General features: G+C 68.2%; 45 protein-coding genes and 1 tRNA gene (1 of these 46 running past the window's edge). 17 read left to right on the plus strand and 29 right to left on the minus strand.

Annotated elements, in window-relative coordinates:
* Window positions 1-631: 631 nt before the first annotated feature.
* From QHF89_RS33245 to QHF89_RS33270, 6 genes are all read left to right on the plus strand, one after another.
* The gene (locus QHF89_RS33245) at window positions 632-1627 is read left to right on the plus strand and encodes a hypothetical protein (protein WP_136970507.1); all 996 of its coding nucleotides are present in this window, start codon (window positions 632-634) and stop codon (window positions 1625-1627) included.
* Between the two features lie 206 nt (window positions 1628-1833).
* Window positions 1834-2715, plus strand: a complete 882-nt coding sequence (locus tag QHF89_RS33250; protein WP_284721233.1) for a hypothetical protein — start codon at window positions 1834-1836, stop codon at window positions 2713-2715.
* Window positions 2716-2794: 79 nt separating this feature from the next.
* Window positions 2795-3154: a hypothetical protein gene (locus QHF89_RS33255; RefSeq protein WP_136970508.1), complete on the plus strand. Its 360-nt coding sequence runs from the start codon at window positions 2795-2797 to the stop codon at window positions 3152-3154.
* Between the two features lie 181 nt (window positions 3155-3335).
* On the plus strand, window positions 3336-4433 hold the full coding sequence (locus tag QHF89_RS33260; RefSeq protein WP_136970509.1) for a hypothetical protein: 1098 nt from the start codon (window positions 3336-3338) through the stop codon (window positions 4431-4433).
* A gap of 166 nt (window positions 4434-4599) precedes the next feature.
* Window positions 4600-5010, plus strand: a complete 411-nt coding sequence (locus tag QHF89_RS33265; protein WP_284721234.1) for a hypothetical protein — start codon at window positions 4600-4602, stop codon at window positions 5008-5010.
* Between the two features lie 10 nt (window positions 5011-5020).
* Window positions 5021-6088 carry a cupin-like domain-containing protein gene (locus QHF89_RS33270; RefSeq protein ID WP_136970510.1) on the plus strand — a complete coding sequence of 356 codons (1068 nt, stop codon included), beginning with the start codon at window positions 5021-5023 and terminating at the stop codon, window positions 6086-6088.
* Between the two features lie 100 nt (window positions 6089-6188).
* Here QHF89_RS33270 and QHF89_RS33275 read toward each other — a convergent pair whose 3' ends face one another.
* From QHF89_RS33275 to QHF89_RS33330, 12 genes are all read right to left on the minus strand, one after another.
* Window positions 6189-7082, minus strand: a complete 894-nt coding sequence (locus QHF89_RS33275; RefSeq protein ID WP_136970511.1) for a hypothetical protein — start codon at window positions 7080-7082, stop codon at window positions 6189-6191.
* Between the two features lie 107 nt (window positions 7083-7189).
* Window positions 7190-8893: a GMC family oxidoreductase gene (locus QHF89_RS33280; RefSeq protein WP_136970512.1), complete on the minus strand. Its 1704-nt coding sequence runs from the start codon at window positions 8891-8893 to the stop codon at window positions 7190-7192.
* A 945-nt stretch (window positions 8894-9838) separates the two neighbouring features.
* Window positions 9839-9912: transfer RNA gene (locus QHF89_RS33285), tRNA-Arg, on the minus strand.
* 56 nt (window positions 9913-9968) lie between these two features.
* Entirely contained in the window at window positions 9969-10709 is a 741-nt protein-coding gene (gene uppS, locus QHF89_RS33290; protein WP_136934783.1) for a polyprenyl diphosphate synthase, read from the minus strand.
* Window positions 10710-10840: 131 nt separating this feature from the next.
* The gene (locus tag QHF89_RS33295) at window positions 10841-12226 is read right to left on the minus strand and encodes a histidine kinase dimerization/phospho-acceptor domain-containing protein (protein WP_136970513.1); all 1386 of its coding nucleotides are present in this window, start codon (window positions 12224-12226) and stop codon (window positions 10841-10843) included.
* Window positions 12223-13002 (minus strand): winged helix-turn-helix domain-containing protein, encoded by a 780-nt coding sequence (locus QHF89_RS33300; protein ID WP_136970514.1) that lies wholly within the window; start codon window positions 13000-13002, stop codon window positions 12223-12225. Before QHF89_RS33300 ends, QHF89_RS33295 begins: the two co-directional genes overlap by 4 nt.
* 66 nt (window positions 13003-13068) lie before the next feature.
* Entirely contained in the window at window positions 13069-13368 is a 300-nt protein-coding gene (locus QHF89_RS33305; RefSeq protein ID WP_136970515.1) for a hypothetical protein, read from the minus strand.
* Between the two features lie 42 nt (window positions 13369-13410).
* Window positions 13411-15579: an RCC1 domain-containing protein gene (locus tag QHF89_RS33310; RefSeq protein WP_136970516.1), complete on the minus strand. Its 2169-nt coding sequence runs from the start codon at window positions 15577-15579 to the stop codon at window positions 13411-13413.
* Window positions 15580-15642: 63 nt separating this feature from the next.
* Window positions 15643-16248, minus strand: a complete 606-nt coding sequence (locus QHF89_RS33315; RefSeq protein WP_284721235.1) for a hypothetical protein — start codon at window positions 16246-16248, stop codon at window positions 15643-15645.
* A gap of 530 nt (window positions 16249-16778) precedes the next feature.
* A complete protein-coding gene (locus QHF89_RS33320) occupies window positions 16779-17588 on the minus strand; it encodes an SDR family NAD(P)-dependent oxidoreductase (RefSeq protein ID WP_136934773.1) in 810 nt (269 codons plus the stop codon).
* Window positions 17589-17615: 27 nt separating this feature from the next.
* Window positions 17616-19160 carry an NHL repeat-containing protein gene (locus QHF89_RS33325; RefSeq protein WP_284721236.1) on the minus strand — a complete coding sequence of 515 codons (1545 nt, stop codon included), beginning with the start codon at window positions 19158-19160 and terminating at the stop codon, window positions 17616-17618.
* A gap of 188 nt (window positions 19161-19348) precedes the next feature.
* Window positions 19349-21145 (minus strand): flavin-containing monooxygenase, encoded by a 1797-nt coding sequence (locus QHF89_RS33330; protein WP_284721237.1) that lies wholly within the window; start codon window positions 21143-21145, stop codon window positions 19349-19351.
* A 100-nt stretch (window positions 21146-21245) separates the two neighbouring features.
* On the opposite strand from QHF89_RS33330, the gene QHF89_RS33335 reads away from it, so the two are divergent.
* A complete protein-coding gene (locus QHF89_RS33335; protein ID WP_136934778.1) occupies window positions 21246-21824 on the plus strand; it encodes a TetR/AcrR family transcriptional regulator in 579 nt (192 codons plus the stop codon).
* A gap of 97 nt (window positions 21825-21921) precedes the next feature.
* On the opposite strand, the gene QHF89_RS33340 is transcribed toward QHF89_RS33335, so the two are convergent.
* The 3 genes from QHF89_RS33340 to QHF89_RS33350 form a co-directional block, all read right to left on the minus strand.
* Entirely contained in the window at window positions 21922-27372 is a 5451-nt protein-coding gene (locus QHF89_RS33340; protein ID WP_284721238.1) for a proprotein convertase P-domain-containing protein, read from the minus strand.
* A 399-nt stretch (window positions 27373-27771) separates the two neighbouring features.
* On the minus strand, window positions 27772-28395 hold the full coding sequence (locus tag QHF89_RS33345) for a hypothetical protein (RefSeq protein WP_136970518.1): 624 nt from the start codon (window positions 28393-28395) through the stop codon (window positions 27772-27774).
* Between the two features lie 174 nt (window positions 28396-28569).
* Complete coding sequence (locus tag QHF89_RS33350; protein WP_136970519.1) at window positions 28570-29787, minus strand: ATP-grasp domain-containing protein; 1218 nt, start codon at window positions 29785-29787, stop codon at window positions 28570-28572.
* An 80-nt stretch (window positions 29788-29867) separates the two neighbouring features.
* Between QHF89_RS33350 and QHF89_RS33355 the strand changes: the two genes are divergently transcribed.
* Window positions 29868-30998, plus strand: coding sequence for an endonuclease/exonuclease/phosphatase family protein (locus tag QHF89_RS33355; RefSeq protein WP_136970520.1), 1131 nt, complete (start codon window positions 29868-29870; stop codon window positions 30996-30998).
* Between the two features lie 114 nt (window positions 30999-31112).
* Window positions 31113-32108 carry a hypothetical protein gene (locus QHF89_RS33360; RefSeq protein ID WP_136970521.1) on the plus strand — a complete coding sequence of 332 codons (996 nt, stop codon included), beginning with the start codon at window positions 31113-31115 and terminating at the stop codon, window positions 32106-32108.
* Here QHF89_RS33360 and QHF89_RS33365 read toward each other — a convergent pair.
* Window positions 32105-32695, minus strand: a complete 591-nt coding sequence (locus QHF89_RS33365; protein ID WP_136970522.1) for a hypothetical protein — start codon at window positions 32693-32695, stop codon at window positions 32105-32107. The two genes, QHF89_RS33360 and QHF89_RS33365, sit on opposite strands and share 4 nt — an antisense overlap.
* A gap of 97 nt (window positions 32696-32792) precedes the next feature.
* Between QHF89_RS33365 and QHF89_RS33370 the strand changes: the two genes are divergently transcribed.
* The 3 genes from QHF89_RS33370 (at window position 32793) to QHF89_RS33380 (ending at window position 36436) form a co-directional block, all read left to right on the plus strand.
* Window positions 32793-33818 carry a hypothetical protein gene (locus QHF89_RS33370; RefSeq protein WP_136970523.1) on the plus strand — a complete coding sequence of 342 codons (1026 nt, stop codon included), beginning with the start codon at window positions 32793-32795 and terminating at the stop codon, window positions 33816-33818.
* Window positions 33819-33887: 69 nt separating this feature from the next.
* A complete protein-coding gene (locus QHF89_RS33375; protein WP_136970524.1) occupies window positions 33888-35021 on the plus strand; it encodes a PAS domain-containing protein in 1134 nt (377 codons plus the stop codon).
* Between the two features lie 215 nt (window positions 35022-35236).
* Window positions 35237-36436 (plus strand): hypothetical protein, encoded by a 1200-nt coding sequence (locus tag QHF89_RS33380; RefSeq protein WP_136970525.1) that lies wholly within the window; start codon window positions 35237-35239, stop codon window positions 36434-36436.
* Between the two features lie 63 nt (window positions 36437-36499).
* Here QHF89_RS33380 and QHF89_RS33385 read toward each other — a convergent pair whose 3' ends face one another.
* Genes QHF89_RS33385 through QHF89_RS33400 form a run of 4 tightly spaced genes read right to left on the minus strand, consistent with a single transcriptional unit; the run spans window position 36500 to window position 41043 of the window.
* Window positions 36500-37678: an MYXO-CTERM sorting domain-containing protein gene (locus QHF89_RS33385; protein WP_136970526.1), complete on the minus strand. Its 1179-nt coding sequence runs from the start codon at window positions 37676-37678 to the stop codon at window positions 36500-36502.
* Window positions 37675-38796, minus strand: a complete 1122-nt coding sequence (locus QHF89_RS33390; protein WP_136970527.1) for a TolB-like translocation protein — start codon at window positions 38794-38796, stop codon at window positions 37675-37677. The genes QHF89_RS33385 and QHF89_RS33390 overlap by 4 nt, the downstream gene beginning before the upstream one ends.
* Window positions 38797-38822: 26 nt before the next feature.
* Window positions 38823-40055, minus strand: coding sequence for a CapA family protein (locus tag QHF89_RS33395; protein ID WP_136970528.1), 1233 nt, complete (start codon window positions 40053-40055; stop codon window positions 38823-38825).
* Between the two features lie 34 nt (window positions 40056-40089).
* Window positions 40090-41043 (minus strand): hypothetical protein, encoded by a 954-nt coding sequence (locus tag QHF89_RS33400; protein WP_136970529.1) that lies wholly within the window; start codon window positions 41041-41043, stop codon window positions 40090-40092.
* A gap of 156 nt (window positions 41044-41199) precedes the next feature.
* On the opposite strand from QHF89_RS33400, the gene QHF89_RS33405 reads away from it, so the two are divergent.
* Complete coding sequence (locus QHF89_RS33405) at window positions 41200-41754, plus strand: hypothetical protein (protein ID WP_136970530.1); 555 nt, start codon at window positions 41200-41202, stop codon at window positions 41752-41754.
* Window positions 41755-41834: 80 nt separating this feature from the next.
* On the opposite strand, the gene QHF89_RS33410 is transcribed toward QHF89_RS33405, so the two are convergent.
* The 5 genes from QHF89_RS33410 to QHF89_RS33430 all read right to left on the minus strand — a co-directional run bounded on the left by QHF89_RS33410 (window position 41835) and on the right by QHF89_RS33430 (window position 49183).
* On the minus strand, window positions 41835-43871 hold the full coding sequence (locus QHF89_RS33410) for an alpha/beta hydrolase family protein (RefSeq protein ID WP_136970531.1): 2037 nt from the start codon (window positions 43869-43871) through the stop codon (window positions 41835-41837).
* Window positions 43872-43899: 28 nt separating this feature from the next.
* Window positions 43900-44856 (minus strand): peptidase associated/transthyretin-like domain-containing protein, encoded by a 957-nt coding sequence (locus tag QHF89_RS33415; protein WP_136970532.1) that lies wholly within the window; start codon window positions 44854-44856, stop codon window positions 43900-43902.
* A gap of 2 nt (window positions 44857-44858) precedes the next feature.
* A complete protein-coding gene (locus QHF89_RS33420; RefSeq protein WP_136970533.1) occupies window positions 44859-46403 on the minus strand; it encodes a Kelch repeat-containing protein in 1545 nt (514 codons plus the stop codon).
* A gap of 4 nt (window positions 46404-46407) precedes the next feature.
* The gene (locus tag QHF89_RS33425) at window positions 46408-47982 is read right to left on the minus strand and encodes a serine/threonine-protein kinase (RefSeq protein WP_136970534.1); all 1575 of its coding nucleotides are present in this window, start codon (window positions 47980-47982) and stop codon (window positions 46408-46410) included.
* 280 nt (window positions 47983-48262) lie between these two features.
* A complete protein-coding gene (locus QHF89_RS33430) occupies window positions 48263-49183 on the minus strand; it encodes a RipA family octameric membrane protein (RefSeq protein ID WP_136970536.1) in 921 nt (306 codons plus the stop codon).
* A 199-nt stretch (window positions 49184-49382) separates the two neighbouring features.
* Between QHF89_RS33430 and QHF89_RS33435 the strand changes: the two genes are divergently transcribed.
* Window positions 49383-50492 carry a hypothetical protein gene (locus QHF89_RS33435; protein ID WP_284721239.1) on the plus strand — a complete coding sequence of 370 codons (1110 nt, stop codon included), beginning with the start codon at window positions 49383-49385 and terminating at the stop codon, window positions 50490-50492.
* Between the two features lie 19 nt (window positions 50493-50511).
* Here the strand turns inward: QHF89_RS33435 and QHF89_RS33440 are convergent, their stop codons facing one another.
* Entirely contained in the window at window positions 50512-51939 is a 1428-nt protein-coding gene (locus QHF89_RS33440) for a protein adenylyltransferase SelO family protein (protein WP_136970539.1), read from the minus strand.
* 222 nt (window positions 51940-52161) lie between these two features.
* Between QHF89_RS33440 and QHF89_RS33445 the strand changes: the two genes are divergently transcribed.
* The gene (locus QHF89_RS33445) at window positions 52162-53712 is read left to right on the plus strand and encodes a M17 family metallopeptidase (RefSeq protein WP_136970540.1); all 1551 of its coding nucleotides are present in this window, start codon (window positions 52162-52164) and stop codon (window positions 53710-53712) included.
* A gap of 32 nt (window positions 53713-53744) precedes the next feature.
* Here QHF89_RS33445 and QHF89_RS33450 read toward each other — a convergent pair whose 3' ends face one another.
* Window positions 53745-54662 (minus strand): LysR family transcriptional regulator, encoded by a 918-nt coding sequence (locus tag QHF89_RS33450; RefSeq protein ID WP_284721240.1) that lies wholly within the window; start codon window positions 54660-54662, stop codon window positions 53745-53747.
* A gap of 83 nt (window positions 54663-54745) precedes the next feature.
* Here QHF89_RS33450 and QHF89_RS33455 point away from each other — a divergent pair, with 83 nt between their 5' ends.
* A complete protein-coding gene (locus QHF89_RS33455; RefSeq protein ID WP_136970541.1) occupies window positions 54746-55639 on the plus strand; it encodes an SDR family oxidoreductase in 894 nt (297 codons plus the stop codon).
* A 116-nt stretch (window positions 55640-55755) separates the two neighbouring features.
* Window positions 55756-56145, plus strand: a complete 390-nt coding sequence (locus QHF89_RS33460) for a hypothetical protein (protein WP_136934749.1) — start codon at window positions 55756-55758, stop codon at window positions 56143-56145.
* A gap of 75 nt (window positions 56146-56220) precedes the next feature.
* Here the strand turns inward: QHF89_RS33460 and QHF89_RS33465 are convergent, their stop codons facing one another.
* Together QHF89_RS33465 and QHF89_RS33470 are read right to left on the minus strand one after the other, a co-directional pair.
* Entirely contained in the window at window positions 56221-57348 is a 1128-nt protein-coding gene (locus QHF89_RS33465; RefSeq protein ID WP_136970542.1) for a WD40/YVTN/BNR-like repeat-containing protein, read from the minus strand.
* 51 nt (window positions 57349-57399) lie between these two features.
* Window positions 57400-57671: the final stretch of a hypothetical protein gene (locus QHF89_RS33470; RefSeq protein ID WP_136970543.1), read on the minus strand. It continues 355 nt past the right edge of the window; only the last 272 of its 627 coding nucleotides appear in the window; its start codon lies beyond the right edge, outside the window; its stop codon occupies window positions 57400-57402.

The following is a 57671-nucleotide window of genomic DNA, read 5'->3' on the forward strand; positions in this document are numbered from 1 at the left end:
CAGCTCGTGCGAAGGGCACAGTGGCTCGCGCGAAGGGCACAGTGGCTCGCGCGAAGGGCACAGTGGCTCGCGCGAAGGGCACAGTGGCTCGCGCGAAGGGCACAGAGGCTCGCGCGAAGGGCACAGCGGCTCGCGCGAAGGGCACAGCGGCTCGCGCGAAGGGCACAGTGGCTCGCGCGAAGGGCACAGTGGCTCGCGCGAAGGGCACAGTGGCTCGCGCGAAGGGCACAGTGGCTCGCGCGAAGGGCACAGCGGCTCGCGCGAAGGGCACAGCGGCTCGCGCGAAGGGCACAGTGGCTCGCGCGAAGGGCACAGGGGCTCGCGCGGAGGGCACAGAGGATCAGGTCGAGCCTGAAAACTGGCCGAAGATGCGCTCCTCGACGACCTCGTGCATCTTCGCTCGCGCGCCCCTCGACGAGAGGATCTCTCGTGACGCTCTTCCGTCTGGACGATCATTGGTATCATCGTGGCGGTGGCGATCGGCGTGTACGCCGGTCCCTGGGCCGTCGGCGATCGCCGGTGGCTGCGGCCCGTCGAACGTGCCGAGCTGAGCTCTCTCTCCGGCCGAGGCCGCCCGGAATCTTGGCCCGCAGCGATGCGCAAGGGATGCTGGCGCCGAGCCTCCGACGCCATGCCGTTCCACCCTCCGAAGAAGCCTCAGGCCATTCTACAGCGATCGCCCCATTCGGCGACGATCACGCAGCCGAAGATGCCGCATCCGGCCAAGGGCGCGGCGGCGGACGCGCGCCCGCCTCATCCGGCGACGGTGGTGCAAAGGAGAGAGGCGCCCCCGCACCTGGCCACATCCTCGCGCACGGGCGCGGTGCAGCTCCTCGGAAAATCGGGCTCGCCCAAGAAGGCCCTGCGTGCGCGGGTTGTGCGCCCGGAGGGAAAGGGGAAGAGCATGCTGGCGGTGCAGAGGTCGACCACGATTCAGCGAGCGGACGACGACTTCGGAGAGATGAGCCTCTTCGGGGACATCGACGGCCTCGACAACGAGGCTCCCGAGCCGCCCCCGGTCGTCCTCAATTTGAGCGCATTCGCGGGCCAGGTGGCGGGCTTGGTGGATGCGCCCCTGGTCTTCAGGCACGATCTCCGTCTGATCGGAGGCGCCTCGATGCCCATGGGCGTCATCTGGGTATCGGCGACCCTCGAACAGGGTACGATCATCGACCTCAAGGTCGCCACGAAACAATCGCTCGGCGCATTCCGCGTGTACTGGCTCCCGTGGAGCCTGGCGACGAACTTCGTATCGTGGGACGAGCTGGATAGCTCGGGAATAAATTGCTTCATGACCGTGCCCCTGTCCGGGTGCGTGGTCGTGATCGCCCCGACGGGCATTCTCCACGTGACGGCCGACACGTACACGCAAATGAACGACACCGTCAAATTGAAGCTCGACGGCGATATCGTCGCGGCAGGCGGGCAATATGTGCCGATGGATTACACATGGGGACTCTTCACATGGCCCAACGGGTACGATAAGAAAGACAAGGAAGTTACCAATCGTGGTCTCGTCTACGGCTTCAAAGATCACGTTGGGGTCTGGAGATTTTATTGCCTCGCCAGGGTGACCGCGGACGGCAAGTATTCGTATCCAAGCCTGATCGTTGCCGAGGATGTGTGATAAGTTCCGCTTCCGCTCCAGGAACGTCCGCGCGATGTGGATCGCGCGCCCCTCGTCCGTTTCATCTACAACGCGGGCTTCTCCTTCGAGGCGGGTGACGTCGAGCGCCCGCGCTTCGCCGCCGGGGCCGGGCGTTGACGTCGGGAATGGGCTCACGCTGGCTTGGCCCCGGCGATCCCTATAAGATCAAGCCCAGGAGGTTGTTCATGCGCGTGCATCGACATGTCATGCTCGTGACGCTTTTTTCGGCCGTCGCCGTCGTGATGTCCGCCGCGTCTGGATGCGAGGATGACAAGACGCCGGCCAGCAGCGGAGGACCGGAGCCGACAGACAGCGATTTTATCTCCAGGTATGTGAAGGCACTCTGCGACCGCACGTTCGCGTGCTGCGACGCGGCGGCCCGGGCCGCGCGCGGCCTGGACGCGGGCTCCGCCGAGGCGTGCGCCTCGGACCTCCACGCGATTTTCATTGCCATCGGCGGTGGAGGCGAGGTGAAGGGCATCTTCGTCCCGGAAAAGGCGGAGGCGTGCCTCGCCGAGGTGGGCGCCGCCCCCTGCGCCGAACTTGAAATCCTGGGCGCGCTTTTGGGCGTGGACGAGAAGTTCACGCCGTCCTGCATCGATGCATGGGACGGCTCCGTGCCCGAGGGCGAGGCCTGCGGCACGAACTGGGACTGCGCCCGCGACCGCTGCGTGCGCAACGTCGATTCGAGCGGGCAGTCGACGTCCGCGTGCAAAGCGAAGGGGGCGGCCGGAGAGCCATGCTCGGCGACGTTCGACTGCGAAGAGGCGCTCCGGTGCGACACGGGGACGTGCGCGCCGCGGCTCGCCGTCGGCGGGTCGTGCAAGGGGAGCGTCGACTGCCAAAAGGAGCTTCGCTGTGCTCAGGACGACACGTGTCAGGCGCGCGAGCAGGCGGGCGGTCCATGCGCGTCGGACGAAGACTGCGCGGCCGGCACGACGTGCAAGGGTTCCATGTGCGCGCCGCTCGGCACCGTAGGCGCGCCCTGCTCCTCCGATTCGGACTGCGCGTCCTCCGCGTGTGTCGATGCGACGAGCACCTGCGCTGACGTCTGCAAGGGCGGCTGACCGCAGGGGCCGCGCGCAGCGGCGCGTTCCATCGGGGATGGGTGTACTTGTCCCAGGTGCTCGGTGTAGAGGTCGAACCATGAGCGCGCCGAACAACGTCATGCGTATCGACATGCAAGGGGCCGTCCCCCTCGCGAACGGCACCCTGGTCGACGTATGGATCGCGCAGCAAAAGGGCGGCATGTTCTCGAACGACTACGAGGGCACCTGGCTGCAAGTGGTCGACACCGGCGTGATCTATTCGGACGACTTGTTCTACCGAGAGAAGAGTTCCGTGATTCGTCGCGAACATCCGGAGTCCCTGGAGGTGCGCCGCGATCTCCACACGCTCGCCAGGTTCCGCGGCCGCATCGTCCACTGCCGCGTCGCGTTCACGCATGAGCATCAAATGACCACCCTGCTCGTGCAATCCGAAAACGCACCCGCTGTCTATCGCTGACGCTGGACGGCCTTCGTTCGTCACGCGCCGGCTGCCCGCACGAGCAGGAGCGAAGAAGGAACGGGGTGTGGCAGCCGGCGGACGCAGCGGTATACGGAGCTTCAAACCGGTGGAAATCCCGATGCTGGTCCCGTAGGCTCGCCGCCCCCGACCGACCTTGGTGCGGGAGGAGCGGCTCCTCGTGAACACCCTCGATCTCTCGAATCGCGCGACCCTGAAGCTGCCCGCTGGCTGGGAGATCCTGCCTCCCGACCCTCGCGGGTTGTTCGAGCCGGCGTGGCGGCGCTGGCATGCCGCCTGGGACCAGAAGCACGGCCGCGGCGAGCCGTTCGCGTACGGGCCTCCTCGAAAGGGCCGCGACGCGCTGCCTTACCCGTTGAACGACCTGTGGGATCTGCTCTCGAACGAAGCCGAGGTCGCCGAAGGACGCTGGACCCGGTGGGTGGTTGGAAACGCGGAAGCGCGCGCGCTGGCCTGGTTCTTCGTGCTCGCTTCCCCCTCGGAGGAGGCGTTCGACGACCTCGTCGAGTGGAGCGGGCTGCACATCGACGGCGAAGGCTCCGGGCGTGAGTACCGCAAGTACATGGGCCTTTCCTACGCGACCAGCGACTTCGATCTCGGCAAGAACGAGCTGCGGCACTATCATCGGCATGGCCTCGTCGTGGCCGCCTTCAGCGTGGAGTCGTCCGACCTTGCGACCCTGTTCAAAGGCTTGTCGCCGACGCGTCTTGCGACCGAGCTCGCCGCCGCCGCGCCCCGGTCCCCGGAGGGGATCGAGGCGCTCGTCGCGCGCGTGCCGGCGTCGGGCTTTCCCGGCGACGACCGGAGCTTCGGGCCCGCGACGCGGCTCTTGCAGCGCCTTGCGGCAAGCGTGAAGCAGCCGTCGCTCGCGATCCGGTTCCGTCTCGTTCGCGGCAAGACCCTTCGCTCCGGCTCGGTGAACGTCCTCGAGGGCATGTCCGAGCCCTTCTGGATGGCGGCGATCCACAGCGACCCGCCGCAATGCCAAACGCTGCGAGAGGTGACCGAGCTCCTCGGCGCCGAGGGCAAGGGCTGGGCGCTGGACCCGACGTCGGTCGATGTGAAGTGCAAGCGCCCGAAGGCGCCTGCCGATGCAATCACGGCGCTCGTGAGGGACTTCCTGGTGGAGGCGCTCGCCGGGGGTGGGGCGGCGGCGAAGAAGAAAGCGCCGGCGAAGAAGGTCGCATCGACGAAGAAGGCGCCGGCGAAGAAGGCGCCGGCGAAGAAGGCGCCAGCCAAGCGAAAAAGCGGCGCGTAGAGCGTCACGCCGACCCACCGTTTCGGCAATGCAACGAAGCCCCGCAGCGCGTTCGGACGCTTGACGACTTCGATCGCTGGTTCCTCGGCTGCCGTGATTCGATGGGGGGGGTGATGCGCGAACGGGCGGTTGACGGCCCTGCAAATTGGCTGGTATCTGTCAAAGAATGAAGCGCGTCCCGCCGACCCCGCTCCCGCTCACGTCCCTCCTCGTCCGCGCCGGGCAAGCCGCTGCGCTCACGGCGGCGCTCTTGCCGGGGTGCAGCAGTGACACGACGGGCGGAGGTGGCGACATTCCGCCGCAGGCGCCGGATCCGACGTCGAGCTCGACCGGGCCGGGCGGGGGAGGGGGCACGGGCGGCGCGGGTGGCGTGATCCCACCGCAGCCGGGGCCGGGCGGCGGCGGGGGCATCGGCGGTGCGGGTGGCGTGATCCCACCGCAGCCCGGGCCGGGCGGCGGCGGGGGCGTCGGTGGCGTCGGCGGCGGCGGTGGTGCAGGCGGAGCGGGCGGCGCCATCCCGCCTCAACCCAATCCAGCCGGCGGGGGCATGTCGCCCCAACCCCCGGAGGCCAAGTAAGCCATCGCCGATGGGCGGCATCTCTCGGTTCAGGACGCGCGGCATCCCTTCTCCGCAGGCAACCGCGAGGTCCGGGCGAGCGGCGAAGAGGCTCTCCGCCGACGCGCTCGATTGGATCGTGCTGAACCTCGCGCGTGGCATGGCGCCCCGCGACATCGTCGCGACGCTCTCCGGGGCAGGTCTTCCCGTGGCGGTGGTCGAGAATGCGCTCGACGAGATCGAGCATTCGCCGCTCACGCCGGCCTATGTCCGCGCCATTGACGAGCGCGCCCGCGCTCGCGAGATATGTCGGCTCCCACGGCTCGTCGGGCGAGATGCTGGCGCGCTCGTGGAGGTCTCGTGGTGCCCGCCGGCCGACGTATTTCATCGCCAGCACTGGATCGGCAATACGCCTCTCGTGGTGCGAGGGTACGTGGAGCAATGGCCACGGCCCCCGCGCTTTCGCTTCGAGGACCTCCGGCGACGGTTCGCCGACGTGGAGGTCGAGGTGGCCCGCGATCGAACCAGGCACGCGCGCCCCGACCTCGAATTCACGGAGCTGCGGGCGAAGATGCCGTTCGGAGACTACCTCGATATCGTCACGACCACGGTCGACGACGACGTCTACCTCGTCGCGCGCAACCGGGCCTTCGAGGACACCTCGCTCGGGCAATTGCTGGAGGAGATCGAGCTGCCCCCCGATCTCTTCCCGCCGCCGCGCCGGGGGGCCATCTCCTTTTGGCTCGGGCCCGCGGGCACGCACACGAAACTGCACCACGACGGGACCAACAACTTCTTTTGCCAGGTCCTCGGCAAGAAGCGCGTCGCCCTCGTGCCGCCCAGCGTGACGATGGTCGCGGATGCGGCCACGGGTTTCTACGCCTCGCACACGAGCGACGAGGTTCGTCGAGCCCACCCCGAGCTCGTCCACGAAGTGGAGCTCGCGCCGGGAGATGCGTTGTTCATCCCGGTCGGCTGGTGGCACGAGGTATGGAGCCTGTCCCCGAGCCTCTCGCTCGCCGTCGTGGGTTTTCGCTGGCCGAGCAGCTACGACCACCGGCCCGGGCGCCCGCTCGGCCAGCGCGAATCGCTCGGCTGAGACGGCGCGTGCGGCTCTTCGCACGCGTCGTGCAGGGCTCCACCGAGCCGCTGGGCCAGCGCGACGTGTCGATCGAAAAGGGTCGCGATGTGACGCTTCGTCAGGTGCCCGCGAAGGCTTGCAACTGATCGAGGTATTGTGCCTGCGAGAGCGGCGTCCCCTTGTACGCGAACGTGAGCCCCGCCGCGTGGAGCTTGCCCAAGAACGGGACGGAGGTGCTCAATGTGCCGATCGAATAATACCGGTACGCCGACATGTACTCGTACAGAAATTTGTCGAATCTTGCTTGAAAGGACGGCTTCTCGCCATCCGGCAGCCCCGTGGAGCATTGCGAATGAAACACGGTGGCGATCCGGTCGGGTAGGAACGGGGAGACGATGTTGTAGACGTCTTGAAGGTCGAACTTGTGTCCGCCGCCATCGCTGGTGATGCTCTTGCTCCCGGGCCTGCAGTGTCCCGTCACGATGATGAGCGGACGCGGGCCGACGTCGATGGACAACGCGTCCCCGAAGCTTTTCGTGAACTTGTGCTCGTCGTCATACGGACACAGGTAATGAAACGTGCCCGGGTCGTGATGCTTCTCCCACGTACCCTTCATGCCGGAGAGGATCGATCGGTAGAGAAACCCATCGAGGAGCGTGCTCTCGTCCGTCGTATTGAGGACCAGGCACATACAATAGGTGTACTGGGGCAATTCGAGCGGGTTGAGGACGTCGTCGAGGATCGAGGTCGCCACGCTCTTGATGCCTTCCCAGAGCCGCATCGGCTGCGCCACCGTGGCTGCATGGGCTGGCCATCCCTTGCCCTGCGCCGTCGCCGGGGGCCGTTTCGGCTGCACCATCGCCGGGTGCGGGGGCGGCGCCGACGGCGCCGGGCGCGGTGTCCTCTGCGCCACGGTGGCCGGGTGAGGCGTCTTCCGCTGGACCAGGGTGGCCGGGTGCGGCGGCCGTGTCCTCGAGGATTCGTTGAGCTTCTTCGGCGGAGTCGGCGGCATGGTGGCCGATCTTCCGCTCCCCGTTCGCGAGGGGGCCAACTTCCAGGCGGTCCTGCTCCCCCCTTCACGGCTGGTCGGACCGCTTGCGAGCGCCGCTGGCCGATCGCCTACCCTTTGCCGAGCATCAGCCGCGCGCAGCGGTCTCCGATCATCATCGAGGCCGCGTTCGTATTGCCGGACACGATGGTTGGCATGATCGCCGCGCCCGCGACGCGCAGGCCGGTCACGCCACGCACGCGGAGCTCTGGGTCTACCACCGCGCTCGGATCGACGCCCATCTTGCACGTGCCGACCGGGTGAAAGTCGGCCTCGGAGTATTTGCGCAACGCCTCCCTGAGCTGATCGTCCGTGACCACGGTCGGCCCCGGCGTGTGCTCGGCGTCCTCGACCCAGGCCAAAAGCTCCGGGGCGTTGAGGATCTGGCGGATCATCTTGTAGCCCTCGAGTTGCGTGGCCCAGTCCTCCGCTGTGCTCAGGAAATTCGGCTCGATGATCGGCGCCTCGCGAGGATCGGCCGAGCGCAGCTTGACCTGGCCACGGCTCGTGGGGTGAAGGTTGATGCAGCCGAGCGCGAGCGCCTCCGATGGATAGTCGCTCCAGCCATGGCGCATATAATAGGACTGGACCTCGAACCGAGGCGGACCGTTCACGGCGCCGGGCGCTCCGTTCGTGAAAATCGACACGTCCATGGTCGTGATGTGGCTCGGCGCGTTCGGCATCCTGAGCTTCTTGACGACCACCGAGATCAGGTGATCTTGCAGGTTCTGCCCGACGCCGGGCACGTCGGCGACGTGCTCGATCCCGAACATCGCGAGCTCGGCGGCGCTCCCGATCCCAGAGAGCATGAGGAGCTGGGGCGTATGGACCGTGCCCGTGCAGAGCACGACGTCCCGCCTCGCCCGGACGGCGATCTCGGCGCCATTCACGTCGATGAGGACCTTGTCGACCTTCCGGTTTGGATCGAATGTGATGCGCTTGACGCGCGCCAGTGTCTTGAGCGTCAGGTTGAGATTCGAGAGGAGCGGCTTCACGAACTTCGTGAACGCGTCCTGCCGAGCCCCCGTTTTGACGTCGACGTTGAGCTGCGTAAACCCGACCCCGTAGGGCGAGGCGCCGTTGTAATCCTGGTTCAGCGGATACCCCAACTTCATGACGGCATCGAGTACGCCCTTGGAGAGGTCATTTTTCGAGGTAAACTCCGTGGTCGGGACCATCGGGCCCATGGTGCCGTGGTAGGCGGGATCGCCGGCCGTGTAGGTCTCCAGCGTCATGAACGACGGCAGCACGCTCTCATAGCCCCAGCCCGTGCACCCCTGGGCAGCCCAGCCATCGAAATCGTCTCGATGGCCGCGCACCCAGACCATCCCGTTGATCGAGCTCGAGCCTCCGAGCACCTTGCCCGCGGCGTAGGACTGCGCCCTGTCCAAGAGCTCGGGCTGCGGTTCGGACGTATACCCCCAATCGACCCCGGAGTCCGGCTGCGTGAGCTTCCACGATTGCGTGAAATCGCGAATGTCCTCGCGATCGTTGCTGCCGCCTGCCTCGACGAGCAGCACCGTGACGCCCGGCTCCGAGAGCAGGCGCGCGACGAGCGGGCACCCGGCGGATCCGGCGCCGACGACGACGTAGTCATAGACCTCGGGGAGCGGCGAGATCGTCTCGTCCACACTGCAACCGGCGAGAGAGCGCGCGCCGATCGCGTGGAGCGACGATGCGCCGATGAGTTTGAGGAGATCTCGACGCGAGAAGCCTGCGCGCTCGGCGAATGCGGGCAGATCCGCACGCCAAGGAGCCCTTGAAGGTCGCTTCATCGCACCATTCTATCATTGAGAGAACCGGCTGGCACCGCCGTGAGACGGGCGCGCGGGGCGCGCGCTACGGAGCCTGGTACGCGCCAAGTGTTCTGTCTGGACGAACGCAGCGCCTACCCAGGGACGGCGCGCCCCCACGTCGCCCCCCTTGATTCCGTCTGCGCCCCACCGTGGACGCGCTGGTCAACCTTCGGGTCGCCGATCTCCTGCGCAACCCCCCGCCCGTCCCATCCACATTCAGCGCATGCGGAGCCGTCCGGCTGCGGCTGCGGGGTCTCATTCCGCAAGGGCGGAGTGGCGTTCCGCGAGGGCGGGGTGACGTCCCGCGAGGGCGTGGTGGCGTCCCGCGAGGGCGGGGTGGCGTTCCGCGAGGGCGTGGTGGCGTTCCGCGAGGGCGTGGTGGCGTCCGGCGAGGGCGTGGTGGCGTCCCGTGAGGGCGTGGTGGCATTCCGCGAGGGCGTGGTGGCGTTCCGCGAGGGCGTGGTGGCGTCCCGCGAGGGCGGGGTGGCGTCCCGCGAGGGCGTAGTGGCGTTCCGCGAGGGCGTGGTGGCGTTCCGCGAGGGCGTGGTGGCGTTCCGCGAGGGCGGGGTGGACTTCAGACCGGGACCTCGGGTGACACTTCCTCGCTGCTGGCGATGTCGAGCCGTCCCCTCGGTTGGCGCGAACCGGGGGGCTTGGGCACGTAGACTGGGATCCTGGGTAACACGGTCCGTCAAGGTGAATACGGAGACCATCGGCCTCCGTAACGTGATCCGGCAGGTTGGGGGGACCGGCCTCAGGGGGCTCGCGTGCGAACGCGACCGAAGGCCATCGGGGCAGCCCAAGTCGTTTCCCACCCGTTGCCTACGCGAAGCCCGAGAGGGCCCCAGCGACGGCCCATGCTGGGGGATGGTGGACCCTCCCGAGAGGGGTCATGACCCAGTGAATTGTTCAGAGGTGAGGCTGCGCGCCCGGCAGGACTCGAACCTGCGACCAACGGCTTAGAAGGCCGTCGCTCTATCCAGCTGAGCTACGGGCGCTCGCTTTCGCGTTCGCGCACGAGCATAAACGGTCGCGGGCCGTCTGAAAAGACCGTTCAGACTTCCGCCGAGCGCCGGACCTGTTCGTCCGTTCGACCGAAGCGGCGCTGGCGGCGCGCGTAGAACGCGAGCGCGTCGTCGAGCGTCGCCTCCGAGAAGTCCGGCCAGAGCGTGTCCGTGAAGAAGAGCTCGGCGAACGCTGCCTCGAAGGGCAGGAAATCACTCAGCCGTTGCTCGCCGCCCGTCCGGATCACGAGATCCGCGTCCGGCAGCTCGCTCGTGCTCAGGAAGCGCCGCAGCGACTGCGCGTCGATGTCCTCCGGCAGGAGCAGCCCCGCGCGCGCCTGCGCCGCCACCGCCCGCATCGCGCTCACCATGTCGCGACGGCCGCCGTAGTTCAGCGCCAGCGCCAGCGTCATCGACGTCCCGCCCGCCGTGTTCGCGATGAGCCGCTCCGTCGCCTTCCGCGTCGCCGTCGGGACCTCGTCGTCGATGTCGCCCACCACGACCACGCGCACCCCACGCGCCACGAGATCGTCGTGCGCTTCCTCGGCGAAGTCGCGACAGATGCGCATCAGGTTCCCCACCTCCTCACCCGGGCGGTTCCAGTTCGCCGCGCTGAACGCGTAGAGCGTCAGCACCGGGATCTTCCGATCGTGGCAGGCGCGTACCGCGAGGCGGACCTTGTGCGATCCAGCCTCATGCCCCTTCGTGCGAGGAAGTCCGCGCGACGTGGCCCAGCGGCCGTTGCCGTCGAGGATGATCGCGATGTGCTGAGGGAGCGAGCGTTCGTTCATGGGGATACCTTCGAGCCGTGCGGCCTGAGGATGCACCATGCAACCACCCACGTCCACGGAACCGCCGTGGTGCATTCGTGGAGGCTCCATGGAGAACTCCCACGCGGGAACGGAGGACTGTGTGGATTGTGTTACAGAATCTTCGCGGCGGGCAGCGTGATCCGGAAGGAGACCTCGGGCGGGCCGCTCTCGGCGCACTCCGCAGAGCCGCTGTGGGCCTCGGCGATGGCGCGCACGATCGCGAGGCCGAGGCCCGTTCCGCCGTTCTCCACGCGCGTCGTGACGAAACGACGGAACAGGCGGCCGGCGACGTGCGGATGGATGCGGCCGCGGCTCCGCACGGTGAAGCGCACTTCGTCGCCTTCGCGCAGGAGCGAAACGTGGATCTCCTCGCTGGGCTCGCCGTGCGTGACGGCGTTGTCGAGCAGGTTCTCGAGGGCCCGGGAAAGCCAGAGGGCGCTGCCGCGGACGGTGGCGGCGCCGTGGGTGGAGACGCGCACGATCGCGCCACGCTCGCGGGCCTGCGCCGCGGCGTCCCGGGCGAGCTTGTCGAGATCGACGACGGCGGCGTCCTCGACGCCGCGCGCTTCGATGCGCGCGAGGTTCAAGAGGTCGCCGAGCAGCGCTTCGATGCGCTCCGTCGCTTGCTGGATGCGGCCGACGAAACGCGCGGCCTCCTCCGGCTCCTCGAGCGCGCCGTCGGCGAGGACCTCGGCGCTCGCGCGGATGGCCGCGACCGGGTTCTTGAGCTCGTGCGAGAGGTCGGCCGCGAAGGTCTCGACGAAGGGGCGGCCTTCGAGCTGGCGGCGCATGGAGTCGATGGCACGCGAGAGGCGCTGCACCTCGCGGCCGAACGCCGGGGGCGGCGGCGCGCGTCGCTCGCCCTCGCTGACGCGGACGGCAAAGTCGGTGAGGGCCTCGATGGGCCGGGCAATGGCGCGGCCGATGAGGACGGCGGCGGCCGCCGCGGCGGCGCCGAGCACGAGGCTGATCGCGAGGACCGTGGGCGCGAAGTCGGTGAGGGTGCGGGTGATGACGAGGGTCGGCTTGACGACCTCGACCTGGCCGACGACGTGGCTCTGCACGAGGATGGGCGCCGTGACGAAGACGGTGCCGGGCTCGCCCCGGGCCGGGCCGGCGCGGAAGACGGGGCGGCCGCCGGGATCGAGGAGGGAGAAGTGGAGGGCGTCGGGATCGGCGGACCGGGCGATGCGGCCGCCGACGTCGCCGAGGGAAGCGCCGCGGGCATCGAGCTCCCCGCCCACGACGGCGGCGATCGCGGCGGCCTCGTCACGCGCGGCGTCCTCGGCGAGGAGGGTGGCGCGGGCCTCGATGCGATCGAGGACGAGGAGGCCGAGGCCAAACGCGAACGCGCCGACGATGCCGGCGAGGGCGAGGAAGACCTGGAGGCGGATGCTCGTGCCGCGGGTGCGGGCGCGGACGATGCGCGAGGCGACGTAGGCGACGAGGAGGATGAGGCCGACGGCCGAGGCAGAGGCGACGAGGAGGCGAATCACGGGGCATCCGGGGTGCCCGGCGGAGGCGCCGCGGGCCTGTCGGTGACGCGGTAGCCGACGCCGCGCACGGTCTCGATGAAGGCCGGGTTTCCGCCGGCCGACTCGACCTTGCGGCGAAGGCCCTTTACGTGCGAGTCGATGGTGCGGTCGGAGATGGCGAAGCCGTCGCCCCACACGCGGTCGATGAGCTGCGCACGCGTGAAGACGCGGCCGGGCGCCGCGAGCAAGCAAGCGAGCAGATCGAACTCGACGCGCGTGAGCTCGACCTCGCGGTCGTGGACGTAGGCCCTGCGGGTGGCCTCGTCGACGGAGAGCGGCTGGGGCGCGGCGGTGGAGGGGGTGGCGGACGTGGCGGCGGGAGGCGGCGCGGGTGTGGGCGCGGCCGCCGGAGGCGGCGTGGTGCTGAGGGGGGCGGGCGGGGCGACGCGGCGGAGGACGGCGCGGACGCGGGCGACGATCTCGCGGGTGGAGAAGGGTTTGGTGACGTAGTCGTCGGCGCCGGTTTCGAGGGCGGCGACGCGGTCGGCTTCGTCGTCGCGGCTCGTGAGGACGATGATGGGCGTGCCGAGTCCGCTCCTGCGGACCTTGCCGATGAGGTCGAAGCCGCTGCCGTCGGGGAGCATGAGATCGAGCAGGACGAGGGAGGCGGCGTCGAGGGAGCGCTCAGCGCCTGCGAGGGTGCCGGCGAGGGTGACGCCGAAGCCGTCGCGACGAAGGGCGTACGCGAGGGACTCGGCGATCGCGGGCTCGTCCTCGACGATCAAGATGTGCGGCATGCGGGGAGGTATCGCGCCGCTCGGGGGCGGGTTCAACAGGGAAGGGGCGCGAGCTGTACGGCTCCCTCAGCCAGGGACTTGATCGGTCAGGGAGCAGTACCAGTCGCGTGTGAATTCGCTCCGAGAGCAGGCGTAGATGGCCGAGCGGCCGCACCCGCTCACGAGGACGTCCTGGTGATCCGCGTCGTCCTCGCCGCCTGTGGGCATGGGCTGAAGGCCCGGCGTCACGTCGAAGGTCTCGCAGGTGAAGTCGAACTGCGCGGCGCGTTTCGCGGCTTCTTCGATGGTTGTGGGATCCCCCGAGAAGCAACCGGCCAGGGTCGTGGAGAGGGCGAGGGCGTGAAGAGAAAGAATCGACTTCGGCATCGACACGAGGATGGCAGATCCGCGCGCCGGGCGGGAGCGCGGCTACCGCAACACCTCCGCCCGGATCGGCCGATACGACATCGCGACGCGCCCGACACCGAGCTGCCCGCCTTCGTCGTGCCCCCAGCACCACAAATGCTCGTCGTCCGTGAGCGCGCACGCGTGTTCGTATCCGACGCCGAGCCGCGTCGCCGGTCGCGGCAGCGGCACCGTCTTCACGGTCCCCGGGCGGTACATTTCCCAACAATGGACCTTTCCCGCGTGGATCGCGCAAAACATGTCGTCTGCGCCTGCAATCGCATCCGCCTGCGGGAGACCGTCGATCGCGACGGCCGAGGTCGGCCTGATCGTCGGCGTGCCCCGCTCGACGTCCGGCTCGAAGCAGCGCAGCGCGCCGCCGGCCAGGGCGCAGAACGTCGAGGCGCCGCCGGCCAGGGCGGTCACGCCGGTGAGGCCTGCGATCTTCGTGACCTTCGGGTTCGGCGCTTCCTCGGCGAAATCCTGATCCGCATCGAAGCGATGATCGTGGAAACAGGCGACGTGGCGATCGGCGCCCTCAATCACGCACATCGACTCGGCCGTGGCCTCGATCGAGACCGCGCCCGACACGCGCGGCACCTTTTGCCACGTATCGCCGTGATACCCGCCGGCCTCACCGAGGTAAAACAGACAATGCGCATCGCCGCCGACGAGGGCGCACACGTTGTTGATGCGATCCGTGGCGAAATCGGTCGCCTTGCCAGGCAAGGCCGGCAGCCGGTCGCTGTCCCAGTGCGACGCGAGGGTGCAATGCCGACGGTTGTCCTGGTCCTTGCAACGGTCGACCTTGTTGAAGAACCCGCAACGTACGTCGCCGCCCGGCAGGAGCCCGCATACGGTGATTTGACCCAGGTCCATGGAAACGACCCGGTCAGGAAAGCTCGCTTTCTGCGGCCATGGACCGGGGCCGTTGTCGCCACCCCAGCAGGAGATGTCGCCGCCGGCGAGGAGACACGTCTCGCTCGACCCGCCCTGGATGTCCGTCACGCCCCGAAAGACGCCGACGTCCACGGGGGTCGCCCGGTGGAGGGGTTTGCCGTCGCCGAGCTGGCCCTCTCGGTTGAGGCCCCAGCAAAACACGTCGCCGTCCGATTCGAGCGCGCAGGTATGGTCGTCCGAGAGCGCGAGATCGACGGCGTCGCTCACGCCCACGACGGGCACGGCGCCGCCCACGAGCGGCGCGTCCGGATCGATGCCAGTTTCGCCATGATAAGCATGTCCCCAGCAAGCCACGCGACCGATCGCGTCGATCGCGCAGACGCGCCCGCCCCCCGCCTGCACCCGGCGCGCGCCGCGCGCGAACGCAGGCATGTCGAGCTCGGGGAGGAGGGTCCCCTGGAAATCGGTGCCCAGGCAGAGCGGCGCACCGTCTGTCTCGAAGCAGGCGTGGCTCCCCGCGGCGGAGACGCGCCGAAATGGCGCCGCGCCCGCGCCCTTTTTCGCGGAGACGGGCACCCACGTCGCCGCCGTGTCCTCCTTCCACGGGAGGTCGCCTTTGCATTGCGCCGCGCCGCCCTTCCGCGTGACGCATACGTAACCTTCCGCTGGAGCGATTGACGTGACGTCGTTGAGCCCGAGCCGAATCGCCGAGGTTTCGGAGGGGTTCCCGCTCTTGCCGAGCCACGTCGCGTCGCCCCAGCAGGCTGCGTCTCCGTCACGAAGGATGGCGCAGCCGACCATTTTCTGGACGACGATCCCCGTCGCGTCCGTGACCCCGGTGATGGGCCGCTCGCGCTTCGTCGTCGGATCGGTGTACACCCCGCCCCAGCAGGACACGGCGCCTGCTTCGGTGAGCGCGCACGTGAAGCCGGATCCGGCCGCGATATCGACGATACGCTCCCCGAGCACGACGTCGGCGACGCGGGCATTTTCGGCGGATCCCGGGGCGAGCTGCTGGTGCTCGTTCTCCCCGACGCAACGGGCCACGCCCTCGGCGCCGAGCGCGCAGGTGTGGTTGCTCCCCGCGACCACGCGGCGGACTTGACCAAGCTTTACGGGCGCGGGGGAGACGGCAGGGGAGGCGCTGGCCGCGGGGGCGGCGGTCGCGACGGTCGGCCCGGGCGTCGATGCAGCGGGCGCGGTCGGCGGCAGGGTTTTTCCGGATGCAGCGGGGCCGCTGCACGCGGCGAGCGTGAGGAGGAGCAGGGCCAGGCGGGAGCGGGAGGAGCGCACGCGGCGACGGTATTCGGAAGGAGGACGTTTGTCACCCCTTCGTGGAGGTGGGTTCTCCTCGCCTCAGATATCGCAGGACGAGGACGTGTGGTATTGCTCCCTCACGCCCCACGCGAAGCCGTCGCCCGACACGTATTCGACACGGTTGGAGTAGGTCCGGGGGGTGGCCCCGCTGGGGCCGCTCCACCAATATTGCCAGTTGATGCTGGAGTAGAGGCCATACCGAAGGCCGAACAGCGGTCTGAATACGATGCAGTCACCGGGGCCTGCGTAGCTATACGTGATGTCCGCATCGACGGTGCCGGTGGTGCAGAACCCGGTGCGGTAGCGACGAATCGCCTGGGCGTTGTCGTACCACGACAAGGTGCCCGTATAGGAAGCGAAGCAGCCCGGGCCGCTGGGATAGGAGGCCCCTCCATCGTCGCACACGAAGGTCTGGATGCTCTCGTCGCAGGCGGAGAGGAGGCTTTGGGGCTGGGGCGTCGCCTTGAGCTCGTTCAGGAGCCAGCCCTGCGGCGGGAGCGTGCCGTCGACCGTCGGCGTCCGCGTCGCTTCGGCGCGCATGGCCTCATGGTAGGCGACGAGGCGACGGGGGATCTCCTGCTCCGGGGCTGCGAGGGCGCGGAACAAGTCGAAGGCGTTCGCCTCGGCGAACTCCGGGCGCTGCATGACCGTGTGATGGTGGGCATCCCCCACCTCGGCGACGCTGAAGCTGCCGTCGTCGTGCGCGTAGAACTGTACCTCGGCTCCGTGGGGAGAGGTAGGGTGGCCACGAGCTCGCCGTCGGGGGACGCGAGGTCGGCCTGCGCCGAGAGGTCCGCACCATTGTTGTCCTCGGCGGCGATTCCATCGTCGTCGAGGGTGGCGCAGCCACCGAGGGCGACGGAGGCGACGAGAACGCTCGGGGCGAGCAATCGACCGGCGATGAGGGATGCGATTCGCATGGGGGTCCGGCTCCTGGGCCGTGGCTCCCGCCGTTCATCGGCGGCGCGCATGGCCCTGCCTGGCCCTTGGCAATCGCCGTGCCACGTCGGTGCGGAGGGCGGTGCGCCGAACCGCCGGGATTCTTGCGGTGGCTTGCGCCGTGTGGACGCCAGGGTGTCACGTCGGAATGACACCGGGCCATGACACCTGTCGCGGCGATGTGACAGCTCGACGAGCGGGGGGAGGCGTGGGGCCGGAGTTGCCCCAAAGGACGGTTACTTCGGCAACAACGCGCGCATCTGGTCGTAGATGAATCGCGCCGCGCGCTGGGGGTGTAGCCTGTAGATGGCATCCATGAGCCTGGCATCGGGCCCGACCAAGACGCGGTACGCGTCGTTTTCGATCCCGTCGAGGATGATCTGCGCGGCGGTGCCGGGCGCCAGCATCTTGGGCACCGGCGCCGCTCCCTCCTTCACCTGCAGGGTATCCATCACGCCCGAGTTCACCGCGATGTTCGTGCCAATCGCGCCCGGGAACACCACCGTGACCTTCACGTTCGTCCCCAAAAGCTCCGAGTTCAAACCCTCCGTCAGGAGTTTCACGGCTGCCTTCGCGGCGCCGTAAATCGTTTGTCCCGGGACGGGAAGAAAGCCTCCCATGCTGGAGATGTTCGTGATGTGCGCCTCCGGGCGTGCGAGCAGGTGCGGCAGGAACGCCTTGGTCATGTAGAGCGTCCCGAACAGGTTGACGTTCATCACCCGATCGATCGCTGCATACTCGAGATCCTGTAGCCGGACGAACGGTTGAATGATGCCCGCATTGTTGATGATGCCGTCCACCGCCCCGAAGCGCGCGATGACCTGGGCCGGGAGCGCATCCACCGCGTCCCGATCCGTGATGTTCACGATGTAGGTGGAAAGCCTGTCCCGATCGCGCCCTGAAAGCGCGAGGGTCTCTTCGAGGGCAGACGCGTCGATGTCGACGGCGGCGACGCTCGCGCCCTTCGACAGAAGCCCGAGGACGAGCCCCCTGCCTATGCCATTTCCGCCGCCGGTCACGACGACGACCTTGTTTCGGACCTTCATGGCCGTACACTCCTCCCCAAGGGGGTTTCAGGGCGCTGGGACGAATCGATAGAGCGCGCTCTCGATGTCCGACGATAGATAAATGGTGCCCGAGCGACCCACGGCGACGCCCGTGGGGACGTAGCCCGGCGGCAGGCCCTCGCTCTCGGGCAAACCGATGGGCAGGCCGCTCGCGAGCACGGTGGCGCGCCCCGTGGCCGGATCGATACGCAAAAGTTGCTTGCGGCCCACCTCGGCGACGATCAATCCGCCGTCGGGGTGCCGGGCAATGCCCTCGGGCGCCTGAAGGTCGCTGGCCACCGTCTGCTTGGATCCATCCGACAAACGCACCCGGGTCACCCGCCCCGAGCGCACCTCGGTGACATAGACCCCAGGCTCTTTCGCCTCCGTGTCGGCCACGAGCCCCACGGGTCCCTCCAATCCCTCGGTCAGAACCGTGCTCTTCGCGGGTTCGGTGGGTTCGATGCGCACGAGCTTGCCCGTTTGGGCCTCCGCGACGAGCAGCGTGCCATCGGCGAGCTCGAGCGCGCCCTGGATGCCATTCGTGTTGGGAATCGTCCGCAGGATTTCCCCGGAGGCCCGATCCAGCACCTGCACGCTCGCGAGATAGGCGCTGCTCAGCACCACGTGCTTCGCGCCCAGGCTCACGTGCATCGGGAAGTTCAGCCGGGTGGAGAGGACACGGGTCGTCTCGGAGATCTTCCCGTCACGCCCTCCCACCCGGCGAAGGGCATACACATCCGCCACGTACAGGCGCTCGTCCGGATCCTCCGGCGCGACCGCGAGGCCGGAGGGCACGGTCAAGCGCGCCTCGACGAGGGTCCGGATGGAACCGTCGGCGGGATTCACGACGCGGATGTCGTTGTCCACCATGTTGGACACGTACACCTGGTCGTCGGGGCCGACGGTCAGGTTATCGAGTCCGGTGGGCAGATTCGCGACGACCTTCTTTTCTCCCGTGGCGGCCCGGACGCGGACGAGCTCGCCGCGCGCCGCGTCGACCACGTAAAGATTCTCACGGCGCGCGTCGAAGTTGACGGCGGTCGGCATGGCAAAACCCTGCGCCACGACCTCCATGGCGCCGGTGTCCACGTTCAAGCGGACGATTTGCCCCTTGAGCAGGATCGGGCCGTACAGCCGGTCGTCCGTGCCAAACTCGAACCCGTTGAGGAAGCCGGGATTGGCGAGGACCTGGCGCGGAGGCTTGTTCCCGTCCGGATCCACTTCCGACAGCGCATCGACCCCCCGGCCGAGCTGGGTGATGTAGAGCCTGCCGTCGCGGCGGAAGGCCAGCGAGTTGAGGCCCGGCAGATCCTTGGCGAGGACGCGCGTCGTTCCATCCGGCATGCGCCGCATCAACCGGCCGGAGAAAAAGCCAGTCCAGTAGAGGGATCCATCGGGCCCCAGGGTTACGTCGTCCGCGCCGCCGAGGGGAGGCCCCACCAGGGTGGAGACCGCGCCGCTGCGCAAATCGACGGAATGGACGGAGTGGCCGAGCAGATTGCTGGCCAAAAGGTGCCCATGGCCGTCGAGGGCCAGCCCATGGACGCCCTGGAAAGGAGAGCCGGCCACGACCACCTCTTTGCGATAGGCCTGGGAAGGGCCCTGGGGAGGCGTCTGTGGCGAGGCCGGGGGCTTAGCAGCCGGGGGAGCCGCGGCCGGGGGCTGGCATCCCAGCAGCAAGCAGGCGATCAGGGATGGGAAGGGGAATCGATACACGGTGGGACCTCCGGGGGGCTCAGGCGTTCACGTCTTGCCGATCAGCCATGCGTCCGTTCCAGCCCCGCGAGATCGTCGGCCTTGCGCCAGTTCTGCAGGATCTCGAAGAACTCGAGCGTGCCGCCGTTGAACGCGGCGAAGCGCGCGAGGCTCATCGCGAGGATGCCCTCGTTGTTGTAGTAGCCGGGCGTGCATTCGGGGCCGCCGAAGGCGATGGGGTTCGTCATGAGGCTGCCGAGGATCACCTCCCACCATTGCTGCTGCGCCTGCTCCGTCGCCTCGATGGTCTCGACGCCTTGCTTGAGGCAACGCTCGATGATGTAGGCGGCGTGCTGCGCCAGCTCGTCGAGGACGTGGACGAAGTTGATCGCCCAGCCGCTCTGGGTGGGGCTGAAGATCAAGAGGTTCGGATACCCGCGGGTGTGCATGCCGTGGAGCGTCGTCGGGCCCTCGGCCCAGCTCTCGCGCAAGGACTTGCCGCCGCGCCCGCGGATGTCGAAGCCCAGCCGGCGGGTGTATTCGCTCGAGACCTCGAAGCCCGTGGAGTAAATCAAGCAATCAACGGGGTATTCCTTGCCGTTCACGACGACGCCGGTGGGCGTGATTCGCTCCACGCCCTTTCCGTCGGTATCGACGAGCTCGACGTTCGGGCGGTTGAACGTCTCCAGGTATTCGTCGTGGAAGCACGGACGCTTGCAGAGCTGGTTGTAATAGGGCTTGAGCGCCTCGGCCGCCGCCGAATCCTTGACGATGGAGTCCACCCGCCCGCGGATCTCCTCCATCTTGCGGTAATCGGCGAGCTGGCGCAGCTTGGCCGCCTCCGCGGGGGTCTGGGCGCCGCGGGTCTCGGCGTCGTCGAAGATGTAGGTCCAGCCGTCCTTCACCAGGTCGACGTCCTGCTTTCGACCCGAGACGATGGCGGTGAAATTGACCATGCGCTCCCGTTGCCAGCCGGGCGCGAGCGTCTTCGCCCAGGCCTCGTCGGTCGGCTGGTTGTTCCGTTCGCCGACGCCCGACGGCGTGCGCTGAAAGACGTACAATTGCTTGGCCGAAGCACCGAGGTGGGGAATCGCCTGGATCGCGGTCGCTCCCGTCCCGATGATGCCCACGCGTTTGTCGGCGAGCCGGGTCATGCTGCCCGCGGGGCCGCCGCCGGTATAGGCATAGTCCCAACGGCTCGTGTGGAAGCTGTGCCCCTTGAACGTCTCGATTCCCGGGATGCCGGGCAGCTTCGCCTTGTGGAGGATGCCCCCGGCGATGATCACGAACCGCGCCGCGAGTTTGTCGCCGCGGCTCGTCGTGACCGTCCAGCGCCGCTGCTCCTCGTCCCAGTCCATCTGCTCGACCTCGGTCTGGAACAGCGCCGCCTTGTAGAGGTCGAATTGCCGGCCGATTCGCTGGCAGTGGGCGAAGATCTCGGTCGCCTTGGCGTACTTCTCCGTCGGGACGTAGCCGGTCTCTTCGAGCAGCGGCATGTAGATGTAGGATTCCACGTCGCAGGCGGCGCCCGGATAACGGTTCCAGTACCAGGTGCCACCGAAGTCGCCGCCCTTCTCGACGACGCGGAAGGAATGAACCCCCGCCTGGCGCAGCCGCACCGCCGCGAGCATGCCGCCGAAACCTCCGCCGACGATGAGCACGTCGATCGTCTCGGTCACCGCCGGACGGGTGAACCCGGGCTCGACGTAGGGATCCTTGTCGAAGTCCGCGTACACCTTGCTGAGCTCGAGGTACTGGGTGCTGCCGTCGGGGCGCAGCCGTTTCTCCCGCTCGATCCGGTACTTCTCCTGCAACGCCTCCGGAGAAAAAGCGGCCTCACCCTTCTTCGTCGCATCCATCCGCACACATCCTTTCGGCTCGACAGCCACCAGCCATGTACACGACTGTGTACATGGCTGGACATACCTCTGTCTTCGGCGTAAGTAAACAACCGTGTACATGCCTCGCACCGAGCCCAAGAAGCCGACGCGGCAGCGCGATGCGGACCGCACGCGCACCGCGATCCTCGACGCCGCGCGGACCCTGTTCTCGACACGAGGCTTCACGAACACCGGCGTGCGCGAGGTGGCCGAGCTCGCCGGGGTGAACTCTGCGCTCGTCGGCCGCTACTTCGGCTCGAAAGAGGGGCTCTACCGAGCGACGCTGGAGCGGATCATCGACATCTCCCCGATGCTCCACGGGGATCGGCGCCGCTTCGGCGTGGACATGGTGGCCATCTTCTGCGACACGCAGGACGCATCGGGCCCGCTGGCGATGATGATCCTCTCGGCGGCCGACCCCGCGGCGCACGCGGCGAGCATCGAATTTCTCCAGACGAAGGTGATGGTGCCGCTGGCCGCGTGGCTCGGACCCCCGAACGCCGAGGAGCGCGCGGCGCGGCTCAACATCCTCTGGACCGGCTTCCTCACGAGCTGGAAGCTCTTGCCCCTGGAGCCGCTCTCCGATGCGCGCATCGCCTCCACCCGCCGTTGGCTGGAGGCCGCGACCCAGGCGATCGTCGACGAGGGCACGGGCTGAGCCGGGGGAAGCCCCAACCCGGACGATGCGATAGCGTTCTGCTGCCTGCCACCGTTCTACCTCGTGCGTCGCTCGCGTGGCACGTGCGTGCGCCGCGCTAACGCACGCAGAGGGACATCGTCCAGGATTTGAGCATGCCCGAGCTGTAGACGGAAAAATTGGCCACGCGCAGCGTCCACGGGCCATTCGCGGTTTGGTTGTACAAGCCGAACAGGGGCTCCTCGGGCATGAACATTCCACGGAGGGGAGCGGTCGCTCCGTTCACGCTGGTGGTTGCATGATCGGCAAGGATGGTCGACGCGTAATGGCTACCCGACCCGCCGTTGGCAGAGCTCAAAAGCAAGCTCTTGGCGGAGGGCGAGAGCAGCGAGATTGACAGGTCATTTGTCCACGTGTGCGCAATGGAGTTGATGACGACGGCCGCTTTGCGCACCTTGCCCGAGCTCGCGATGTTGATGACGCTCTCGCTATAGCCCGAGCCTGCCGTGAGCAAGAAGGGGCCATCGGTCGATTTCTGGATGATCAGCGTATCACCCGGACCACACATGAACTCGAGCTGGCAGCTCGCATTGCAACCATCACCGGTGATTGCATTGGCATCGTCGCAGGTTTCACCCGGCTCGACGTAACCGTTGCCGCAGGTGGTCGTGACGCTGGGATCTATGCACAAGAAGAGCTTCCACGAATCCAGCGTGCCCGTGTTCCCTGCCTCCGTATCTCGAACGAGCAAGTGCCAGGTGCCCAGGGCCGTTTGCGTTCCAAAACCCGCGGCACTGGAGAGCGTCTGCGTGGGCTTGAAGGTCCCCGTGAAGGGCGGCGTGCCCGTACTGATGAGCGCGCTGCTGTCGTCGCTGAAGATCGTCGACCGCATGTTGGCCCCTGGTGCGCCGCCCGTCACCGAATGCGACACACCGTAGGGGGAGATCAGGGATATCTCGAGCTCCTGCACATTCGGGTGCGTTACGTCCAGCGCTGTGATCACCTTGCGAACGACACCCGCCTCCGGCACGTGGATGGCTTGCACGGCACCCGTGTAGGTGCCGTCTGGAATGGCCAGCGGCGTGCTGTTCGTCAACATGACGGGCACTTGGCCCGCTGCGCAGGTGATGTCGTACTGGCAGCTCGACGAGCAACCATCGCCCGAGACGCGGTTGTTGTCGTCGCATTGCTCGCCCGCGTCGAGGTTCCCGTCACCGCAGCCGTCGGTCAACTGGCACTTCGTGGTGCATGCATCGAGGTCGTTGGTATTGCCGTCGTCGCACTCTTCGCCGGGGTCGGCTTTGCCATCACCACAATACCCAGCGGTATCGATGCAGAGGGCAAGCGTCCAGCTATTGAACGTGCCCCCGAGCACGGCCGTGTCGTCACGCACTTGAAGCGTCCACGTGCCCGCCGCATTCTGGAGGGCAAAGTCCGTTCCCGGCGCGGCCGACAGCGATGCCTCGGGGCGGAACGTTCCATTGAACGGCGCGGCACCTGCCGTGATGCTGATCGCAGCATCGTCATTGAAGAAGGTCGACGTGTAATCGTCGTTGGCTTCGCCATTGTCATCGGACAGGTTGCGCACCATTCCGCTTGGCCCGACTAGCTGGATATCGAGGTGCGAGTCGACGATGTGGGCGATGTTTCCGACGACCGCGATGACCTTCTTCACGCCGCCGGTCGTGGCCACATGGACCGGGAAGTCCTGGAATGGGCCGTTGTCCACGATCGGCGTCGTGGTGTTGTTCGAGACGATGACCGGCGTCTCGTTGGCACCACACACGATTTCCACCTGGCACGTCGACGAGCATCCGTCACCTGATGCCAGGTTGTTGTCGTCGCATTGCTCGCCGGCGTCCCAGGTGCCATTGCCGCAACCGTTGGCCAACTGGCATGTATTGGTGCACGCGTCAGCGTTGTTGGTATTTGCGTCGTCGCACTCCTCGCCGGAATTGATCACGCCGTCGCCGCAATACCCGGCTGTATCGACGCACAGGGCCAGCGTCCAGTTGCGGAACGTACCCGCATTGGTGCTGGTGTCGTCACGCACTTGCAACGTCCACGTGCCCTCCGCATTTTTGCGCAAAAAGTCCGTACCTGCGGTCGTCGCCATCGATGCTTCGGGTCGGAATCTTCCGGTGAATGGCGCCGTGCCGGCCGTGATCAGGGTCGTCGCCGGATCCTCGAAGATCGTTTGGGTGTAATGATCGCCGGTGCCGCCGTTGTCATCGGACAGGTTGCGCACCGTGCCGTTCGGTCCAAGCAACTGGATGTCGAGGTCCGCGACGTTCGGGTGCGTGATGCCGCCGATGGAGACAAGCATCTTCTGGACGGAGCCTGTCAAGGCCACTGTGACGGGGAAGCTCCGGAACGTATTGTTGTCGGTGATGTTCGTCACGGTGCTATTCGATGCGGACACGAATGTCTCGCCCGGGGCGCATGCCATTTCGATTTGGCATGTCGGCGAGCAACCATCACCCGAAGCCAGATTGTCATCGTCGCATTGCTCGCCCGCGTCCAGGTTGCCGTCTCCGCATCCGTCGCTGAACGTGCAAGTAATGGTGCATCCATCGCTGTTGCTGATGTTGCCATCATCGCATTCTTCGCCCGGATCCGTCGTTGCGTTGCCGCAATACGTCGTGGTATCGAGGCACAACACGAGACTCCAGTTGTAGAGCGTCCCGCTCGTGCCGGCCGTATCGTCGCGGATTTGCAGCCGCCATTGCCCGGCCGCGTTGATATCGCGGAAGTCCACCCCCGCGGTCATTGCCAGGGACTGTTCGGGCAGGAACGTGTCATTGAAGGGAGCCACCGCCGGGGGCGCGCCGAGCGATATTGGCGACGTGGCCGCGTCGGCGAAGATGGTCGAGACGTAATTGTCGCCCGTACCACCATTGTCATCAGACAGGACGCGCACCGTTCCGACGGGCGACTGCAACTGGATATCGAGATCCTCGACGCGCCAATGGCTGAGGCGACCGATGACCAGCGCGGCCTTCTTGACGCCTCCGGCCGTGTTCACGTTGAGGTAGCTGTTGACGAAGGTATTGTCGTCGTTAAGGGTGGTCGTGAACGTGCTGGTCGTAGTTACCAGGCTTTGTCCGGGATCGCAATTCAGCTCGACCTTGCAGGTCGCCGAGCAACCATCACCCGAGACGACATTGTCGTCATCACAGACCTCGCCCGCTTCGATGGTTCCATTGCCGCAGCCTTGGTAAACGGTGCACGCGTTGCTGCACGCGTCGGCGGGGTCCGTGTTACCATCATCGCATTCCTCGCCGGCTTCCACGATGCCATTGCCGCAATAGGCGCTCGGGCCCAGGCACAACGCGAGCGTCCACGAATTGAACACGGCGAAGTTTGGCGCATACATGTCACGCACCTGGAGCGCCCAGGTACCCACCGCCGCTTGGTTCAGGAAATCCACGCCAAACGACTTGGATAACGACTCCTGCGGCTGGAACTTGCCATTGAAGGGTGCGGTCACCGCGGGCGAGAAGATGGACACGCTGGCCGCATCCTCGAAGAATGTGGACGTGTAATCGTCGCCCGAGCCGCCTTTGGCGAAGGACAGCCGGCGGACCGTGCCGAAGGGCGACTTCAGTTGCAAGGACAGTTCCTGCACGTTTGTATGCGCGATGCTGCCGATGACGACCACGGCCTTTTTTACCCCGCCCGCCGTCGCCACATGGACCGGGAAGTCGTAGAACACACCGTCTTCCGGAACGGGTGCCGTCATGTTGTTCGTCACGATGACCGGCGTTTCACCGGGCGCACACGTCAGTTCTACCTTGCACGTCGAGGAGCAGCCGTCACCCGAGAGGACATTGTTGTCGTCGCACTCTTCGCCCAGGTCGAAGTTGCCATCGCCGCAGCCTTCATTGTGTTGACACACGTTGCTGCACAGATCGCCGTTGTTCGCATTGCCGTCGTCACATTCTTCGTCGCCGTTCACCACGCCGTCACCGCAATACGACGCCCCGGGATCCACACAAAGCGCGAGGCTCCAGGCGTGCAAGGTGCCGGCATCGGACATCTTGTCGTCGACGAGGCGCAGGTTCCACGTGCCAAACGCGTTCATGCGCAGGAAGTCGTAACCTGCTCCGACGGTCGTGAGCGACTGCTCGGGCCTGTACTTTCCGGTGAACGGTGCCGTGATCGTATCTACGGATACGGACGCCGAGTCATCGAAGGTCGTGCGTGTGTAGTTGCTACCAGCGCTCCCGTTGTCCGTGGATAACTCTCGTGACAAGGGCTGTGGCGACACGAGAGACATGTCAATGTCGGCCGTGGATGCGTGCGTGAGCGAATGCACGACCGCCAGGGCTCTGGTCACGGCGCCCGTGACATGGACCTCGACCGGGCTCGATACGGCCGTCGATGTGTCGGGAATCGGCAAGGGATCGTTGTTCAGCGCGATGAGCCTCATCTCCCCCGCCGCGCACGTCAATTCGATCTTGCATGCATCGCAGCCGTCGCCCGTCACCGCATTCAAGTCGTCGCATTCCTCTGGCGGATTGACGACTCCGTTGCCGCACAGGTTGCACATGCCCGATTGGCAACTACCCATCGACCCCCCCTGAAAGCACGGGGTCCCATTCGGTGTTACAACGCCGCTACAAACCCCTGCCGTGCACATATCCATCGTCGTGCACTCGCTGCCATCGTCGCACGACGAGCCATCCGGCTTCGGTACATTCGTGCATGTGCCCGTCATCGGATCGCATACGCCCGCTTCGTGACACGAACCGGCCGGCAGGCATGTGACGGGTAGGCCCGATGCACACGCTCCCGCCATGCACGCATCGCCCGTCGTGCAGGCATTGCCATCATCGCATGTGCTCCCGTCGGCCGCGTTTGGGTGCATGGGCAAACCGCCGGCACATGTTTCGCTCGTACAGGCAAGGTCATCATCGGCCGGCACGTCGGCATCGTCGATGATGTTCACGAATTGTCCGGCCCCATCGCAAACGTGCTCGAGGCAATCCCCTGCCGTTTGCTCCACGACCGGTGTATGGGCCGCCGTGAAGCTCACTCCGCACACGTTTGCCACGCATGTCCGCACCCGGCACTCGTCGTCCACGCCTGGACAATCCGCGGACGAGCCGCACCCGGTGCATTGCCCCATGTCGTTGCATACCAGCGGCGTGTTTCCTCCTGCCGGCGTGCACGTGGTTCCTTGCGGCAAGTTCGTATTCGCCGGCATGCCCATCACGCAGGCGTCCGCCGTACAGGCATTGCTGTCGTCGGGCAGGTCCGTGTCGTCGTTGTTCGTCTTGGTACCGCCATTGCCATCGCAAACGATGACTTTACAGTCGCCCGCGTTCTGCGCAGGCAGCGGTACATCGGCCGAGGCATGGACCACGCCGCACGCGCCGCCCGCGCACGTGCGTTGTTGACACACGTCATCCGTGCCCGGACAATCGCTCGCCACGAGGCACTCGACGCACAGCCCGATGCTGTTGCACATGCCCTTCGAGCAACTCTCGCCTGCCTGTTTCGGATGGTGCGCCGTCGTGCCATCAGGATTGCACACATCGTCCGTGCAATCGTTCATGTCGTCCATGGGCACACACATGCCGCCTCCGGCACCACCTGTGCCGCCGCTGCCACCGGACCCGGGGTTGTCGGGGTTGTCCTCGCACCCGCTCGAAGCCCCGACGAGGGCGAGAACGATCGTCACAAGGAGCCAGATTCTAGCAGATGTCATGGTGAACACGGTTTCGTGATGGCGTCGAAGCTGCGCTGCTGAAGCAGTAGGCGTGTTGGCACACGCCGTCGCAGAGAAGTGGACGGGAGACCGATCGTATCGGCACACGTTGCAGATGGGAAGACAATTTTTGCTTACGATGTACGCAGGGTATTGCTTGGTGTCATGCGTACATCGTAAGCCCGGATGTCCCGCTCATGGGGTACCAGTACACCGGACCTCTGATGCATCCGCCTGCGTTGTGGCAGTGCCCTCTCAGGGCTGGTTCGGCCACCCGCGGACGAAGGTCGAGAAAAACGGCAATGCATGCATGGAGGGGTGGGGATCCACCTGCGTGTCGACGCCGCTCCGCGTGCTCACGAATTCCCCCTCCCACACGATCGCCCCCGACTTCGTATCGACGAGCGACACCCTCCCCGAGAGCGTGGATTGGACAGTATTGCCGGCCATGTTCCCCCCGCCATGGACGGCTTGCTCGTAATGCAGGCGAGACAGGGCAAAGTAGCGAGCATTCAGGGACGCCGTGAACTCGGCGAGTCGCGCCGGGTCGGTGCCCCCCTCCTCATAAACACGCATGAATTTGGCCTCTTCTTCGAGCGCCCCCTGGAGGGCCCGATCGTGCGAGGCGCTGCTGGCGAGGTGGATGTCTTCGCGTGTTTGGAGGACCGCGCGAACAAAGGCGGCCGCCATCAAGGAGCGCTCCTTGGGGCCCACCTTGTCGTCGTCGAACTTCACGGGCATGACCGCGATTTTGCCGTTCACCAGGTCCTTGGACGTCAACGCGGGATCCACGCGTAGGATCGTGGGTTGCCACGCGCAGCCCGCGAGCGCGCCGAGCCCGAGCACGGGCATCGAGGCAAGGAGCAGCGCAGAGGCCACGCGCCTGAGCCGACCAAGGAATGTCGATGACGGAGCTGGGCGCGTCGAGCACATGTCGTTCACGAAAAACCTCCCACTCTCCCGGACCGAGAGTTCGGATGTGAAGTCGTCCTGCCAAACGATCCTGGCAGGAAGGGCAGGAAGGTGTCAAGCGTCACCGCGGACGACGGACGTTCATTCGAGTTCGACGTGGAGAATCTCGACCGCCCGCCGCAGTGCCTGCGCGACCAGATCCGTGTCCTCGTGCCGCAGCATCACGAACCCCACCCCATCGTAGGCATTGCCCTGCTGCTGCCCCGGCGTGGGCAGGCGCGCCTCGACCACGAGCGAGCCGATCTCCGCGTTCGCCTCGGCGATCCCGTGCACCGCCTTCACCCGACCCGTCCCCGCGCCGCGCAGGTACGCCGCGCCCACTGCGTATTTCCGCTCTGGCACCTCGAACGTGTCGTCCACCATGAGCTTCGCCCAGGCATGGTGGAAATCGACGTCGTGCGCGTGCGAGAGCAGCGTCATGAAATGCGCGCCGGGCGGGCGCGCGCCGATCTCCGAGACCGCCACGCTTCCATCCGGCCGCTGGAACCATTCCATGTGCGTCAGGCCCGTCGTGAGCCCGAGCGCGCGGACCGCGTTCTCGCCGGTCTCCCGGATCGCGGCGTACGCCGGCACGTCCACGTGCCGCGGCGACAGGACGCACCATTGCATCCACGGGTTTTCCATCACGGTGAGCGGCGACGGCCAGTACTTCGAGATCGAATACCAGACCATCCGGCCGTTCACCGTCACCGCGTCGAGCGAATGCTCCTCGCCCCGCAAAAACTCCTCGAACAGGACGGGGCCGCTCTCGGCTTGCATCCGCGCGAGGTACGCGTCGAGGTCGTCCTGCGTCTCCAGGCGGAACGTGTCCACGGAGCAAGCCCCGGCCGGAGGCTTGACGACGACCGGGAGGCCGACGTCGGCGAGGAAGTCGAGGGCCTCTTCGCGGCGGTGGGCGAGGCGGTGGCGCGCGCAGGGGACGCCTTTGCTCTCGAAGATGGTCTTCATCACGGCCTTGTCGCGGAAGTTCCGCGCGACCTCGGGCGACATGCCCGGCAGGCCGAGCGCGGCGCGGACCTCGGCGAGTGGCTCCTGGAGCGGCTCGAGCGAGCCGATGAGGCGATCGATGGGCCCCATCTGCGCCGCGATCCCCTGGACGCCCTCGGCGATCTGGCGCGGATCGAAGGCGTTTTGCACCTGCCAATGGCCGGCGAGGCGATCCTTGATCGAAGGCGGGAGCTTGTCCGCCGGATCCTGGGCGAGGACGCCCAGGCGAACCCCGGGCACGTTCGCGGTTCCGGAGACGAACTTGAGGGCGCCCTCCGTGACGAACGGCAGGACGAAGACCACGTTGCGCATGGCCGGCAGACTACAGGCGAGAAGGCCGCCCCGGAAATCCTTTTGACACGCCCCGCGCGCAAGCATAACCGAAGGGGGCGATGACCCGCCCCGACGTGGTCCCTTCTCCCGGCTCGCACGTGGCGCACGACGGCTCCGTGTCCTTCGTCTACCGCGACGAACGCGCTTCGAGCGTGCTCGTGGCCGGCGATTTCACCGGCTGGGGCAAGGACCCGATCCCGCTCGTGAAGCGCGAAGGCACGGACCTCTGGGTCCTCACGACGCGGCCGCTGCCCCGCGGCGTGCACGCGTACAAGCTCGTCGTGGATGGTCGGTGGACGGCGGACCCGGCAAACCCGCTCGACGTCGACGACGGGCTCGGTGGGCGGAACGCGGCGTTCGTCGTGGGAGGGCGTGATCTCGGGGATCCCGCGGCGATCCGCGTGCTTTCGCTCAACCTGCACACCTACCAGGAGCGAGGCCTGCGGGACGGCGTGGTGGTGAACGATTCGATCCCGAAGATTGAGCGGATCGCGTTCGGCGTGGCGGCGATGGGGATCGACGTGCTCCTCTTGCAGGAGGTCGGCGAGCACGTGTCGAACCCGGCCGAGCCAAACGCCGGGCGGATCTTGCAGGAGCACCTCGAGCGGTTCACGCGGCGGCGCTGGGAGCACGTGTGGAGAGAGGCCCACATCGGGTTCGACGTGTACCACGAGGGGCTGTCGATCCTGTCGTCGGGCCCGATCGAGGACGTGACGGTCTTGCAGCTCAGCGAAGGCCCGCTCGCTCGCATCGCGCTGATCGCGCGGACGACGATCAAAGAGACCAAAATCCGGGTAGGGACGACGCACGTGTCGTGGGGATCGGACGGCGGGACGCAGGTCGCGCGTCTGCTCGCCGAGGCTGCCCGGTTGCCGGGCGGGGATCACGCCGCGACGCTCTTGGCGGGGGATCTCAATGGAAGCCCCGAGGATCGGCAGGTCGCGCTCTTCGTGGAGCGAGGGTATACCGACGTGGGAATGGCCACGCGGAACGTGTGGCCCACGTTCGGGGAGAAGACGCTGACGAGCCGGATCGATTACCAGATGCTCCGGGCCACGGCGGGCCGGCGCGCGGCGCGTATCGAGGCGTTCGTTCGGGTGTTCGACGGAGCCGGGCCCGAGGACGGGCTGCACCCGCGCGTGAGTGATCACGCGGGGATCCTGGGCGCGTATCGCTGGGACGTGGGATAGGTCGGCGCCCGTCGTGGTCTGGCCTGCCAAGCCACGCACGAAACCCCCTCGAATTTTTTCGCACCTCGCGCTTGCTCTCGGATACGTTGGGCTCGGAGAGGAGAGGGTAGGGTCGTGAAAAACGCAATTGGGGTTCGTCGAAAGGCATCACGTTTCGTTGCGTTAGGACTTGCCTTCGGCGGCCTTTCGGCTGCCCTTCCGGCGCGCGCGGAAAACGCCCCGGCGGAGGCGCCGCCCGCTGCGCCCGAGGCCACGCCCGAGGCCGCGCCGGCGAAAAAGACGCCCGCGCCGTACTCTTTGCCCTTCATGCTTCGGCCCCTGACCGCGGGGAACGTGGTTCGTCTCGACACGACGCTCGCGTTCTCGACGACAAAGACCACGGTCCCGGTGCTTCTGCTCGGGAGCTACAAGATCCTGCCGAACCTCGCGGCCATCGTGCGGCTCGGCATGATCCACAGCGAGACGAAGGGGCCCGAGGGCATGAAGGCCACGTCGTTCATCAACCCCGCGATCGGCGCGCTTTACTCGATTCCGCTCGGCGAGTCGTGGAAAGTGGGCCTCTTCGCGGCCACGACGATCCCCGTGGGCACGGGCGGCGGCGACAAACCCGACGCGGCGACCCGCACGGCGAACCTGGACGGGATTTATGCGCGCGCCTCGATGGACAACGCGCTCTTCCAGATCAACTACATGACCCCGATCGTCGGGGCGGGCATCGGCTACATCGCGAACGGGATCACGCTGCAGGCCGAGGTGACGCTCCTCCAGCTCCTGCGCGTGCGGGGCGCCACGCTCGACAAGGACGCGGCGCGGACAAACCTCACGGCGGGCCTGCATTTCGGCTGGTTCGTCCTTCCGCAGCTCTCGATCGGCACCGAGCTGCGTTACCAGTTGTGGGTCTCGAACGGGACGATCGAGAAAGGCCCGGATCCCACGCGGATCGACAACTGGACGCTCGGCTTCGGCCCCCGCGGGCACTTCAAGCTGAACGACAAGATGTGGCTACGTCCCGGTGTCTCCCTGACGATGGGCCTCGATCTGCCGACCGGATTCTCCTCGGGCGGCCTCGAGTACAAGATCGTGCAGATCGACGTGCCGTTCGTCTTTTAACCTACGGCCGCGTGCAGCACCTCGCGCGTCGCGCCGAGCAAGCGCTGGTAATGCTCGGGCACGGGGCGCAGGCCCGCCATGAACATCACGAGGCCGCCGGGGCGCATCTCCAGGTGACCCTGAAACCCCCAGCTCGCGAGCATGGAGCGCAAGCGCGAAGGGAACGCGGCGGCGGCCTCGGCGGGCGAGACGGCGAACGTCGTGACGTGCGCATCCCAGAGTTTGTCGCCGATCTCGACCTTCGGCGGCGGCGCGCTTTCGAGGTAAGCGACGCGCGTGACGAAGTGCTCGCCGACCCGCATGGCCGCGCGGCGCACGAGGCGCGGGTGCGTCGCGTACGCGAAGACGGTTCGTTCGAGCGGCTCGGTGTCGAGGTCCGTGGCGTACCAGGGCTCGACGAGCACGTACGGGCCGTGCGGCGTATGGCGCGTGACCGCGTGGAGGTACTGGCCCGGGGGCGCGATGTTGTCGTGCGGCTCCCACGGGCGGAACCAGCTCTCCCCGGGGAAAGGGTTCCACGTGAAGCCATTCGCGTACGCCCACGCGCCGATACGCTCCGCGCTGAAGGATCTCTGAGGGCCCGACACGCGGCGAGAGCGTAATCCGGGAGGCTCGCGAAGCAAAGGCCGAAGAGGACGGGCTCGCGAAACGCGGCGGAGGAGGGTATCCTCGACGCGGGACGGCATGACACGGATCGCGCCGCTGGCGACGTCACACGCAGGGGATCGCCTGGCCGACGGGATGCGGGTGTTCGCCTTGCCTCCGCCGGAAATCGGGGACGTACGTTCGGTCGGAAGTACGGTGCAGGCCGGCGAGAAGCCGGTGACGCTCTCGCTGCGCATCGCGCGGACGTCCGTGCTCGTGGGGCTCGCCGCGGTCGCCGTGGGCTTGGTCTCGTTCGTGCCCATCGGCATCCTGGTATGGCTGCTGCGGCAGACGTTCGGCCTCGGCTCTCCGTGGACGGAGTCGATCGCAGGCGTGCTCGCCGCGATCGCGGCCGCCGCGGGGGCCTGGTTCGCGGCGCCGATCGCGTGGAAGGTGAATGGCCCGACCGCGTCGTGCACGTACGTCGGGAAGGACGGGCTCGCGCAGCACACGTGGGGGGATCCGCTGCCGCGCGTGGTGCTCCGCTTCGAGGACGCGCGCGCCCTGGTAAAGACCGTGCGCACCCGCCCAAAAGGCGAGACGAGCCGCGTCGAATTCGACCTGCGCTGGATGGGGCGCCGGAGCGTCGGCGCGGCGTTCCGGATCCACGGTCATTACGAGGGGGAGAAGCCGAGCGCGGGGGTGAAGTTGGAGCACCAACCGTATCACTTCGCCGTGGCGGCCGAGCGGGCCTGGAACGACTGGCTCCTTCGAAAGGCGCGAGAGGATGTGGAAGCACACGGCGCGATCGAGATCGGCCGCGATGCGCGGGACCCTTCGAGGCGCGCGCGGATAGGGCTCGGATTCATTGAGCTTTTCGACGGCGAACGCGTGGAACGGTGGAGCACGATCGAAGTGGACGAGATCGACGTGAAGGGCGGGACGGTCGTGATCCGCAGGATCGATCCGATGCGGGGAAAGCGCTCGATCGAGCGCCGCTATCCGGGCAGCGCGCCGGGTGCGATGGATAACGAGAGCTTTTTTCCGCTCGTGCTTCGCGAGATTGCGGGATTGCCCGTGGAACAACACGAGCCGGGCCTGGGAGAGAGACGCGTGGCGGGGTAGACATCGCGCGGTTTCCGTCTTAGACGAGGTCCCCCAGCGACGTCACGCGTCGCCTGCGAAGCCCGACCCATGAAGCTTCACGAACGGCTCGCCGCCCTGGAATCCTCCCCGGTCCCGACCTGGGTGTTCGATCTCGACTTTTTCCGGCAGCGCTGGGCGAACAAACCCGCCCTCGAGCTTTGGCGTGCGAGCACCACGGAGGAGCTCTACGGCCGCGATTACTCCGATATGTCGGAGTCGACGCGAGCGCGGATGCGCGGGTACATCGATGGATTCCGCGTAGGGCGGACGGCCGAAGAGGAATGGACGCTCTATCCGAAGGGCGAGCCCGTGACGGTGAAGCTCTTCATGACGGGCGTGCCGCTCGACGACGGCCGGACGGGCGTGCTGATCCAGGGGTTCGTCAAGGAGAAGGCGCCGAGCCCGGATCTCGTGCGCAGCATCGAGGCGCTGCGGCACACGTCGGTGATGGTGACGCTGCTCGACATGGCGGGGGAGATTGTCCTGCAAAACCCTGCGGCCCAGCGGGCGTTTGGGGCCTCGGCGCCATTTCATGTGCGCTTCCCGGACGACGTGGTCCCGGAGACGTTGCTCGCGGCGGCGCGGGACGGGGAGGTGTTTTCGCTGGAGACCGCCGTGCGCACGGAATCGGGCGAGTGCTGGCACGCAATCGAGGCGCGCACGCTGCCGGATCCCGCGACGGGGCAGACGGTGATCCTCGTGCACCACACCGACGAGACGGCGCGGCGCGGGGCGGAGCGGCGGGCGGCCGAGGAGGGGCAGCTCGCGGAGGCGCTGCGGGGGACGCTCGCGCTCGTGGAGCGGCAGAAGCAGGAGATCCTCGCCCTCTCGGCGCCGGTGCTCGAAGTCTCGGCCCGCACGATCGCGCTGCCGATCATCGGGGCGCTCGATGCGGCGCGCGCGGCGGAGATGGAAGGCCGGATCCTCGGGGCCGTTTCGGCGCGCGGCGCCGAGCACGTGATCCTGGATCTGACCGGCGCGGACGCGCTCACGGCGGAGACGGCCGAGCAAGTGGCGCGCCTCGGACATGCGATTCGTCTGCTCGGGGCGCGGCCGATCGCCACGGGCATCACGTCGAAGCTCGCGCGGACGTTGGTCCATGCCAATGTGGACCTCGGGGGGATCCTTTTGCTCCGGAGCCTGCGCGACGGAATCGAGGCGGCGCGGCGTGAGCGGACGTAAAATCGTTTCCCGGGCAAAAGCTTGGTGCGGGGGGACTGGCCGACGCACCATGCCCGCATGATATTGGTGGCTGTTGCGTAGGGAGCAGGTTTTTGGCGCGAGTCGCTGGGTACGACCGCGCCGAAAAGCCATCGGACCCCGTGGTAGCGCGTCCGAGACAAACCGCGTACGGCGATAGGACCGGGCGCGCCTCCGCGGAGGGGGCGGGGATTGTCATGAAGCGTGACATGCATGGATTGTTCACGGTCGCTCTGGCGCTCGTGCTGGGAGCGGGCTGCGGTGAGACGTCGGTCTCCGAAATGGGAGAGGCCGAGCCCCTCGGGGAAAACGAGGAGGCGCTCACCAATTGCTTGGTCGATGCCACGAAGGAGCTTTTCATCACGGATCTTTCGGTGATCCAGGACGATCGAGCGCGCGGATTCGGAAAATGGTCGTTCGGGTACGCGGTTCAGGAAATGACGAAGGGCCACGCCGAGCAGGAGTTCCTCAAGAGATTCATGGAATCGTGGCTCACCGATCAGACCGTCGACGGGCTCATGATCAAGGCGCGCCCGCGGATGGAGGAGCTCGTGCTCGCGCCCTGGCGGGCGAAGAGCGCGGACGGCAAGACGTACGAGCTCGACAAGGCGCCGATGTCTCTGCTCGCCATCGTGTATCGGCTTGATTTGCGCAAGAGGTTGAACGTGGGCGAGGGGGTGGGCGAGGGGCGGCTCGTGTACCAGGTGCATGGGCCCGACGGGCGCGCCCTGCCGTTCACCATGATCTTCGAATACAAGCTGCCGGCGAACCGGGGCCAGACGCCGGAGTCGTGGGCGCGCGAGTTCCACGCGCTCGGAGCGCTGCCGTTCGGGTCCGATTACAACGCGCAGCTCGAAGCGCTGACCGAGAAATTCGTGAGCGCGAAGTCGTGGCAAGGGATGCCCGCGGGCAGCGTGCTGAACCAGCTCCGGACGAACGAGATCGCCTTGACCTCCGGCGACGCGACGCCCCTGTGGGAGTTGCGGCAATTCGAGATCGACTCGCGCGGCAGGCTCTTGCCGGCGAGCGTGGGGTTGACGCCGGACCTCGTCCACAACAAGACGCCGCTCCTCACCGAGTTCGTGCGGCAGAACGAGCGCAAGATCCTGGACGGGACGTACAAGGTGGGGGCCCGGTTCAAGGGCCAACCATTCAACGGTGGATCGGCCCGCGTGCCGACGAACACCTTCATCTGGGAGATCCCCGACGTGGCCGACGATCTTCGGCAGAAGTTCTCGGTCGGGACGTGCAATGGTTGCCACGCAGGCGAGACGAGCACGAACTTCCTTCACGTGTCACGGAGCCGCAGCGGCCCGGAGACGCGTATCTCGGATTTCATCCTGCAAAAGGAGCTGCCGTTCCGCGTGCAGGAGATGAGGTCGCTCGCGTGCCCGTGATGCGGGCCTACGCGTGAAGGAGGGCCGGGGCGACGCGTCCCCGGCCCGCGTCGCCCCCTGGGATTACCGGCGGCGGCGGCGCGCGCCGAGCCCACCCAAGGCGGCGATCGTCGCGAGGCCGAGCCAGCCAGGAATCGTGTCGTGGGGGCCGGCGGCGCGGCACTGGCAGGTGATGACGCCGCGGACAGCGCCATTGCCGTCGTCGTCGGGGCCGGCTCCGCCCGCGCCGCCGTTTCCGCCTCCGCCTGCGCCGCCGCCGCTGCCGCCATTTCCACCGCCGCCGCCGCTTCCGCCTGCGCCGCCGTTTCCGCTTCCACCTGCGCCGCCGCTTCCGCCCGCGCCTCCGCTGCCGCCGACCGCGCCGCTACACGTGGTGACGTGGGTCGGGCGTTTGGCTTCGCAATCCGTGGGGGAGGCGCAATCGGGATCGGAGAGCGCGGGCGGGCTCGTGCCTCCGCCGATGTCGCCGGGGTTCGGGTAGGCCGGCTCGATCGTCTCCCACTGGCTATTGAATTCCATGAACCCGAAGACCTTCTCCTGGTACGGCGCGGCGCCGCCCACGGACGGCTTCCACACGCCGCGGTTCGGGTCGTAGTTCGGGTTGTTCGGGTTGTTCACGTAGGCGAGGCCATTGTAGGCCCACGTGGCCGTGTACCAGTGCTCGACGACCTTGGGCTGGTTGTCGCCGACGCATTTCGTCGCCTTCCATTTCGCCGCGAGGATGCGGGTGCTCGTGGCGAGGTTGTAGAAGGGATCGGAGGCCACACGCTCGCGGTCGAAATCCGGGGTTTCCCCGACGTGCATCCCGCTCGTGACCTGGCCGATGCCATAGCCACAATCGAAGGAGATGATCGTGCGTGATGCGCCGCCGACCTGATCCGAAGGCAGCGTGGGGACGCAGAACTGGCGCCAGCCGGACTCGACCTTCGTGAGGGCCTTCAGCAATTCGCAAGGGAACCGCGCGGAGACGGATTGGTAAGGCTCGGGGTTACCGCAGCCCTGGCCGATGTCGGCGACGGAGGGGCCGTTATTCCCCCAGGCCGCGGGGCCCTGCGAGACGAGGTCGAAGATGTCGTTCCATTCGTCGTTCGTGGGGTTCGTCCCGGCCACGGCCTCGATGGCGCAGTCGTGATCGTTCGCGGGGCTCGACGCGGTGTAGGAGGGGCAATACGCGGCGGCGCCGCCACTCGCGGCGAGGAGGGCGAGCGAGGCGGCAGCGGCGAGGGGAAGCTTGGGGCTCAAAGCGCACCTCCATTCTCGAGGTAAAACCCGGCCACGGCCACGCGGCTCCCGCGGGGCGCAGGGAGGACGGCGGCGGCGCCGGTCTCCGTGTCGACGAGGAAAGGCACGGCGAGCGCGCTCGGCTGCGTGTGCAAGGCGGCGATCCAGCGGGAATCGGCTGTCGTGGCGGCGACGAGGTCGACGCCGGGGCCGAGGGGGCCGGAGATTCGTGCCTCAGCGTCGAGCGTGGAGAGGCCACGGCCCGGCGGATTGTAAAGGACGCCGCCGCTCGGGAGGACCGCGGGGGCGAGGTTCATGTTGGGGCTCGAAAAGAGCCGGCGCGCGCGGCCCGAGGCGAGGTCGATTTCGTCGACGACCCAGGTGCGGCTGTTCGTCTCGTGGCGCCCTTGGAAGACGAGTTTTTCCCCGCGGGCATCGACGGAAAAATCGCGGGCGAAGGCCGGGAGGTCGTCGACGATGGGACGTACGGCGCCGCTGTCGGGATCCACGGCGACGATATCGGCGTGATCGGGCAGGACACGATAAAGGAGGATCTCGCTACCGGCCGCGCCCGCGAGGAAAAGGAGGTGGCCGTGCTCGGCGTGGACGGCGCGGGTGTTTCCGGTCGCGAGGTCGACCTCGTCGACGGTGAGGGGATCGACGCGCAATCGGCCCTCGATTTCAGTGCCTGCGCGGCCGCGGGAGACGAAGACGCGGCCGGCCGGGGTGACGAGGGGGCGGCTCGCGTGGACGACCCCGGCGACGAGCGCCTCGGGCGGCGCGTGGGGCCGCAGGCGGAAGAGCGAGGCATTAAAGGAGGCGTCGCGCGAGGGCGTGGTATCGGCCGTGGCGAGGACGTACGGCGTGCCCGGGACGACGGCGGCGCGCACGGTGGCGTCGGGCAGGTGCGCGAACGTGGCGACAGGGGCGGGATCCGCGCCTCCGCCGGCCTGGACGAGATAAAGAGAGGTGACCTCGGCGCCCGGGAACGTGGCCAGGACGGCCACGCGAGGCCCCCGGACTTCGGGCGGCGCTGCGGCGTGCGCGGGCGTCGCGCCCTCGGGTCCGGCGGCTGCGAATGCGAGTGCGACCGCGACGCACGAGGCGCCGAGGCCGAGGAGGAGCTTTCGCGTGAACATGGAGGAAGGGTAATGCCCGGCGGGGACTACGGAAAGTTCGGTGCAAGAGAATCTGAGGATCTCGGTGTTTCGGCGCGCGTCGGCGGTTTGACGGGCGCGCATCCGTCCTCGCCGGCGGGGCCGAGGGTCGCGCCCCCGACGCGGCGCGACAAGGCCTGGAATCGACCAAAGAAGTGGGATTCGTAGGCCTTGCGCCTCGGGTCGCGGGCGAGGGGGATCGGCTCGATGCCGTGAATGCGGAAGGGGCACGCGAAGAGGCGGGGCGGGGCGCCCTTTTCGAGCTCGATTTTCACGGAGAGGCCCATCTCGGTCCAGGGATGGCCGCTGTGCATGCGCATGAGCAGGTTGCCGAGGCTGTAGACGATGGGCTTTCCGGCGTGGAACGAGACGCCTTGCACGACGTGCGGGTGGTGGCCGAGGAAGGCGTCGGCGCCCGCGTCGAGGACGGCCTCGGCGAGGGCGCGCGTGCCGGGGAGCGGATCTTCGCGGTATTCCTCGCCGCCGTGATGACTGACGAGGATGCCGTCGATGTCGCCTCGTGCGCGGAGCGCCCGCACGGCGCGGACGAGGGCTTCGCGATCGGCAGAGGCGACGTGGGCGCGGCCCGGGTGCTTGGAGAGGGCGCCCTGGTTCCAGACGTCGGTGACCGCGAGGAAGGCCAGGCGAAACCCGCGCCGCGTGACGATGGCGGGTTCGAAGGCCTTTTCGAGGGTCGCGCCCGTGCCCGCGTGCAGGATGGAGGCACGATCGAGGTGATCGAGCGTCTCCAGCAGGGCCGATTTACCGTAATCCCAGGCGTGGTTGTTTGCCGTGGAGACGACGTCGATCCCGGCGCGCGCGAGGGCGTCGGCCGAGGCGGGCGGGCCATTGAAGACGAGGTTGTTCTCGGGGGAGACGGTCTCGGTTCCCTGATCGCTGATCGGCCCCTCCAGGTTGACGAAGCGCACGTCCGCCGCGCGGAGGAGGTGTTCCATCGGCGCGAACAGGGCGCGGTCCGGCTCGCGCAGGAGGATCTGGCCGACGAGGCGGCCGAAGCTCACGTCGCCCGCGGCGAATACGGTGACGAATGCAGGGGAGTTTGTGGGGGCATCCGGCGCCGCGGCGTCGCGCGTGGCCTCGTCCCCGGCATCCGGGGGCTCCGGGGCGGGCGCCGCGGGCGCGGGCGCGAGATTCGTGGTGTCCGCGCGATCGTTCCCACATGCGGCGACGGCCACGACGAGCGCGAGGGCGAGGGGAGCTTTGACTCGATGCAGAGCCATGCGGAGGATTCCTCCGGGTAGCGCGTCGCCGAGCCTAACGCCATAGGCGCGCGACGATGATCCCGAGCTCGGCGAACACGACGAGGGTGGCGCATTGCAAGATGAACCGGTTTGTCGAGGAGTTCGGCTTCCCCCGCACCATTCGGTGGAGAAGGAGCATCATCGGCAGGCTCAGGAAGATCCCCGCGAAAAAACCTATCCAGAGCGGCTCGCAACACTCCGGGCCCGCGCTGCACACGAGGCTCGATCCTTCCCCGTCCGATTCGACACAGTGGCTCGGCGCGAGGCCGAACATGACCAACGGGGTCACGATGAGGCCGACGAAGCCAAGGGCGCAGCCGGCCGTGGACGCCGCGGCCTGGTGATCCATCGGGGGCGCCTCGCCGCTCGCCCGGAGGGGAGGCAAGGACGCGGCGAGGCGGACGAGGGCGTCGACGATACGCGCGCCGCGCGCCTGATCGGGCGCGGGCTGGGTGAACTCGACGAGATCGAGCGAGATCTCGCCGGCGCTCGTTTCGTCGATGCGGACCGTGTGGCATTTGTCGCGGAGGAGCGAGAGGATCGCGGCGCGGGTGTCGGGCGAGGCGAGGATGGCGCGGACGAGATCATCGTTGATCAACGTATCAATGAAGACCTCGTCGTCGAAGGAGGGGTCGCCGGTCTGGATCTCGTGATCCACGCCGCTCTTTTTGCCCTCACGATTCGACGCGGTCTCTTTGCGGAGCAGGAGGCGCATGGGCCTCGGGACGAGCAGCGGTCCTTCACGGCGGCCATTGCGATACCCCGCCGGGACGGCGCGCGGCGGCGAGCCGTGCTCCAGAATGGCGGTCTTCACGTCGAGGGAGTCGGTCGAGCCGGGGCTGAAGCGGACGTGGATGGTCCGGCCGTCCTCCCTGACGATGTCGAACGTGTTCGTGTCGGCCGAGACGCCGGCGAGGGCGCGGAGCTGCTCGACGAGGGTCTTGTCGGAGGGATCGATCCGGTTCACGTGGGATGTTCTACAGGGGTCGGGCGAGGGATTTCAACGATGGGCGCGCGGGCGGGGGCGGCCTTTCGCGGCATCGCGCGTGCAGACATGGAAGCGGTGAGCAAAGACGGTCTCCCCCGGGGGGCCGATCGCATTCGTCAGGAAGGGAGAATGACCATGGCCGTGCTCTCGACGTCCGCCTGGGTGCTGCATGATCTCGGCCTCGCCGCCGGCTTCGGTGGACCGCTCTTCGGCAAGCTCGCGCTTTCGCGCGCGGTCCAGGACATCGGCTCCGAGCAGGAGCGAGGACAGGTCCTCCACGACGCATGGAGCAACTACAACGTGGTGACCGCGGCGAGCCTGGGCGTCGCGGCGCTGACCTGGTTCATCGGCCGCGCGGCGATCTCGGGGCGCTCGATCGACGAGGAGACACGCGGGCTCGTCCTCGCGAAGGACATCCTGCTCGGCGCCGCCGTCCTCACGGGCGCGGCGAACATCCTGAGCGGTCAAGAGCTCGGCAAGCAGGCCCCGGAAGGCGCCGTGCCCGTGCAATCGGGGAGCGAGCCGTCGGCCCAGACGCCCGAGGAGGCAAGGGGGTTCATGCGGTTGTTGAACGTGATGGGACCGATCAACCTGGCGTGCACGGCAGGCGTGATTGGTATCACAGCGATTCTGGCGATGAAGTCGGGACAGTCGACGAAGTGGAGCTTCCTCTCGCGGTTCCTGCCCTGAACGGGCGCTCGTCCCCCGATTCGAAAGAGAAACGCGGCGCGCGTGGCCTCTCGGCCCGGGCGCCGCGTTTTTTGGGGGTATCAGGGAGCGGCCTTCGCCTTCACGTGTTTGTCGAGGAACTGGATCATCGCGGGGAACGCGACGAGTCGGTTCTTGCGCTTGGCGATGCCGTGGCCCTCGTCCTCGAAGGTCATGAGCTCGACGGGCAAGTTGCGCTTCTTGACGGCCTCGGCGATCTGGCGTGCCTCGCCGATGGGGACGCGGGGATCCCGGGTGCCGTGCACGACCATGAGCGGGGCCTTGATGCGGTCGACCTTGTGGATGGGGCTCACGCGGTCAAGGAAGGCGCCGTCCTTCGCCAGCGAGCCGTATTCGGCTTCGCGCAGGGCCCGGCGATAAGGCGCGGTTTGTTCGAGGAAGGTGCGGAAATTGGCGATGCCCACGATGTCGACGCCGGCCGCCCATTGATCGGGGTAGAGCGTGAGCCCGGCGAGGACCATGTATCCGCCATAGCTGCCGCCCATGAGCGCGATCCGCGTGGGATCGACGTCGGGGCGGGCCGCGATGAACTTGCCGACCTCGGAGAGATCCCGGACCGAGTCCTCGCGTTTCTCCTTGTCGTCGAGGTGGGAGAACGATTTGCCGTAGCCCGTCGAGCCGCGCACGTTCGGGGTCGCCACCGCATACCCGGCGAGCGCGAGTGATTGCACGAGCGGGCTGAAGGTGGGCTGGGCCTGTCCCTCGGGGCCGCCGTGCACGGAGATCACGACGGGCCGTTTCTCGCCGGCCGCGGGCGTCGTCTGGTAATAAAAAAACGAGACGGCGCGGCCGTCGGAGGTCTTCATCGTGAGGAGCTCCGGCGAGACGAGCTTCGAGGTGTCGATGCCCGCGTGGTGGCTCTTCGTCGCGCGCGTGACCGCGGCCGTCGCGACGTCGACGCGATAGACCTCGGTCGGGAGGTTCGGGCGCTCGAGGCCGACGAAGGCCGCGTCGCCGGTCGGGGCGAGGTTCACGCTCGTCACCACGCCGCCGAGGTCGGCCTTCTTCTTCGCCACGATCTTCCGCTTCGCGTCGAGCGTGACGACGTGCACCTCCTCCACGCCGCCGACGTTCACCGTGAGCGCGACGATGTCCTCGGGCTGGGATGCCTCGGCCTTGGGGCTCGTGTACGCGGGGACGGTGACGTCCTGCACGTCGTGATCGGGTTCGAAGATCGGGGTGATCTTGCCGCTGGTGATGTCGAGCGCCACGAGCGAGAGGAACTCACGGCCGCGATCGGTGAGCACGAGCAAGGACTTGCCGTCGCGCGTGAAGCGCGGGGCGCCCCAGCGCTCGTCACCCTTGTGCTTCGTGAGGAGCTTTTTCGTGCCGGTCTTCGCGTCGACGAGCCAGAGGTCTTGATCGAAGCCGGAGCGGACCTCGACGACGACGACACGATCGCCGTCGAAATCAGCGACGGCGTGGCTGCCCGAGAGCTCGGCGATGGGCTTCTTGCCGAAGTTGTCTTTTTTCGCGGGCAGCGCCTCGACGTAGAGGTCCATGTCCTTGCCGTTGCGCGCGTTCGAGGTGAACGCGAAGCGCTTGCCGGCGTCGTCGAAGACGGGGAGCGTGTGCTTGACCTTGGGCGCGTCCGTGAGCGCCTGCGTGGCCTCGGGCTTGTCGCCGGCCGCGAGGTCGAGCCAGTGGATCTGATCGTTCTCGTCGCCGCCCTTGTCCTTGAGGAACACGGCGCCCGCGCCGCCGGGCGCGACGCGCAAATCCGAGACGCGGTCCGGGAACTTGGTGAGCTGCACCGGGGCCTGCGGCTCGGCCGTGGGGGCCGCGTCGAGCGAGGCCGAGAAGATCTGCATCGTGCCCGGGGCATCCGAGAGGAACAGGAATTTCTCGCGGCCGAGCGCGCGGGGAGCCGTCGCGCGGTGCACGTCGAGGAGCTGTTCGAGCGTGATGCCCGAAGAGGGAGCGGCCTCGGCAGGAGGCGCGGGCGTCGTCTCCGGCAAAGGGCCGAACGTGGGAGGGACGAGGGCAGCCGGGGGGACCGGCACGGGCTTCGGCGGCTCCGGCGAGGCGCAGGAGGCGAGGCCCGTGGCGACGAGGAGGGCGAGTCGCGGAAGGCGCATGCGCGCGATGCTACCAGACGCGGCGCGATCAGAAACGGCCGACGAGGCCGAGCCCGGTCGGCGAGACGAACGGCCGCACCGAGACCTCGGAGGGATCGGTAGGCGGGTCGGGCGGCTTGCCGAGGAGCAGCATCGCGAGCCCCGCACCCGCGGCGAGGACGCCGGCGCTGCCGACGATGTCCCCCGCGAGCGCGAACCTGCGCGCCTGCGCGGCCTCGGGCCCGTCCTGCACGGGGGCATCGGAGGCCTTTTGAACACCAATCAATCCGACCGTGAGGCCCGACGCGAGGGCGACCGCGCCGCCGGCGAGGAGGAAGATCGGCACGATGGGCTGCTCGGGCGGGAGCGGCGGCGTGCCACCGCCGGGCGGCTTCAAGGGGCCGGGGCCGGGTCCCTTCGGGCCGAGCGGCACGAGCGTCACCGTGATCGCCTTCTGTTCGCCCTCGCCGACCTTGGCGCGCGTCGTGGCCTCGCGGTAGCCCTGCGCGCGCACGACGATCGTGTGCTCGCCCGGATCGACGATGCGCGGCAAGCCGAGCGCCGCCTGCGGGACCTCGGCGCCGTCGACGCGCATGCTGAGCGCGGGCGGCGCGGCGGGGGCGATGTGGATGTCGAGCCGGCCGACGCGCAGCTCGAGCGCGGCGATGGCGTCACGCGCCGGCTGCTCGTACGGCTTGTTGGCCGCGTTCTGCAGATCCGCCTCGACGAGGAAGGCGCGGAAGCTCTCGAGGGCGTCGACGAAGCGGCCGATCTCGCGGTTTGCGACGCCGAGGCTGTAGAGGGTGAGCGGCGCGCGCCGAAGGGCGAGCGAGCGCATGTATCGCTCGCGCGCCTCGGCCCAGCGGCCCTCCTGGGCGAGTTTGGCGCCGTCGCGGAAGAGCTCACGCGCGAGGGCAACGTCCGCAGGGCTCTGCGCATGCGCGAGCCCATGGCTCCAGAGCATCGCAACGAGGACGAGGGAGGAGACGATACGCCTCGGGATCACGGTCAAGGACGGTAGCGCTCCCCCGCGGAGATCAAGGTGCCGTTGTCGAGCCCGCTCCAGAGGAGGATCTCCTCGCCGGTCCAGACGGCGACGCCGTACTCGTGATCGGCCATCGAGGGCCAGGGCGGGATCGCGCTCCACGACGCGTTCGTGACGTCGTACGCGGCTCCGTCGAGCGCGATCTTCTGCGTCGTGTCGAGGCCGCCGGCGAGGACGGCGCGCGTGCCGGCGTAGCCCGCGACGCCGGTCCGGCCCATCGGCGCGGAGCGCTTTCCGTTCGTGGTCGTGGAACTCCAGACGTTGCTCATCGGGTCGTAGATCGCAGCGTCTTCGAAGGCGGCGCCGGCCACGTCGCGCCCGCCGTGCACGAGCATCGTGCCGTTCATCCACACGGTGAACGCATCATACCGCGCGGTGGGCGCGTTCAGGGTGGAAAGGCTGCGCCACTTGTTCATTACGGGATCGTAGCCAAAACCCTCGTTCGACGCGCCGGCGGCGAAGGGGCGGCCGCCGAAGAGGAGCATCTCCGTGCCGGACCAGACCCACCCGGTGTTCGTGCGGGCGTTCGGCGCGCTGGCGGTGCTCATCGAGCTCCACTTGTTCATGGCGGGGTCGTAGAGCGCGCCGCCCGCGATGGGCGAGCCGCCGCTGCTGCCGCCCCAGATGAGCACGCGGCTGCCCGTGGAGAACGCGACGGGCGTGCGCCGGCCGATGGGCGCGATGCCGACGTCGCTCCACGTGTCGGTCGTGAGATCGTAGAGCTTGCCGGTGTTCAGCGCGGTGGAGCCGTTCGCGGGGCCGCCGCCCCAGACGAGGACACGCTCGCCGGTCCACACCGCGACGGCGTCGACGCGCGGCTCGGGCGCGCCCATGGCGCTGACGGCCGTCCACGTGTCGGTCTTGGGATCGTAGAGCGCGCCGTCGCCGAGCGCGCCCTGCGCGTTCTGGCCGCCCCACACGAAGAGCTTCGTGCCCGCCCACGCGGCCGCAGCACGTTGCCGCGGCGTGGGCGCGTTCATGGGGGTCATCTCCACCCAGCCGGGCTGACAGACTCCGCTCGCACACGCGTGCCCCGCGAGGCAGTCCTTGAAACACGTGCCGCAGTGCTGCGGGTTCGAATCCAGGATCGCGCAGACCTCGCCGCAGGCCTGCGTCTCCCCGCCACACTGGAGGACACACGTGTTGCCGAGGCACTCGTGATCCGCGGGGCAGTCCGCCGTCTCGCAGCACGCCGCGCAGCCCGCGTCGCCGCAGCAGCGCTCACCGGCCGCGCAAGCCTGCCCGCAGCCTCCGCAGTGCTCGACGTTCGTCGTGACATCGACGCACGCTTCGGCGCAACACGCCTCGCTCGCGCTGCACGCGTTGTTGCACGGCGGAGCGCCGCCGCCCCCGTCGTTCCCGCTGCCGCCCGTGCCCGTGGCCGCGGCCCCGCCGACGTTTTCGAGGGGTTTGCCCGCGAGCTCCGACTCGGCGAGCAGCGAGCACGCGACGGGCGTGATCAGCAGGGGAAGGAGGAGGAGCGTGAGCGGCGTGCCACGAGCGTTCATGAGCTCAGAAGTTGGGTTCAGTGGGGACAGGCATGTTCGGACCCGGCCCCTTTTTGCCGCCGAGGGGCTTCGTGACGTTCGGCGCGTTCGTGCCCGGCGCGACCGGCTGCGCGGAGGCGTCGCTGCTGGCGCTCGATGCAGGCGCGGCGCTCGGGGGCGGCGCCGCGGAGGGCGTCGCGGGGAGGCTCGCGGCCTTCGTGTTGATCTCGCTCGGCAGCGGCGCGGTCAGGGCCGCGGGCGCGCGCGCGCTCGCATCGGTCTGCGTGGACGTATCTCCCTGCAGGTAGATCCACGCGCCCGCCGAGGCCGCGCCGACCGCGAGCGCGATCGGCCCGATCCAGAGCGCAGGCGAGCGTCGCTCGGGCGGGCGCGTGCTCGTCGTCGGCGAGGGGACGCTCGAAGGGGGGCGGATGGGGCCACTCGTCTCGGCGTCGCCCTCCGCGCTCTGCGTCGCAGGATCGACTGCCTCGCCGTCGACGTCCGACGGCATGCGCAGCGGAGCGATCTCGCGCTCGGAGATCATGCGCGGCCGCGGCGACGAGGGCTGCAGGGCGGACATCGGCGGCCTATCGGAGAGCGGCCGATGCTCCTCGGGTTCGAGCCAGTGGGCGCGGAGCGAGTTGCCCGCGGCGTCGGTCTCCACGCCGTGGCTCTGCGCCCACGCGGCGAGCGCGGCGCCGAGTTCGCGCATCGACTGCCAGCGATCGTCGGCCTCTTTCAGGAGGCCTCGTTGCACGATCGACCAGAGCTCCTCGTCGTCGATCTCGTGCACGGACCAGGGCTCCGGATCGCGCAGCAAGATCGCGCTGAGCAGCGCGTTGTAGTTCCCGCCGTCGAAGGGCCTGAGGCCTGTCGTGACCTCGTAGAGCATCACGCAGAACGCCCAGATGTCGGTGCGATGATCGACGTCGCTGCGACCACACGCTTGCTCGGGCGACATGTAGTGCGGGCTGCCGAGGATCACGCCCGCCTGCGTCGTCGTGCGCACGACCTCCTCGTGGTGCAGCTTCGCGATGCCGAAGTCGACGATCTTGGGCACGACAGCGCCGCGATCGTCGGTCACGAGCAGGACGTTGTCGGGCTTGAGATCCCGATGGACGATGCCCTTCGCGTGCGCGGCCGCGAGCGCGCTCGCGACGGGCAGGAGCGTGCGCACGGCGGCCGCGGGCGAGAGCCTGCGACGGCGCGAGATCGTCTGCCCGAGCGACTCGCCGTGCAGGACCTCCATCACGATGAAGGGGTCCTTCTGCTCCGTCGTGCCGAAGTCGAACACGCGCACGATCGAGGGATGCCCGATGCGCGCCGCGGCCCGCGCTTCTTGCAGGAGGCGCTGCGACGCCTCGGCCGTGGCGAAGTCGCGGCGGATGAGCTTGACGGCGACGTCGATGTCGAGCGTGAGGTTTTTCGCGAGCCACACCGCGCCCATGCCGCCCTCGCCGAGGACCTTCGAGAGCCGATACTTGCCGGCGATCACGTCCCCGGCGAGGTAACTCGCGGCGGGCGAGGCCTCGAACGGCGTGGAGCGCGGCGGCGTGGAGCGCGGCATTCCGGAGCGGGGCGCGTCCTGCGTGTCGGCCATGGCTCGCGCCTCCGCCTCCGAGGGATCGGGGTTCTCCGCTGCGCCCGTGATCGCGGCGCTGCTCGGCGGTCGAGCGGACGCGGGCGGGTGTTGAGACGAAGGCGGCATGAGGAAGCGAAGGGTACGCCCGAGCCGGGCACGCGGATCCAGCCGAACTATACCGCTCCCGCCGGACTCTCCACAACCCTCGCCGAGGTCCGGCTCTACGGACTCTCCCAAGGGCCCGTGAAGGCGCTGAAATTCCGCCCCTGCGGCAGGGGACGGTGTGCGTCCGGCGCGCTCAAGGTCGCAGCCGATCGAGCAGACCGACGAGCGAGGCCAGCGCGAACGCCAGGCCGAGAGCGTAGAGCGCGAAGAAGGTGGCCGGCACCGTGGCCTCGAGCCCCGAGAAGCCGAAGCGCTTCTTGCCGCGCGGCGCGTAGAGCCCCTCCCACTCGCGCGTGAAGACGCGGTAGCTGCCGACGAAGCGCCTCCGCTCCATGCGTCGGAGCTGGCGGTAGCGCCAGTCGACGAGGGCTTCGTACTGGAGGATCGTGCGCTTCCAGAGGTGGCACGCGAGCATGCCGATCACGAAGAGCGGGATCGTCACGAACGCGAGGCGCGTGCCCGTGAGCGCGAGGTCCTTGATCAGGAAGGCGACGACCGCCGAGAGGCCCGCGTTCACCGTGAGGAACGTCTGCGTCGTGCCGCGCCTGCGCTCGACGACGCGCTCGGTGCTGTCGAAGAGCAGGCGGTACTCGTCGAAGGCGTCCGTGCGCACGGGCGCGTGCGACGCATCCACCTCGGCGAGGATCTCGTGCACGACGTGGCGCTCGACGTCCCCGGTCGAACCCTCGTCGAGCTCGGCGAGGTCCCCGCGCGCGGGCAGGATGTCGGCGCGCAGATCGACGAACGGGGCGAGCGCGGGCCGATCGACGGCGACGAGCAGGAGCTTGTCGATCACTTTGACGAGCGCGGGGAGGAGCTCCTCGGGCGCGCCGATCTTGCCAGCGGCGACGCTGCGATCGACGAAGAGGACGATCGCGGCGGCGGACTTTGCGGCGCGGCCGAACGAGCGGGCGGGATCGGCGCTGTCGTCCTCTTCGGGCCAGCGCTTCACGCGCAGGCCGCGCTCTTCGAGGCGCTCGGTGATGCGGGAGGCGCGGCCGTCCTGGCTCGGGGCAGCGACGACGAGGACCTCGGCCGGCGATGCGTCGTGCATGATGGCTCGGCGCATCAAACCAAGAGATGGCACGTTTGAACAGCATTGAATCGTCGCTGCCGCGGCGGCGAGCGCAGATGACGGGCGTCCGCCGTTCGGATATCGTGTTTCCGGGCAGGCGGGCCGCCCGCGAGAGGTGGCCCGGACGCCATCCGTGCCGGGAGCGAGCCGGCTTTCTTATTTTTCAGGAGGACGAACGATGAGCGGTTGGACGATGCGCGGCGCGCTCGTGGGGGCGACGATGGGTGCGTTCGCGGCGATCGGTATCGCGTCGTGTGCCCTGACGGATTACCAGCCCCCGACCGCGAATACCGGCGCGTCGACCGGCGGCGAGGGCGGAACCGGCGGTACGAGTGGCACCGGGGGCGCGGGCGGGATGCCAGGTCCAGGCGGCAGCGGCGGCGCTGGGGCTGCGGGCGGTTCGGGCGGCAATGGCGGCGTGCTCTGTTCGACCGGGTCGGTTTGTGTCCCGCCGGTGCCCACGGGGGATGGTTGGATCGGGCCCTTTTTGGGGCGCGCGACCGATCACCAGACGGGCCCTCAGCCGTGCCCGAGCGGCGGGCCGCCCGACGTCCTGCACGCCGACCCCTCGCCGAGCGAATGCAATGCCTGCGAATGCACGGTGTCCGAAGGTGTCGGGTGCAGCGGCGCCTTGCTTTCGTGCTGGGCGGGCGCCGGGTGCAACTCCGGCACGCCCAAGGACATCCCGAGCGGGTGCACCGGGGGCGCCAGCCTGCCGGGGGGCGCGCTCGGCTCGTCCTGCAAGGTGACGGGTTTGCCCCAACCCAAGGTGGGCGCGGAGGCCGCGTGTGAGCCGACCGGCGAAGGTGGCGGCCTCAAGTACAAGCACCTCTGGCAAACCAACGTCTACCTATGCGACGCGTCCGCCGCCTCCGATTGCGCGGGCGGGGGCTCGTGCGTGACGCCGCAGGCGGGATTCTATAGCGATTCCATTTGCATTACGAAAGCCGCCGAGGTGGAGTGTCCCGAGGGCTGGACGTTCGAGCGATTCATGGCGTACGAGCAGTTCGCGGAGGGCCGGTCGTGTACGAGCTGCACGTGTGATGCGAGCAAGGTGGTTTGCCCCGTGGATGGGGTGTTCCTGACGACGCCGTTCGAGCTCGGGTGCAGCGGCGACAACAAGATCCTGCCGAATACCTGCGTTGGTGTCGGCCTGGGCGGCTCGGTCGAGGTCAAGCCCCCGACGCCGCAGCTCGGCCCCGAGGCTTGTCCAATGCCCAAGGGCGAAGGCGCGGTGAAGACCTCAGGGCCCACGACGGTCTGCTGCGCCACCCTGCTTTCGCCCTGAATCGTCCCGGGCGCCGATTTCACCCCGCCGGCGCCTTCGCGCCGAGCGCCTCTCCCATGCGACGGATCTCCACCACCTTCTCCTCGAACGGCGCCCAGTCCTCGTGCGCGTCGATCGCGTGCCAGAGCGATTCAATTTCGTCGATGAGCAACGAGCACGGGGCATCGCCCTGGAAATACGGGTGCGAGAGCGCATCGGGGCGGGCGGGCGTGTAGAGCTCGAACAAGCTCCGCAGCGCGTCGAATCGTTCACCTTGGTAAAACCTCGATGCCTCGCTCGCCCGCGCGCGCGCCTCGCTCTGGACACCGCCGTACCAGTCGAAGAAGAATCGATCGAAGGGGACCTGGCTGTCTTCGAGGAAGAGCTCGATGGCCTCGGTGAGGCTCGCGTCGACGTCCGGATCCGAGGACGAGAGGCCCATCCGCGCGAGGAATGCGGCCGCGCGCGCCTCGCGCAGCGCCGGTTCGAATGCGCGCACCGCGGGGGCGAAGGCGGCCGAGGGGGAGACGAGGCGCAGGGCATCGGCGAGGCGCGTCAGGTTGAGCGCCACCGCGCGCGGCTGCTGCCCGAAGGCATACAGGCCTGTGTGATCGAAATAGGCCGCGATGAACGAGGGATCGAGCGTGGGCAGGAAGCGATACGGCCCATAATCGAAGCTCTCGCCCGTGATGTTCATGTTGTCGCTGTTCAAGACGCCGTGGACGAACCCGGCGGCGGTCCACGCGGCGACGAGCCGGGCCGAGCGCCGCGCCACGGCCTCGACGAACCGGACCGCCGGATCCGGGCCGCCGGCGGCCTCGGGCACGTAATGGGTGATGCAGAAATCGAGCAATTGGGACAAACGCGCGACGTCGCGGTGGTAGGCGTGCCGCTGGAACGTGCCGAAGCGGATATGGCTGTGCGAGAGGCGGACGAGGAGGGACGAGCGGGTGGGGGAGGGTTCGTCGCCTCGGAACAAGGCCTCGTGCGTTTCGAACAAGGAAAACGCCTTTGACGTGGGCACGGAGAGCGCTTCGAGCATCTCCGCGGCGAGCACCTCGCGCACGCCGCCCTTCAGCGTGAGCCGCCCGTCCCCGCCGCGCGAATACGGAGTCGTCCCGCTGCCCTTCGTGCCGAAATCGAGGAGCCTTCCGTCCTCGGGATCTTCGAGCTCAGCCAGGAGAAACCCGCGGCCGTCGCCGAGGTACGCGTTGTACACGTCGAACTGATGCCCGTGGTAGCGCAAGGCGAGCGGCGCGGGCAGGTTCTCCGGCAGGGGCTCGAGGCGACCGAAATGGCGATCCCATTCCTCCGCGTCGAGCTCGCCGAGGCCGAGGCGGCTGGCCCAGCGCTGGTTGCGGAAGCGAAGTGTGCGGGTCGGGAATCGCGCGGCCGTGACGACGTCGGCGAAGCCGTCGCCGAGCAAGGAGATGCGGGGCGCGGGGCGGTAGCGGGGGGTGATCGGCATGGGCACGGGGGTTTGGGGGTTACGCTCGGCTCGTCCGAGCGTAGCTCCCATCGGCAAACGAGGGTTTGGGGGCGTAGCTCGGCTCGTCCGAGCGTAACCCCCAATCGGAAAACGGGAGTCATCTAAAGCACCTCGGCCCCGCTGGCCAGCACAAGCGTGCCGTCCGAAGCTTGACGCCCTCGGTTGCGGCGCCCGGGCGGCTTCCCTTAGGATGGGCCCCTGATGTCCTCCTACGATCCGCCGTTGCTCCTCGGTCAACCCGAGGACGCGCTCGCTCAAAGCTCCCTCGAAGGTTTGCCCTTTGACGCCCTGGTCCTCGTCGCGCCCTCGCCGATGAGCACGCGCGCGACGCTCACGGGCCCCGTGTCCGCGGCGCTCGCGTGCGCGCTCAAGGCCGACGCGGCGCTCGATCGAGGCCCGCGGCCTCCGGCGGTGATCGCGGCGCCGGCGCTTCCCGGGGGGCGGCTCGTGGTGGTGCCGATGGGCGCGCTCGGCGAGGACACGGACGACGTGCGCAGCGTGGCGGAGGCCGTGGCCGCAGGGACGAGCCGCGCGGTGGACGCGGGCGCGACGCGGCCACTCGTGTGGGTACATGCGCCTTCCGGGCCGCGGTTTGCCCGCGCGCGGGAGGTGGCGGCGCTCGCGGCGCTCGGCAGCCAGTGGGCGCCGGTCGAGGCGCGGGAGGCGAGCAAGGCGCCGCGCACGGCCGAAGCCGTGGGCATCGTGGGCCTCGACGAGGCGCGGGCGCGGTCGCTCTCGGCGATCGATCACGGACGCGCGCTCTGCCGCGACATCGCGGGTACGGAGCCGGAGCGCATGGCGCCGCGCCGGATCGCGGAGCTTTGCGAGATCGCGTTTCGCGGCACGGGCGTGCGCGTCGAGGTGGAGCACGACGTGTCGGGGTATCCGCTGCTCGCCGCGGTGGCGCGGGCGTCGATGGGCGTTGAGCGTCACCGGCCGTGCGTGGTGCGGCTCTCGTACACGCCCGAGGCGCCGGCGTCGCGGACGCTCGTGCTCGTGGGCAAGGGCGTGACGTACGACACGGGGGGCGCGGATCTGAAGACGGACGGGCACATGGCCGGGATGTCGCGCGACAAAGGCGGCGCGGGCGCGGTCGCGGGGCTCGTGCTGGCGGCTTCGCTGCTCAAGCTGCCGGTGCGCGTGGTGGGGTTGCTCGGGCTCGTGCGGAACAGCGTGGGCGACGAGTCGTTCGTGAGCGACGAGATCATCCGCGCGCGTTCGGGCGTGCGGGTGCGCATCGGGAACACGGACGCGGAGGGGCGGCTCGTGCTGGCCGATCTTTTGGCCGAGGCGAAGACGATCGCGGAGCGCGCGCCTTCGCCGACGTTGTTCTCGATCGCGACGCTCACGGGCCACGTGTACCGCGCGTTCGGGCCCTACGTCGGTGCGATCGGCAATGGCCCGGCGCAGCGGGCGGGGACGCTCGATCTGCTGGATCGGCTGGGCGAGGCGTGGGGGGAGCCGGTGGAGAAGTCGCGGCCGCGGCGGGAGGATTACTCGTTCGTGGCGCCGCGATCGAGCGCGGAGGACGTCGTCAGCTCGAACCGATTGGCGTCGGTGAACACGCCGCGCGGGCATCAATTCCCGTTTGCGTTCCTCGATATCGCGTCGGGCCTGCGGGGCGAGCGGATCCCGTTCGTGCACCTCGATATCGGGGGCGTGGTGGTGGATCCGCCGGATTGGCAATTCGGGCGGCCGACCGGGAGCCCCGTCGCGATGCTCACGGCGCTTCTGGGGCAGCCGGCGGAGTAGGGGAGACGCGAGCAAGCTCGCCGAACGAGCGCTCACGGTTCGTCGGTCGCCGCGGAGAGAGGGCGCTGCCGTAACATCTCGGCGAGCAGGTCGCGAAAGGCGGTCACCTTGCGTGGCACGTGCTTGCGGCCCGGATGCATCAAATAGACCGTCCCCGTGGTGACCACCCATTGCGGCAGGACGCGGATCAGGGTGCCTGCGGCGACGTCGGCGTCCGCGGCGAACGACGGGAGCGTCCCGATCCCCGCGCCCTGCTTCAATACCTCGCGCAGAAAGGACATGTCGTCGCTCGCCACGCGCGTGCGCACATCCACGGCGGTCCGGGATCCCGGCTGCGTGAGGTACACGGGAGATGTCCCGACGAACCCGACCCAATCATACGACGCGAGCTCCTCCGGCGTGCGAGGCGCGCCTCGCCGGGCGACGTACGCCGGGGACGCGTAAAGCCGGAGGTTGATGGTGCCGACTTTCCTTGCGATGAGCGGTGAATCTCGCAAAGGCCCGACGAAAACCCGCAGCGCGAGGTCGAACCCCTCCGCCGCGAGGTCCACCAGCTTGTTGGTCAGGTGCACCTCCACCTGGGTGCTCGGATACCGCGTCGTGAACCGCGTGACGGCCTCCGCGAGGACGGCGGCGCCGAGATCCACGGTCGTGGTCACGCGGAGCAGACCCGACGGGGCCTTTTCGCGCTCCGGCAGATCCGCGAGGGAGAGCTCGAGCGCCGCGAGCGAAGGCGCCACGCGATCATAAAGGGCCGCGCTCGCCGTGGTCGGCGACACTTTTCGCGTCGTCCGGTGAAACAGGAGGAGCCCGAGCGATTCTTCCAGCGCCGCGACGGCCCGGCTCACGGTCGAGCGAGGCACCCCGAGCCGCGCGGCGGCGTTCGAAAAGCTGCCCGTGTCGTGCACGGCGATGAAGGCGCGGACGAGGTTCAGATCGATTGTTGCCATCTTGCACCACAGACGCTCGACAATGATGATTGTCCCCAACCTAGCACGAGTTTAGATTCGCGTGGTCTTTCAAGGAGGAGAGCATGTCGAATCAAGCGTTTCTCGTGACGGGCGCCTCGGGCCACCTCGGCCGGCGCGTGCTCGAGCTTTTGCTCGCCCAGGGCGTGGGGCCGATCGTCGCGACCACACGAACGCCCGAAGCGCTGAAGGAGTTCGCCGCGAAGGGGGTCGAGGTCCGGCGCGCCGACTTCGAGGACGAAAAGGGGCTCGCCGACGCTTTTCGAGGCGTGGGCTGCGCGCTGCTCATCAGCACCGACGCCCTCGATCGTCCCGGTCGCCGCCTCGCGCAGCACGCCGCCGCGCTGCGCGCGTTCGAGGCGTCTGGCGTGACGCACGTCGTCTACACGTCGCTCACGAACCCGCGCGTCGGTTCGCCCGTTCTCATTGCAGGGGACCATCGCGAGACCGAGGCGACCCTCGCGGCCTCCCGCCTCGATTTCACGATCCTGCGCAACAACCTCTACGCCGACCTGCTACTTCAATCGCTTCCGCAGGCGATCGCTTCAGGGCAGCTCGTCGATGCGCGCGGCGAAGGCGCGATTGGGCTCGTCACGCGCGAAGACTGCGCGCGCGCGGCGGCGGCCGCCCTGTCCGGGCCCGCCGCGGGACGGCGTACGCTCGACGTGACGGGGCCCGCCACGGTGACGAGCGCAGAGATCGCAGCGATCGCGAGCGAGCTCTCGGGCCGCACCGTGAATCACGTGTCCGTGCCGCCGGACGCGCTCGAGGCCGGGCTCGTGCAGCACGGCCTCCCGCCGGGCGTGGCCAAGCTGCTCGTCTCGTTCGACGTCGCCGCGCAGAAAGGCGAGCTCGCGGTGGCAACGAGCGTGGTGAAGGATTTGACCGGCCACGCGCCGCAATCCGTCGCCGCGTTCCTCGAAGCGCACCGCGCGGCTCTCGTGCCTGCACGGAGCTGAGCGCCGGCGGCCCGGGCGCCCTCGGCCAGCGTGCGTGCTGCGCGCCCTGGCGCGGGCATGGCCGTGCGTGCAAAAGGACTTGTGTCCGGGCGCCCCTCGGGCCATCACTCGGGGCCATGGGGAAGATCTTCCTGGCAGCCGCGATGTTCCTGGCGCTGAACGGGTGCGGCAACGAGTGCAGCTTCAAGGAACAATGCAATGGCAACGTACTGGAAATCTGCGGGGAAGGACCGGACCAGGTCGTCAACCGGAAGGTGAGCAGTACGCCTTGCGAGGCGCCCAACGAGGTCTGCGTCGAACCCACGGAGGGCTTGGCCTACTGCGCGCGCGCGCCGGAAACCACATGTGACGACACCTTCGACGGCGCGTGCGACGGCACGGTCCGGCTGATGTGCAGTCCAAAGCTCATCAGCCCCGAGGGGGTTTCCCGCTTCGTGGTGGCGTTCGACTGCGCGGACTCGAACCAAACATGCGTCGACGAGGGAATGACGGCACGTTGCCAATAGGCCCTTCCCCCGAAGCTCTCGAAGGCTCGCCCCTCACCCCTATCTCCACGGTCGCACGACCCCGAGCCCATGCGATCAGCGTGTCCCGTAATGGAACACGCCGCTCGGGATCGCGAGGTTCGTCGCTGCGACCCACGCCTCGGCGCCGGCCTCCTTCTTCGCGAAATCGACCACCAGAGACTGCACCTCGAGCCCTTCGAGCGCGAGGTTCTGGAAGGTTCGCCCCGCGTCCTCGGAGCGCCAGATCCCTTCACCCCAGGTCCCGAGCCATACCCGCCGGCCGTCGTGTGGATCCACGGCGAGGACACGAATGTCACGCATCGGCACCTCGCGCTCTTCCAGGCGCCCGTCCGCTTCGCTCACGAAGAGCCGCGACGACATGAAACCGCCTTGCACCACGTAATAGGAGCCTCCGCCCGCGAAGACCGAGGGGGCCGGTAGCTCCAGGGGCCCGCGATCCTGAAAACGTGTTCCCCCGTCCTCGCTCACGAAGACGCGCTCGCCCACGGCCACGACGCGGTCTCCATCCGTGGCGACGCCGGTGATGGAGACGCCGTCGATCACCGTGCTCTGGTGGCCGCTCCGCTCCACGCGTACGAGCGCGCGGGGATGCGCGACGAACAACGCATCGTCGAGCGCGGCGCCGTCGGGCACGCGCGTTTCGGCGCCCCACCCGAGCGGGATTTTTTCGAGGGAGGCCCCGTCGTAGCCCCACGCGAATTGTCCCTCGACGTCGACAAACCACGCCCGATGCGCTCCCGTGCCGAGCACGTGTACCGGGATATCGATGCCGGGGACCGGTACGAACGCGCCGTCTTTCCCGAGCGAAAAGATGTCTCCGCCCCCGACGGCGAGCAGCGGCCCGTGCTCGGCGCGTACGAGCGCGGGATTGTTCCAGTCCTCGGTGCCGGCGATACGTTGCCACGCGCCATAGCGCGGGGACACGAGGCGAACGACGGACAGGGCGAGCAGCGACACGTGGAGGAGCGCGAGGCTCACGACGACGCCGCGCCGTACCTTCAGCGGCGTCGATTCGGGGAGCAGGCTCTCGAACGCCGTCAGATCGAGGAGGAGGCCGAGCACCGACAAGAGGACGGTCGCCGCGTACATCCCGTTCGCGAACGCGATCGGCGGGAAGACGAGGAGGAACACCGACCACGCGGCGACCTTCACCAGCGTAACGAAACGCGCAACCGAGGCCACACGCGACTTCTAGCAGTCCGCGCGGGCTCGGCCGACGATAAAGTGGAGTTTTTACGACCCCTCGGCGGGGGCGGACGCGGGCGCCTCGCCCCGGCGGTCTACGAGGAGCGGGTAGATGATTTTCGAGGTCTGCTGGCCGCGCGCGGGGCAATTCGCCGGGCGCGGCGGGCGGAAGAACGGCGGGCCTTTCGTGGGCGGCGGATCGTCGGGACAAACGACGTCGCTGCCGACCTCGAACGGCTCGAACGTCGTCGTCCCGAGCACGGCGGCGAAACAGGCGTCGATGCTCGGATCGGCGCGCGTCGGGGGGTCGTTGCGATCGG

Source organism: Polyangium sorediatum (assembly GCF_029946465.1).
GTDB classification, from domain to species: Bacteria; Myxococcota_A; Polyangia; order Polyangiales; family Polyangiaceae; genus Polyangium; species Polyangium fumosum.

What these genes read in the sequence shown, in the direction of transcription:
- QHF89_RS33245 (WP_136970507.1), top strand. Translation starts at nt 632, where the DNA reads ATGCCGTTCCACCCTCCGAAGAAGCCTCAGGCCATTCTACAGCGATCG.
- QHF89_RS33250 (WP_284721233.1), top strand. Translation starts at nt 1,834, where the DNA reads ATGCGCGTGCATCGACATGTCATGCTCGTGACGCTTTTTTCGGCCGTC.
- QHF89_RS33255 (WP_136970508.1), top strand. Translation starts at nt 2,795, where the DNA reads ATGAGCGCGCCGAACAACGTCATGCGTATCGACATGCAAGGGGCCGTC.
- QHF89_RS33265 (WP_284721234.1), top strand. Translation starts at nt 4,600, where the DNA reads ATGAAGCGCGTCCCGCCGACCCCGCTCCCGCTCACGTCCCTCCTCGTC.
- QHF89_RS33270 (WP_136970510.1), top strand. Translation starts at nt 5,021, where the DNA reads ATGGGCGGCATCTCTCGGTTCAGGACGCGCGGCATCCCTTCTCCGCAG.
- QHF89_RS33275 (WP_136970511.1), bottom strand. Translation starts at nt 7,082, where the DNA reads ATGCCGCCGACTCCGCCGAAGAAGCTCAACGAATCCTCGAGGACACGG.
- QHF89_RS33280 (WP_136970512.1), bottom strand. Translation starts at nt 8,893, where the DNA reads ATGAAGCGACCTTCAAGGGCTCCTTGGCGTGCGGATCTGCCCGCATTC.
- uppS (WP_136934783.1), bottom strand. Translation starts at nt 10,709, where the DNA reads ATGAACGAACGCTCGCTCCCTCAGCACATCGCGATCATCCTCGACGGC.
- QHF89_RS33300 (WP_136970514.1), bottom strand. Translation starts at nt 13,002, where the DNA reads ATGCCGCACATCTTGATCGTCGAGGACGAGCCCGCGATCGCCGAGTCC.
- QHF89_RS33305 (WP_136970515.1), bottom strand. Translation starts at nt 13,368, where the DNA reads ATGCCGAAGTCGATTCTTTCTCTTCACGCCCTCGCCCTCTCCACGACC.
- QHF89_RS33315 (WP_284721235.1), bottom strand. Translation starts at nt 16,248, where the DNA reads ATGCAGCGCCCGGAGTTCGCCGAGGCGAACGCCTTCGACTTGTTCCGC.
- QHF89_RS33320 (WP_136934773.1), bottom strand. Translation starts at nt 17,588, where the DNA reads ATGAAGGTCCGAAACAAGGTCGTCGTCGTGACCGGCGGCGGAAATGGC.
- QHF89_RS33330 (WP_284721237.1), bottom strand. Translation starts at nt 21,145, where the DNA reads ATGGATGCGACGAAGAAGGGTGAGGCCGCTTTTTCTCCGGAGGCGTTG.
- QHF89_RS33335 (WP_136934778.1), top strand. Translation starts at nt 21,246, where the DNA reads ATGCCTCGCACCGAGCCCAAGAAGCCGACGCGGCAGCGCGATGCGGAC.
- QHF89_RS33340 (WP_284721238.1), bottom strand. Translation starts at nt 27,372, where the DNA reads ATGGACGACATGAACGATTGCACGGACGATGTGTGCAATCCTGATGGC.
- QHF89_RS33350 (WP_136970519.1), bottom strand. Translation starts at nt 29,787, where the DNA reads ATGCGCAACGTGGTCTTCGTCCTGCCGTTCGTCACGGAGGGCGCCCTC.
- QHF89_RS33355 (WP_136970520.1), top strand. Translation starts at nt 29,868, where the DNA reads ATGACCCGCCCCGACGTGGTCCCTTCTCCCGGCTCGCACGTGGCGCAC.
- QHF89_RS33370 (WP_136970523.1), top strand. Translation starts at nt 32,793, where the DNA reads ATGACACGGATCGCGCCGCTGGCGACGTCACACGCAGGGGATCGCCTG.
- QHF89_RS33375 (WP_136970524.1), top strand. Translation starts at nt 33,888, where the DNA reads ATGAAGCTTCACGAACGGCTCGCCGCCCTGGAATCCTCCCCGGTCCCG.
- QHF89_RS33380 (WP_136970525.1), top strand. Translation starts at nt 35,237, where the DNA reads ATGAAGCGTGACATGCATGGATTGTTCACGGTCGCTCTGGCGCTCGTG.
- QHF89_RS33390 (WP_136970527.1), bottom strand. Translation starts at nt 38,796, where the DNA reads ATGTTCACGCGAAAGCTCCTCCTCGGCCTCGGCGCCTCGTGCGTCGCG.
- QHF89_RS33395 (WP_136970528.1), bottom strand. Translation starts at nt 40,055, where the DNA reads ATGGCTCTGCATCGAGTCAAAGCTCCCCTCGCCCTCGCGCTCGTCGTG.
- QHF89_RS33405 (WP_136970530.1), top strand. Translation starts at nt 41,200, where the DNA reads ATGGCCGTGCTCTCGACGTCCGCCTGGGTGCTGCATGATCTCGGCCTC.
- QHF89_RS33410 (WP_136970531.1), bottom strand. Translation starts at nt 43,871, where the DNA reads ATGCGCCTTCCGCGACTCGCCCTCCTCGTCGCCACGGGCCTCGCCTCC.
- QHF89_RS33420 (WP_136970533.1), bottom strand. Translation starts at nt 46,403, where the DNA reads ATGAACGCTCGTGGCACGCCGCTCACGCTCCTCCTCCTTCCCCTGCTG.
- QHF89_RS33425 (WP_136970534.1), bottom strand. Translation starts at nt 47,982, where the DNA reads ATGGCCGACACGCAGGACGCGCCCCGCTCCGGAATGCCGCGCTCCACG.
- QHF89_RS33430 (WP_136970536.1), bottom strand. Translation starts at nt 49,183, where the DNA reads ATGCACGACGCATCGCCGGCCGAGGTCCTCGTCGTCGCTGCCCCGAGC.
- QHF89_RS33435 (WP_284721239.1), top strand. Translation starts at nt 49,383, where the DNA reads ATGAGCGGTTGGACGATGCGCGGCGCGCTCGTGGGGGCGACGATGGGT.
- QHF89_RS33440 (WP_136970539.1), bottom strand. Translation starts at nt 51,939, where the DNA reads ATGCCGATCACCCCCCGCTACCGCCCCGCGCCCCGCATCTCCTTGCTC.
- QHF89_RS33445 (WP_136970540.1), top strand. Translation starts at nt 52,162, where the DNA reads ATGTCCTCCTACGATCCGCCGTTGCTCCTCGGTCAACCCGAGGACGCG.
- QHF89_RS33450 (WP_284721240.1), bottom strand. Translation starts at nt 54,662, where the DNA reads ATGGCAACAATCGATCTGAACCTCGTCCGCGCCTTCATCGCCGTGCAC.
- QHF89_RS33455 (WP_136970541.1), top strand. Translation starts at nt 54,746, where the DNA reads ATGTCGAATCAAGCGTTTCTCGTGACGGGCGCCTCGGGCCACCTCGGC.
- QHF89_RS33460 (WP_136934749.1), top strand. Translation starts at nt 55,756, where the DNA reads ATGGGGAAGATCTTCCTGGCAGCCGCGATGTTCCTGGCGCTGAACGGG.